Origin of the sequence: Pseudomonas sp. D1-1, from assembly GCF_051132225.1 — a bacterium.
GTDB lineage: Bacteria > Pseudomonadota > Gammaproteobacteria > Pseudomonadales > Pseudomonadaceae > Aquipseudomonas.
This window is the reverse complement of record NZ_CP071676.1, coordinates 3,010,908-3,068,095: the sequence shown is the minus strand read 5'-3', so window position 1 is coordinate 3,068,095 and position 57,188 is coordinate 3,010,908. Positions and strand designations below refer to the sequence as shown.

Sequence of the window (57,188 nt, the reverse complement as noted above, 5' to 3'; positions counted from 1 at the left end):
TTCGAGGTCTAATACCTTTCTCTATGTTACCCGTCACCCGTGCCTTTCGGTTAGTGCTGCCCAATGCGATGTTATTCAGATATACCTCAGAGGAAGCGGGCAACAGCACGTTCAGATCGCTACAATAATCAGATAGTATCTCCAAGGGGCTGTTACCTTTGTTCAATCCTCCTTGGGGAGTACCATTGTAATTAGCTGCGTAGACGTCCATCACTTCCAGTGCATCATCAACATCAATCTGATAATAGATTGCGGCTTGTTCTGGCGATTCTGCACGCCCATCTCCAGGCGAAGATCCGGTTGTGGATTCAATTTGATGCATTACCCTTGATGAAATACGCTTGAAGAGCGCTTCAACCTTAGACCTTCGCGCTGGCTGCTCAAGAGGACCAAAATTTATGCCAAATCCGACCGCATGCAACGCTAACTCATATACTTGATTAGCATGATGCTGCATCGCATTATCCAAGCATACCGCTCCCCAGATATGGTTTTTTAGAGCAGGAAACGAGTGCCCCGGCATTCCAGCAGCGTTCGAATATTTTAAATCAAGTACGCTCAATGTTTGACGAGGTTTCCAGCCACCCGAATAAGCTTCGCAAATCAGATCGACTAAGTCTTGAGCTCTTATTTCACTGGAAAAAATGAATTTTATAGCGAGTACCGCGTTACTTCTTCTACATACGGCCGCAATCATCCAAATGCGACTAATGACGTCTTTCGTTCGGCTGCGCCTGTCACCCGTGATATTAAGTAAAAAAAAAGAATCTACATGATACGAGTCAATCTCAATTAGGTCAAAGACATCATAGTTATCAAAAAGCCGAGCGTGTCCCGTACCCACCTTGGAGTGGGTTAATGCAAGCCTTCCCCCAGTGGCAAGAGATGCTCTTTTAAAGTCGCTCGCCAGAATTTCATTAATGAGTTTTGTTATCGTCCTCCGTGCCCCGCGCGGTTGATTGAGTGGCCACTCGTCTTCCTGTACGCCTTCATTTCTACAAATGGAATAAAAAACCGCGCAAAGATGTTTTTTATCGTAATGAGCCCCGTGACCAAATTTAAATTCCTCGCGAAATACCTGCCGTTCAAATTCAACAGCTATTCGTGGGTGTTTTTTCAGCGTATACCCCAAGGCGCCGGAAAGCCCTCCCTGCCCTTCGGTATGTTTAACCGGTAGTGCTTTTTGTCTGACATTGCAGCTGACACGCGAGTGCGGTATCAAACCCGCCTCTCCGACAAATAGCCCTTCCACTAACATTAATGTATAACGCTTGAATAAACGCGTAACCTCGCTCTCACTTATGCCGGTTTGGTTTCGAATTTCTCTACCCGTGTAGCCTTCCAGTCTCATATCGATCGCCTTTTTTCTCCTTAGAAATAGAGCTCGGTCATCGTCGTCCATAGCGGAGGCGTCTACTTTCTGGAATCCAACGAAGGAAATTCTTTCTTGTGTGATTTTAGATTTCATTTAACCTCCAGTGCGTGTCTTGGCTGAAAAAGCTCAATTCAAAGTCGACTGAGATCAAACGCTCCGAATAGGCTCGCGAAAAAACCACCAAGATTAGATTTTTTTCATAATCCGCTAGCGCTGATAAAAAACCGCGTAAGGTCCCCGAACGGAGTGTTAGAATGTAATGGAGCGCTTTTTCCAGCAGTGTTGGCGGGATGTATAGACTTCGGCTTCCTGCTAGATAACTAGCGACTTTAAGAAGCGGGAGTATTTTGTCTCGGCGTGGGAGCCAATCTTCATCATTGAACTCGCGGTAATTATATTTATATTTTCTCGCCACAAGAATTTTTTCTGCGCAAGACTCCGTGTTCCCTTCCACTTGTAGATAATGCAGCTCATTACAACCCTCTAAGGGCAAAACCTCAGCATGATAATTCAAGATATAGTTTGGTTTTTCAGAAAACTCCTTAGTCCCACTCTTAAAACTAAAGCTTGCAATGGAAGACGAGAACTCTAAGTATAAAAGCCAGTGCGCCAGCTGCCTGTCAGTGGAAAGCAATAACACATCTTTGGCCCTAAAGCTGTATACAGCCCAGAGATTTCCAAAATGCTTTCCACGATTGGTAAAATATGATGTTCTGCCACGCTTAGGCATAACCACCCCCATTATAGGTTGTGGATATGCTGATCCTTATCTCAATTCCTTATGATTGGGGCATTCCAGATAGATCCATGCTCCTAAAGGTAGACAGCTGTTACCTATAGTGCAAGTTGTGCACAGCCTCTGGTAAAAAAATCAATCGTAATCGGCGATCTCTATAGCCCACCTCTATTTAATAGATTGCTTCCCTTCTTCTGCTGCGACAATCAACGCCGGAATTGCTTTTAACAAAAATTTTCTAGAAAACCAAGCAAATTAATGTTTTATCAATTGTTTTCGTTAATATTTTTTATCTAGATGAAATTCGGTTATTTTCTTCTGGGTGCTCCCTGCAACTAATCCCCACCGCACCGGTCTCTAACCTCGCCGAGGTTGAGTCAATTTCGCCGAACCTCACTTCGTAAAGACTCCCCCCGTGACTGCTCATCTGGATCGCCGCAACAACCTGTCGCTGGACAGCCTCAACTTCTTTCTCGCCGACGTGCGCGACGGTCTCGGGCCGTATCTGGCGATTTACTTGCTGGCGGTGCATCAATGGGACCCGGCGAGCATCGGCGTGGTGATGACGATTGCTGGCGTCGCGGCCCTGATCACGCAGACGCCCGCTGGAGCGCTGGTGGACAGCAGCCGTGCCAAGCGCGCGCTGATTGTGATCGCCGCGCTGGTCGTGACCGCCAGTTGCCTGGTGTTGCCTTTCGTCTCGTCATTCAGCCTGGTGGCGCTTACGCAGGCCCTGAGTGCGGTGGCCGCATCGATTTTTGCCCCGGCCATTTCGGCAATTACCCTGGGCATCACCGGTCCTCGCGCTTTCACGCGGCGAACCGGGCGCAACGAAACTTTCAACCATGCCGGCAACGCCTGCGCGGCGTTGCTGGCCGGTTTGTCTGCTTACCTGTTCGGTCCGGTGGCGGTGTTTTACCTGATGGCGGTCATGGCGCTGGCAAGCGTGTGTGCCGTGGCGTTCGTCTCGGCTGAAGCGATCGACCATGATTTGGCTCGCGGTCTCGAACCTCGTGGCCCCGATCACCCTCAGCCCTCCGGGTTTGCCGTGTTGCTCAGCCACCGACCGTTGTTGATGTTTGCGGTTTGCTGCGCGCTGTTCCACCTGGCGAATGCCGCCATGCTGCCGCTGGTGAGCCAAAAGCTTGCGCAAGCCAATCTGCACATGGCCACCCCGCTCACCTCCGCCTGCATCGTCGCGGCGCAGCTGGTCATGGTGCCGATGGCGCTGTTGGCTGGCGCCAAAGCCGATCAGTGGGGGCGCAAGCCGCTGCTGTTGGCGGGTTTTCTGATCCTGCCGTTGCGCGGTCTGCTCTACACCTTGTCGGATGATCCGTACTGGTTGGTCGCGATACAGCTGCTCGACGGTGTCGGCGCCGGTCTTTTCGGCGCGTTGTTCCCGGTCATGGTCAAGGATCTAACGCTCGGTTCCGGCCATTTCAATATCAGCCTCGGCGCACTCACAACGGTGTTTGGCCTCGGTGCGGCGTTGAGCAATGGTCTGTCGGGATTTGTGGTTGAAGCGGCGGGATACGATGCGGCATTCCTGACACTTGCTGGAGTCGCCGGAGCGGCATTTTTGCTGTTATGGGTTGGGGTTCCGGAAACCATGCAGCGTTCAGAAGGCATCAAAGTTGATCGAGTCGAGATGAGCCCAGGCGCCTAGAGCAGTCAGACCGGAGCCTTCAAATCCACGCCCAGTGCTTGGGCAAACGCCTTGACCAGCGGACTGCGCACCGTGTTGTGACGCAGGATCAGACTGAACGGGGTGACGATGTTGATCAGGTCCGGCCGTACCGCGCGAAACTCGCCCCGCGCCACCATCGGCGCGGCGTAATGCTGGGGCAGGAATCCCAGGAAACGCCCCGTTTTGATCAGCAGCGCAACGGCTTCCACTTGGGTGGCCGAGGCAGAAAAACTGTCGTAGTGAGCAAACTTCAGTTTGTCGCGATGAATCGCGTAACGATGGTTGATGCACTCGTGGGCCTTGAGCACATCCTCGCCCATGTCCGCCTCCGCCATGCTGAATAACGGGTGGCCGAGGGCGCAATAGACTTCCGAGCGTTCTTCGTACAGCTCGTAGTAGTCGAACTCCTCGCGTTTTTGATAGATCGGCACGATTCCCGCCACTAGCCGCCCCTCGACGACGCCTCTTTCAACCTCGTCGAGTTGGCTGGCCTGAAGTTGAAACCTGACCTTCGGCGATTGTTCGTTCATGCGCCTGAGCGCGGCAACTAACGGGGAGTTTACGTCAGAGATCGTATTATCGATAACGCCCACGCCCAGGTCACCGACAAGTTCGTTTTGCGCTGAACTAAGGCGATCGCGAAAGTTGTCGACCGAGGCAAATAAATCGATTGACGCCTGATACACCAGGCGCCCCTCTTCCGTCAGGTGAAAGCCCTCGCGCCCGCGTGTGCACAGGCGCATGCCGATGCGGATTTCCAGGTCAGAAATCTGTTTGCTGATGGCAGCCAATCCCACATTCAGCTCATTTTGGGCGGCACTGAAGCCCCCTGCCTCGACCACGGCCTTGAACACTTTGAGCAGTTTGAAGTCCAGCCCGCTGAGGGCTAACGGTGCCCGTTGCGGCATTTTCGGCGGCGGGTTTCCGGAATTGGAAAGTGGGGTTTCCATAATGCTTATTTACCTCTGACGCCCAATTCAACAACCTGTGCCCACAACAAAAACACGCTGGCCTAATAATAATGAACACAGAAAACCAGGCTTGGCAACCGCCAATAAATCCAGAACATCAGTGCCAAGGCGCTGATCGCAAAACATTAAAAGCTGACACTTCGATCAGCACTCGCACCGATGCAACTGCCCTCTTGAAAACTGCTCTGGCCTGACTTCGTTCGCTTGTTTTGTGGCGATGTTGCGACCTGGAGTGCCCGTTTCAGTTCGCGTTACCGACGAGGAAAACAACAATGTCCCAACCCACCGACCGTCTCTGGGGGGCGCGTTTCAAAAGCGGCCCTTCCGAAGCCTTGGCGGCCCTCTCCCGTTGCCCTGAACGCTACTTTCGGCTCACGCCGTACGACCTCGCCGGTTCCAAGGCCCATGCTCGGGAATTACAGCGTGCCGGACTGCTGAACGAGCAAGAAACCCTGACCATGCTCGACGCGTTGGAGCGCATCGGCACGGACTACCGCGCCGGCATCATCGCCCCGACCCTGGATGATGAAGACGTCCACACGTTCATCGAGCGGCTGCTGACCGAACGCCTCGGTGCACTCGGTGGCAAGCTGCGGGCCGGGCGTTCGCGCAACGACCAGACGGCTAACGATCTGCGGCTGTTCCTGCGGGACCACGTACGTACCCTGGCCGTTGAAGTGCTGGGCTTGCAGCAAGCGCTGGTGAACCAGGCCGAGCAGCACATCGAGAGCATCTGCCCCGGATTTACTCACCTGCAGCAGGCACAGCCGATCGTGTTTGCCCATCACCTGCTGGCCCATGCCCAATCGATGCTGCGCGACGTGCAGCGCCTGGTGGACTGGGACGCGCGCACTTCGCTGTCACCACTCGGTGCGGCGGCCATGGCCGGTTCGGCGATCGCTCGTTTACCTCAGCAATCGGCAAAGGAGATGGGCTACAGCGGTGTTTGCGAGAACTCCATCGACGCCGTGGCCAGCCGCGATCACGTCGCCGAGTTCCTGTTCATCGCCAGCATGCTCGGCATCAACATTTCGCGCCTCGCCGAAGAATTCTGCCTGTGGTCGTCGCGGCAGTTTCGCTGGATCGCGCTGGACGATGCCTACGCCACCGGCAGTTCGATCATGCCGCAGAAAAAGAATCCTGACATCGCCGAACTGGCACGGGGCAAGGCCGGTCGCCTGATCGGCAACCTGACCGGGCTGCTGTCCACGCTCAAATCCTTGCCACTGTCCTACAACCGCGACCTGAGCGAAGACAAGCACGGCGTGCTCGACAGCGTCGACACCTTGCTGCTGGTGCTGCCGGCCATGGCTGGGATGGTGGCAACGATGAAGGTCGACGTTGAAGAGTTGCGTCGCCAGGCACCGCTGGGCTTTACCCTTGCCACCGAAGTCGCCGACTGGCTCGCGGTGCGCGGCGTGCCGTTCAAGGAGGCTCACGAGATCACCGGTGCGTTGGTCCAGGCTTGCGAGAAACACGCTATCGAACTGTGGGAAGCCTCCCCGGCACTGCTGGCGGAAATCGACCCGCGCCTTACCCCCGAAGTACGCGAAAGCCTGACCCTGGAAGCTGCCATCGCCGCCCGCAGCGGCTGGGGTGGCACCGCGCCAGAACGGGTGCGTGAACAGCTTGGTCGGCTGAAAAGCGCCCTCGCCGCCCAGCAAACGTGGACCGAGGAATACCACGGGTTCCGCCTTTAGGTCATGACGCAAAACGTGTGGGAGCGAGCCTGCTCGCGAACGCGGTATCCCGATTAAATCAATGTTGACTGACCCACCGCATTCGCGAGCAGGCTCGCTCCCACAGGGGAATGTGGTGGATCTGAAAAAAGCGTACGGAGAACCACATGAGCCAGACACAGGCAGAACGACTCCAGGCGGAGCGCAAGCTGGCGGAAAACCAGTTCGACATTACCCAGTACGATCATGTGCCCCGGCGTTATTACGGGCGGATCTTCTTCGCCACGGTGATCGTCATCGCACTCATCGGCCTGGTGCGCGCCTTCGCCGAAGGCAAGATCGAATGGTCGTACATCGGCCAGTTCCTCACCTCCGAGGCGATCATGTGGGGGCTGCTCAACACCATCGTCATGGCGGTGCTGGCGATGGCGCTGGGTATCGTGTTCGGCGTGATCACCGCGATCATGCGCATGTCGGCCAACCCGATCCTGCGCTACGTGGCGCTGACCTACACCTGGCTGTTTCGCGGTACGCCGCTGATTCTGCAGTTGCTGTTGTGGTTCAACCTGGCGCTGATCTTCCCCACCATCGGCATTCCCGGCGTGTTCGAAATGGACACCGTGAGCCTGATGACTCCGTTCGTGGCGGCGTTGTTTGGCCTGAGCATCAACCAGGGCGCCTACACCGCCGAAGTGGTCCGCGCCGGCCTGCTCTCGGTGGACACCGGGCAGTACGAAGCCGCCAAGTCGATCGGCATGCCGCGCCTGCAAGCGTTGCGCCGGATCATCCTGCCCCAGGCCATGCGGATCATCATCCCACCGGTGGGCAACGAGTTCATCGGCATGGTGAAGATGACCTCGCTGGCGAGCGTGATCCAGTACTCGGAACTGCTCTACAACGCCCAGAACATCTACTACGCCAACGCCCGCGTGATGGAGCTGCTGATCGTCGCCGGGATCTGGTACCTGGCCACGGTCACCGTCCTGTCCTTTGGCCAAAGCCGGCTGGAGCGTCGTTTCGCTCGCGGCGCCGGCAAGCGTTCTTGAGGAGCCGCACATGAGAAGCATCGTCAAGGCCGTGAGCCTGAACAAATACTACGACCAGTTCCACGCCCTGAAGGACATCAACATCGAGGTCGAGCAAGGCGAAGTGCTGTGCATTATCGGCCCGTCCGGCTCGGGCAAGAGCACCTTGCTGCGCTGCGTCAACCAGCTGGAAAAAATCGACAAGGGCGGCCTGTGGGTCGATGGCGAGCTGGTGGGTTACCGGATCGTCGGCAACAAGCTGCACGAACTCAACGAAACGCAGATCGCCCGCCAGCGCCTGGCCACCGGCATGGTGTTCCAACGGTTCAACCTGTTCCCGCACATGACCGTGTTGCAAAACATCATCGAAGGCCCATGCCAGGTGCTCAAGCGTTCACCTAAAGAGGCGCACGAAGAAGCCCTGGAGCTGCTTGCCCGCGTCGGCCTGGCCGACAAGCACCACAGCTACCCGATCGAGCTGTCGGGTGGTCAGCAGCAACGTGTCGCCATTGCCCGTGCGTTGGCCATGCGCCCCAAGCTGATGCTGTTCGATGAACCCACTTCGGCACTCGACCCGGAACTGGTCGGTGAGGTGCTGTCGGTGATGCGCGATCTCGCGCAGACCGGCATGACCATGATCGTCGTCACCCATGAACTGGGCTTCGCCCGCGAGGTTTCCAACCGCATGGTGTTCATGGACGGCGGGCAGATCGTGGAGGCTGGAAGCCCCGAAGAAATACTAATAAGTCCGCAAAACCCTCGCACCCAGAGCTTCATTTCTGCCGTTCGAACCTAGGCGCCCGTTGGCGCTCACAACACTCATAAGAGAACGACCATGAAGAACTTCGTTATTCCAGCAGTACTCGCAGGCGTTATGGCATCCGGTTTTTCCTTCGCCGCCCAATTGCCGGCCAGCATCAAGGCCAAGGGCGAAATCGTCGTAGCGATCATGCCGAACTACCCGCCGATGGATTTCAAGGACCCGGCCACCAACACCCTCACCGGCTTTGACTACGACCTGGGCAATGCTCTGGCCGAACGCCTGGGCGTGAAGATCAAATGGCAGGAGACCGGCTTCGAGCAAATGATCAATGCGTTGACCACCGACCGCGTGGACATGGTGCTGTCGGGCATGACCGACACCGCCGAACGTCAGGCCAGCGTGACCTTCGTCGACTATTTCACCAGCGGGCCGCAGTTCTACACCTTGCAGAAAAACAAGGACACCAACGCGATCATCGACCTGTGTGGCAAGAAGGTCGGCACCAGCCGCCGCACCACTTTCCCGACGGAGATCGCCGAGTGGAGCAAAGCCAACTGTGAAGCCGCCGGCAAGCCTGCGATCAACGTGGTCGGCACCGAGGGTTCGGCCGATGCCCGGGCGCAACTGCGCCAGAGCCGCATCGATGCGGCCATGCAGGGCAGCGAAACCCTGCCCTACCTCAAGACCCAGGAAAAGGACATGTACAAGACCGTGGGCCTGCCGATCTCCGAGCAGTTCACCGGTATGGGCGTGAGCAAGAAAAAACCTGAGCTCAGTGAAGCGGTGAAGGTTGCGCTGCAGAGCATGATCGATGACGGCAGCTACCAGGCGATCCTCAAGAAATGGGACCTGGAACTGGGTGCGATCAAGACCGTGACCATTAACGCCGGGAAGTAACGGAGCTGATCCACAATCCAATGTGGGAGCGAGCTTGCTCGCGATAGCGGTGTTTCATTCACCGAACATGCTGAATGTGCCGGCCTCATCGCGAGCAAGCTCGCTCCCACAGGGGATCGGGTGTGTATTTGAAATTATCGGAGCACTACAGATGTCTTCCTCACACCTACCCACCTGGCCCGGCCCGCACAAGGCTTGTCTGGCCCTGGCCTTCGACCTCGATGGTCCGACCGGTGATGCCATGCTCAACGGCTCGATCTGGCGCAAGCCCGAGTACTTCGGTTTCGGCGGCTATGGCCCTTATCGGGCGCTGCCGCGGCTGCTCGACCTGCTCGACGAGTTCCAGATTCCGACGACATTCTTCGTCCCGGCCTGGGTCGTGGAGAACTGGCCGAGACAGTGCCAGGCGATCATCGAGCGCGGGCATGAGGTGGCTTATCACGGCTACAGGCACGAGTCCTTTTATGCCCTGACGCTGGATCAGCAAAAGGACGTGATGAATATCTGCCGCGAGGTGTTCTGGAAGCATCTGAACATCCGCGCCGAAGGCTTTCGTACGCCGTCCGGCGACTGGCGCGCCGAAACCCCGGCGATGCTGGTGGAAGCCGGCGTGCGCTATTCCAGCAGCATGCGCGGCGATGACCGGCCATACCTGGTGAACGTGCCGGGGTTCGACACGCCACTGGTGGAAATTCCCGGTCGCTGGGAAATGGACGACTACGCCTCTCTCGCCTATACCCGTGCGCCGAACTTCCCTTCCGGGCTGGACCGCACGGCCAGCTACGCGCTGACCCTGGATAACTGGTGCCGCGAATACGACGGCGCAATGGACGAGGGATTATGCTTGACCACCCTCTTCCACCCCAAGATTACCGGTAAGCCGGGACGCATCCTGCTACTGGAAAAACTCTTCGAGCACATGCGCACGCGCGACGACGTGTGGTTCGCCACCTGCCGCGACGTTGCCCAGTGGTGGCTGAAGGAGCATCACCATGGCTGACTCCCCTATCTGGCCGAAAGGCTATCGCTGCGCGGTGGTACTGACTGTCGATTACAACGACATCCACGGCATCCTCACCCAGGCCCCGGAGGTCGCCGGGCGCGACAAGACGCTGTCGGTATGGCGCTACGGCACCCAACGTGGCGTCGAGCGAATGCTCGGCCTGTTCAAGCAGCTCGGGGTGTCCGCCAGCTGGTTTGTCCCCGGTATCGTTGCCGAGGAAAACCCCGCGCACATTCAGGCGATCCAGGCCGACGGCCATGAAATCGCCTGCGCTGGCTATCGCCATCAGGACTACGACAGACTGGACCTGGCCGCCCAAAGCGACGATATCGCCAAGGGCTGCGAGACCCTGGCCCGGCTGACCGGCCAGCGCCCGACCGGCTTTCGAATCCCGGCGGGCAACGGTGCTCCGGGCTTCATCGAAGCCTTGAGGGATCAGGGCATTCGCTGGTCGTCGTCGTGGCGCGGCGATGACCTGCCATTCGCTCACCCGACCGTACCGAGCGTCATTGAAGTACCGCTGCACTATGAGCTGGAGGACGAGCCTTACTTCGCCTTCAACTTGAGCCCGGCAGTGCCACCCGCGCAATCGCGGATCGCGTCCTATAGCCACACCTTGGGCAACCTGCAGATGGACTTCGCCGGCTTTCACCGGTTCGGCCTCTGCTACGTGCTGCGCCTGCACCCGGAAATCATCGCCACGCCGGGACGGATAGGCGTGTTGCGCGAACTGATCGAGGGCATCCAACGGCACAATGACGTATGGATCGCCACCGGCGCCGAGGTCGCGCAATGGTGGTCAGACACCGCGGGGCCAGTCGCCGAGGATCATCCCGCAGCGGTTTATGAACGGCATTATCGGGATCACGTTTGATCTGAATAAGGATATTTGCACCACCGTGGCCACTTACTCACTCGTTATTCGGCGCCTGATGATTGTTTCCCTGACCATCGTGGTCAGTCGCGCCATTACCAGCCCGTTGCTCACGTTATTCTTGAGCAACAAGCTGGGCCTCAACCAACAGGACGTCGGTCTGCTGCTCGGCATCGCGGTGTTCATCGCCACCTTGCTGGCCCTCTATGGCGGCTATGTCATCGACCGCCTGGAGAAGCGCCGACTGCTGATCCTGGCGATGCTTTCCAGCGCCGTCGGTTTCGTACTGCTGACCTTTGCCGAAAACCTCTACCTGACCACGCTGACCGTGGTGATCACCGAGACAGCGTCAGCGCTGTTCCTGATCGGCTCCAAAGCCATCCTCAGCGAGAACCTGCCCATCGGCCAGCGCGCCAAGGCTTTTTCCCTGCGCTACACGCTGACCAATATCGGCTACGCCACCGGCCCGATGCTCGGCGTGGTGATTGCCGGTGTCTACCCGATCGCCCCATTCCTCATTGCAGGCGGCATCGCGTTTTTCAGCATCTTCCTGATGACCGGCATCCCCAGGGCAGCGACACCGGCCATTGGCCCAGCGCCAAGCTTTCTCAAAACGCTGATCACCCTGAAAAACGACCGCACGCTGATCATGTTCACGTGCGGCTGCCTCTTGAGCACGGTGGTGCACGGACGTTTCACGCTTTACCTGTCGCAATACCTGCTGGTGACCCATGACTCCAGGCGCGCGCTGGAAATCATGGCCGCCCTGCTCGCCTGCAACGCGATCACCGTGATCCTGCTGCAGTACCAGATCGGCCGGTTCCTGGATCGCGAAAAGCTGCGCTACTGGATTGCCGCAGGCACCAGCCTGTTCATTGTCGGCCTGATCGGCTTCAGCCTGGCGGACGACATGCTGAGCTGGTGCGTGGCGATGTTCATTTTCACCCTCGGGGAGATGATCATCTACCCGGCCGAATTCCTCTTCGTCGATACCCTGGCCCCGGAAGAGCTGCGCGGTAGCTATTACGGCGCGCAAAACCTGGCAGCCCTTGGTGGTGCCCTGAGCCCGGTGATCTGCGGGTACCTGCTGCTGCAAACCCCGGCACCGACGATGTTCTACGCCTTGAGTGCACTGACCGCCATGGGTGGATTCTTGTGTTTCATGAGCGGTCGTCGGGTGGCTGGCGTGCAGAAGTGATGTGTCGGCTGTTCCAGTGAACAGCCGTCGCCCTCGCCTACTCCACCGCCTCGACCACGCCCTGATCCTCCCCCAGAAAGCCGCCGCTCTGGTGATGCCACAATCGCGCGTAGGTGCCGTTCTTCCCGAGCAATTCGGCGTGGGTGCCTTGTTCGATGATCCGCCCTTCATCCATGACGATGAGCCTGTCCATCGCCGCGATCGTGGACAGCCGATGGGCGATGGCGATCACGGTCTTGCCCTGCATCATTTCATCGAGGCTTTCCTGGATGGCCACTTCGACTTCCGAATCGAGTGCGCTGGTGGCCTCGTCCAGTAATAGGATCGGGGCGTTCTTGAGCATGACCCGGGCGATGGCGATGCGCTGGCGCTGGCCGCCCGAAAGCTTGATGCCGCGCTCCCCCACCAGGGTGTCGTAACCACTATGGCCTTGCTTGTCGCTCAGTTGATTGATGAACCCATCGGCCTGGGCGCTGGCTGCGGCACTGCGTATTTCCTCATCGGTGGCGTCGGGGCGGCCGTAGGCAATATTGTCGCGGATCGACCGGTGCAACAGGGACGTGTCCTGAGTGACCATGCCGATGGCGCTGCGCAGGCTGTCTTGCGTGACATGCGCGATGTTCTGCCCGTCGATTCGAATCTCACCGCTGTCCACGTCATAGAAGCGCAGCAGCAGGTTGATCAGCGTGGATTTGCCGGCACCGGAGCGACCTACCAGGCCGATTTTTTCTCCCGGCCGGATGTTCAGGCTCAGGCCATCGAGCACCTGGCGTTCGCCGTTGTAATTGAAGCTGACATTGTCGAAGGTCACCGCACCACCGGTAGTAACCAGCACGCCGGCGTCCGGCGCATCCTGAACCTTGGGCCCCCGCGTCAAGGTTTCCATGCCGTCCTGCAGAGTGCCGATGTTTTCGAACAGCGAGGTCATTTGCCACATGATCCAGTGCGACATCCCGTTGATACGCAACGCCATGGCGGTGATTGCCGCCACGGCGCCGGTGCCTACTTCGCCTTGATGCCATAACCACAGGGCGTAACCGCCGGCCCCGAGGATCAAGGCAACCACCAGTGCCTGATTGACGATTTCGAACTGGCTGACCAGGCGCATCTGGCGAAAGCCGGTTTGCTTGAAGTCTTCCATGGCCGCGCGGGCGAAGTGTGCTTCGCGTTTCGAGTGGGAGAACAGCTTCACGGTGGTGATGTTGGTATAGGCGTCCGAGACCCGCCCGGTCATTGATGACCGCGCGTTGGCCTGCTCCTGCCCCACTTTCTCCAGGCGCGGCACGAAGTAGCGCATGGCCAGGCCGAACAACACTACCCAGGCAATGAAAGGCAACATCAGCTTCAGGTCAAAGCCGCCGGCCAGGGCGATGATCGCGATGAAATACACGCCGATCCCGGGGACGATCTCGATGAGGGTGAACAGCACCTCGCGCACCGACAGCGCCGTTTGCATCACCTTGGTGGTGACCCGGCCGGAGAACTCATCCGAGAAAAATGAAAGGCTCTGTCGCAGCATCAGTCGGTGAAAATCCCAGCGCAGCCGCAACGGCAGGTTGATCGCCAGTACCTGGTGCTGCACCATCGTGCGCAACGCGACCAGGCCGATGCTGGTCACCAGCATGATGCCGATGCCCCACAGCACTCGACTCTCCTGCCCCGCCGCATCGCCGCCGGCCTGCCAGGTCGAGAGCAGGTCGACGACCTGTCCGAGAAACGAAAACAGCCAGGCTTCGTAGATCGACACGGCGGCACTGAGCAGCGCGAAAGCGAGGATGTAGCCGCGGGCGCCCCGCGTGCAGGCCCACAAAAAACGCGCCAGGCCGTCTGGTGGCGGTGGGACTTCGTCAGGCGGAAAAGGGTCGAGCCGTTGTTCGAATGCGTGAAGCATGGGGATCTCCAGAACGATCTAACCAGGAGATTCTGGCATCTAAGAGTTGCTTTGAGGTTTTTTTGATGAGCGCAGGATTAGCTGCCCAGTTTTTTTTCCATGATGATCGTGCGCTCCGCGCCGTGAAACTCGTCCCGGACTTTTTCGAAACCCAGAGAAGAATAAAAGCCTTGCGCGGTGATCGAGGAAGGAACTCGTAGCCGCTCCACACCACCGCGCACGGCCCCCGCCTCAATCGTTGCCATCAGCTGATGCCCTATGCCTCTGCCCTGACAGGCAGGCGCAACGAACACGCTTCGGATGACGTTTCCATCAAGACTCGCTGTTGCGACAACCTCACCGTCACTGCTTGCGACATATACCTCTCGCTGGCCGAGAAAGTTCAGGATCGCTGCGGGTGAAAAGTTCTGCTGCACCTGCTCGATGATCTCTGGCGAATAATCTTGAACGTTGGACTCGCGCAGCGCCGCCACGACCACCAGGCTTATTGCTGTGGCGTCGGTACTCGTTGCCTTGCGGATGATGCAATCCATTGAGCGCTGTTCCTTGCGTTGGTTCATCTGGATGTCAGCGTAGGCTGCCGGGAGGCGCTCGGTACGACTGGCCCGAGGCCTCGGCCCGGTCATCGTATGGGGCCGCCTGGCCGAAGTGCAATTGCGCCAGAATCTCACCTTCAACCGCCGACGAGAGTATCAGGGTCCATCCAAATCGCTCGCAAATTCGCCGGGTGATGAACAGCCCCAGACCTTGTCCCCCGCCCTGCTTGCTTGAATCCCTCAACGCCATGGTATGGCGTCGAGCGGCCTCGACCACGTCAAAGCCTCCCGAGCTGTTGCGTATGCTCAATCTGCCGTCCGCCAGGCAGATTCTGATGGGCCCTGCATTACCGTGCTCTGTCGCATTGCGCAGCAAATTGCTGACGACGATCCTGACCATCGCCTCGGGGCAGGCAACTGTCGCAGGATGAAATTCTTCGATCACAAATGCCGCCCCCGTCCCGTTCAGCAGATGCGCATGATCGTCAACCAAGGCCACGATTATCGCGTCGAGCCGTGTGGTCTCGGCGGCAGCCTTCGCATCGGGCTCCCTGGACAGGAATAATAAGGCCGACATGATTTCCATCAGATTGCCTATTGTCGACTCGATGCGCGCCAAAGGTCGGTCTGTTTCCGCTGGCAACTTATACAATTTGATAACGTCGACGGCGCCTGCAATCACTGAGACAGGCGTACGGAATTCATGGCTGGCCAGGTCCAACAGGCTGCGTTCCCGTTCTATGAATCGTCCTACCCGGTCAAGGTGACGGTTCACAATGACCGCTATGTCGTGCAATTCACTCAAGTCGAAGTCGGTTGCAAGGCGCAGGGCCGGTTGCTCCGGGTCCAGCTCATCCATCCGTTGGGCCAGTAGCTGGAGGGGTCGCCTCAGCGTGCGGTAGACCCAGACAATCGCGCCCAGGATCATCAAACTGCTCAATAGCGCCATGAGCACGCTCAGCAGCGCTGTCATGTTTTGATGGTTTTCCAGGTCGGTTATGTCCACGGACATGACAATACGCTCGTTCCCAAGCGGTGTTACGAGCACAGCATGGCTACGGTCGGTGTCATAGGAATCCATCTGATGTTCATCGTGGTAGCCAGGGTCGAGCGACGCGAAGTACGGGGGCATATCGGGTGGCGGAGCATATCCGTTCAGACGCCAACCCCGAATTATCCCGGCGGATGAAAGATCTTTTTCCGCAGTTGATCTTCCATCAGACAGGTACTGGTCCGTACTGGACTGCAAAAGCTCGCGCCAGATGGGATGAACGACCATTTGCTGGCTCAAGTTGCCCTGGATGGTCAGTCCTGCAGCCAATGTGAGGCCGAACAAGATGAAAATCACGCTGATCCTGCGACTCAAGCTACTGGCTGCCATCGTTGATCTCGCTGAGAGACGTGCTCATTCATCGGCGGCTTGCAGACGGTAACCGCTACCCGCCACGGTTTTGATCAGCTTGTGTGACGCGCCTCCATCCACGGCCTTGCGCAACATATACATATGTGAACGCAGGGCGTCATTGTCCGGAACGCGGTCATCCCAGATCAGCGTTTCAAGCTCATCTCGGCGTACCAGGCCTGGTGACCTGCGCATCAGCAAAGCAAGCAGTGTTCGGCGAACGGGCGTCATCGCGAGCGTTTTACCAGCCCTCGTCACCTGCAAGGTGTCCAGGTCAAATCGCAAGTCGGCCACTTGCAGTACCTGCGACTCGAGATGCGCGCCACTCATGCGCTGAGTGACGACTCTCAATCTTATTTCAAGCTCCGCAAGCGCGACCGGCTTGACAACGTAATCATCCGCGCCCGTAAGAAACCCTTGAATCTTGTCTGCGACTTGATCCTTGGCGGTGATCAATATTACCGGGATGCGAGACTTCAATTGATTGCGAAGCTTCGCCAGCATTGTCATGCCGTCCATGCGCGGCATCATCCAGTCGAGCACGATCACATCGTATCGGTTGCTCGCCAGGAGACTGAGGCCCGTCTCGCCATCGGGCGCCGCATCGGGATGATGTCCACAAGCGTGAAGATAATCATAGATGTTGGCAGCCAAGGCCGCGTTGTCTTCAATGATGAGAACGCTCAAGGCCTGTTTGACCCTATTGTCCATGCTCATACCCGAGTTGTCCGCAGTAAATCCAGGGTTGGTACGGATCAGTCGGCAGCGTACGCCTGACCATTTGGTCCGGGCCCGTTGCCGATCAAAAACTTCTCGATATCCCGATAAACGCGGACATCGCGCCGTTTGTGTCTTCGTCTACCAACGGGCTGTCGGTGATTTTCACCGGGAGGTGTTCATACGTAGCATTTGCGATGAACACCCAGCGCTCTGCGAATGGTCGAGCAAAATCCAGACCGACGCGTTGCACCGTCGCACTGCCGGGCCGGTAATCGACAACGCCTCGGTCGACTTCTCCAGGAAGCGTACCGTAATAATAGTTCGCCAGTTTTTCAGACAAGTAGGAAATGCCGACGCTAGGGGTGATTCTGCTTCGCCCCCACTGAATGGGGTAGCCGTACTTCAACCCAGCTTCATAGCCATCGCTGGCGTCGCTGATGTCGCTTTTGACGGCGAGCTCCAGTTGCCCCAGGTCCCCGGTCCACGTGGCCGCGATCCCCATGTCGATTGCATCGTCACGGTCATCGAGCAATGAGCGGTCAACGCCACGGTCTGCGAGTTCGCGTCTGCCGAAATCTGATCGATCGATTCCATCCATGCGTGCAGACAATGTCGCATCGATTGCGAAACCGTCACGCTCGAACAGATGCGCGCCGCCGGCTATTCCACGCCAGAAAAACCGCTCACCTTCGTAGCTGAAGAGAGGGAAAGGCGTTAGCTGCACGCCCTCACCGGCATAAACGCCGCTTGATATTGCGGTTCCCAGTCCGAGGCCCCAGCGGGATTGCGGTGTTTTGCGGGTGGGATTCGCGTCATCATCAGCAATCTCAGCGTTGGCGAAGCCGGAAGTGGCACAAAGGATGGCGGAGAAAATCAGAGAAGGTTTCATACCGTACCTGTATTCAGAGAGAGGGGGCTATGCGCCGTACGTGGTCTAACGCTGAACTAGGGGTGTCGTCGAAATGTCGTCGAGAATCCTGGATGAGCGGCAGGCGGTGGCTTTCCGGTGATTATTTAGCGGAGCTGACGGAAACCACCTCGGTCTCGATCGAGCCAAGATAATTACTCGAATACCGCACGGTGTTGCCCGGGCGCAGATAGATGCCTTTTTTCTGCTCTGCCGCCAGATAGGCTTCGATCACGCTGAGTTGCTGATCCCGGCTGCGTGCTCCCATGAGCTCGTCGATAACCTCGGGGCCTGGCTCCTTGAACACCACTCCGTCACCGGTCCCGGTAAGTACAGCGCTGCCTGTGTCGATTGCCTGGCGGTTGACCATGGGAATGCGGCCGCCCTGATACGACCAGGTACGGGTGGTTGCTTGTTCGAGCGTTTCTCGCACAATAAGGCGAAGGTCCTTGATCATGTCGCCTGCGTTCGCTTGCTGACGTCGTTCGCCATCGACATAAGTTTCAATAACGACAGCGGCGAGAAAGGTTTTCCAATCCTTGGGCACCACCAGAAACGGACCAACGGGAAAACGGTCGTTTCCGCTCTTCGCATCAGGGAAACCGTCTCCAGAAGTGATGTCCTTCAAATTGATATTTCTGACCAGGGCCGCTCGGTCACTGAAGTCCCCGCAGATAAAGAAGCCCTTACGTGCCTCGTCGAAATCCGCTGCGGATCTCAGCTCGCGGTCGAACCGCGCGCACACTTCAACCTCGTAGTCCATCAAGGCATCCGTTGCGGCAATGATTTTTGAAACAGGGCCGCTGGCGGGCGATATCTTGGGGAACAGGAAGGCCTCGTCTACGCCGACCTCCTTGCCATGCTCTGGATAATTCGTGCCGGCCGCGATATGTGCCACACCCCGTGGGCCTACACCCATCAGCCGGGCAAGCGGATGCACTTGCGTGCGTGACGGCTGGCCTGCAAGCGCGTCGAGGCGCGCGAGGCTGAAACGGCTGATGACGTCGAATGCATCAGCGCTATGAAGACCGGACAGCTCGCTCAGGTCAATTGCCGTCACGCTGGTTTCAGACAGCGCGGTCACAAGGAGCGTACTGACGACATTGCCTTTGCGCACCTGTGCAAAGGTGTGTGCCATTTGCACAGGCGCCAGCATCGGTTTGGTCGCGGAGGCATTATTGACAGGCGCAGCCAGGCTTTCTGTCATGGGCATGGCAATCGCCAATGCCAGTGCCAGTGCCAAAGCGGGTACGGCAGTTCGGTTCGAGGGCATGTAAGAGGCTCAGGATGGCTAGTTGGAAGTGCCTATCCTGATGGCCTCTTGTCGTTGGTTTGTCGTCCGGACCCGTCACTCAGTAGCATTGGTCTACCCAGAGCGGTGCCGGACGCGTAGCAAGGATCACCCAAGCTGCTCAGGCGCAGCGACCCCAAGAAGCTGCAGCTCGGTAAAAGGCTCATCACCCGAAGCGAAGATAAAATCATCGTCTCCAAGTTGCGCCACCACATCGCCTTGCAACGTGATTTCGAACCGACGCCCCTGTTCATCGGCGCTGTAGCTTTTCAGGAAGGTTCGCTGGCCATCCTCACTCAGCACGGCCGTCAGCGTCGCGTTGTAGCCGTTCCCTAGCCCGGTGAAGCCTAACGCAGAGACGTCTATCTTGTCGGTATCCGGGTCGAAGTCGACAATCCGGTCCTGGAAATTTCCATCCGCCGTACGGAAGCTGTCCTCCAGGGATCCATAGCGGAACACATCGGCCCCCTCACTTCCTGTCAGCACGTCTCGCCCCGATCCTCCATCAAGAACATCGTGCCCAAAGCCGCCCGAGACGACATCGTCGCCGCCGCCGGCGATGAGCACGTCGCCCGCCGCCGAGCCCTTCAGGCGATCGGCCGACTCCGTTCCCTGGATCAGCGTGCGACTCAGCACTACGTTGGTTTCGTTGAGAACTTGAGAGAGATCGCCGTTGAGTGCCAGTTCGAAACGATGGCCCTGCCCGTCCGCTTCAAAGCTTTTAAGATAAGTGCGGGTACCGCTGTCATTGACAGAGACCGCCAGGGTTCCGTCGAGCCCATTGCCCAGTCCGCTGAAGCCCAAGGCGGACAGGTCGATAAGGTCCTGGCCCGGATCGAAATCAACGATGCGATCGCTGACGGCCTGAGAGTCGGTGCGGTAGCTGTCACCGATGGAGTTGATTCGGAACACATCGGCGCCGGCGCCGCCATGGAGAACATCGCGCTGCCCTCCTCCATCGAGCACATCATTGCCCTCATGACCGGTGAGCAGTTCCGGGACGTAGGAGCCATAAAGAACATCGGCGCCCGCGCTTCCTTCAATTTGCGGCAACACACCGGCCAGCGCGCCGAAGGTGGTGTCCAGGGTTCCGTCAGGATTCAGCCTGATGATGCTGAAGTCATCGTTACCAAAATAATTGCTCTGCCCGGCTACCAGGATCTTGCCGTCCGCAAGCACGGTGATGTCCCGGGCCGTATCCCTGCCGCCGGCCAGGTCGAGTACAGCGATCCCATTGTTGCCAAAACCTGCGTCGAAGGTTCCGTCCTGGTTCAGCCTGATGATCTTGAAGTCGAATCCGGTTCCCTCCTCCTCGTTGTAACCCGCTACCAGTATCTTGCCGTCGGCCTGCACGGTAATCGATTTCGCCATGCCAGCTACTTCAATGTCGGCCGTGCCGTCGGTGCCAAAACCTGTGTCGAGGGACCCGTCAGGATTCAACCGCGCGACCACAAACGCGCCGTTGTAGCCGGGCACGAGGATTTTTCCATCGGCCTGCAGCGTCAGGCCAAAGCCTTCCAATGTGCTGAGGCCCGGAACAGTGAACTCCACGGCGCTGCCGCCGTTGAAACTGGAATCGACCGTACCGTCGGGGTTGAAACGATTGACGGAAAAAATCTGGTCATAAGAGTCATGATTCGCCACGAGGATCTTGCCGTCAGGCTGTACGGTCGCGCTGGCGGAATCACCCCATGCTGCCGGAGCGGTGGCCGTTCCATTGACGCCGAAGCTCTGATCCACCGAACCGTCGGTGTTCAGGCGGATCATGACGATGCTCGGCGCAGAAAAATGTGGATAGACGATCAGGTACTTTCCGTCGGCCTGTACGGCTGCGCTATAACCTTCGCCCGGGTAGATGTCGCGAGGCAGCAGGGTTTTACCATCGTCGCTGAAAGTGCTGTCGAGCGTGCCGTCGGCGTTAAGGCGTACCAAAGAAGTCCTGTAGCCTTCGTACTCCCACTGACCAGTTTCCACCCAGGTCATCCCGGCAAGCCAGATCTTGCCGTCCGGCCCCACGGCTATCTTGGCGGTGTCGTTATAACCGTCCAGGTCCACGAAGGTTTTGCCGGTACCGGCACGTAGCGCCGCGCCAACGCTGATGTTTGAGCTGGTCATGCTTGAGCCTCACAGTGTCGATGGGATTCCCCGAGAATTTTGTCTTCTACAACGTAGCCGTTTACTTCAAATCCGCCAGCCTGGATTCAACCCCCAAGGCAGCCGTCTCTGCGTATCTGACGCCTCGGCTCGCTTGTGGTTCTCACGCCTCTCACTTACCTGACATGCCTCGCCGTTTATCGCGTTCCTGTTGATCCGCGCAAACAAGATTTGAACTTGTGGGGTTTTCTTTCAACCGAAAACATCAACAGGTGCGCAACGAGATGACTTGGTGGCTAGCGTACCGACCCCACCCCGGAGGTAGATCAAATGAAAGCGTTACGCTGGCATGGAAAAAAAGATATCCGCTGTGATGACCATCTCCCCGACCCGACGATAGAACATCCGCGAGACGCGATTATCAAAGTCACTTCGTGCGCCATTTGCGGCTCGGACCTGCACTTGTATGACGGTTTCATGCCCGGTATGAAGCATGGCGACATCATGGGTCACGAGTTCATGGGCGAAGTGGTGGAAGTTGGTTCGGCCAACAAGAAGTTGAAGATTGGTGATCGGGTGGTGGTCCCCTTCACCATTTGCTGCGGTGAATGCGATCAATGCCGGCGGGGTAATTTCTCTGTGTGCGAGCGCAGCAACCGCAACAAGGACCTGGCCGACAAGGCCTTCGGCCATACCACGGCGGGCTTGTTTGGCTATACCCACCTTACCGGTGGCTACCCCGGCGGCCAGGCCGAATACGTGCGCGTGCCTTACGCGGACTTCACCCCGGTGGTCATCCCGGATGGCCTTACCGACGAGCAAGTGCTGTTCCTTGGCGACATCTTTCCCACCGGTTGGCAGGCCGCCGTGCAATGCGATATCCAGCCAACCGACACCGTCGCGATCTGGGGCGCCGGCCCGGTCGGCCAGTTCACGGTGCGCAGCGCGGTGATCCTCGGGGCCAGGCAGGTGGTATGCATCGACAACGTGCCCGAGCGCCTGGCCATGGCCAAGGCCGGTGGCGCCATCACCATCAATTTTGATGAAGAAAGCGTGCTGGACCGCCTGGCCGAGCTGACGGGAGGCAAGGGGCCGGAGAAATGCATCGACGCGGTAGGCATGGAGTCCCACGCAACCCGTTCATTCGACTCCATCTATGATCGGGTCAAGCAAGCGGTAATGCTCGAGTCGGACCGCCCCCACGTGCTGCGGGAAATGATGTACGTCTGCCGCCCCGCTGGCACGTTGTCGATCCCCGGCGTCTATGGCGGCTTGATCGACAAGATTCCGTTCGGCGCCGCCATGAACAAGGGCCTGACCTTCAAGATGGGCCAGACCCATGTGAACCGCTGGACCGATGATCTGCTCCAGCGCATCCAGGAGGGGCAGATCGACCCAAGTTTCGTCATCACTCACACCGTGAGCCTTCAGGACGGCCCGCAGATGTACAAGACTTTCCGGGACAAGAAAGACGGCTGCGTGAAGGTGGTGCTGAAGCCTTGACCTTCGGGAACCGCCTCCGACCTAGAACGACCACGCCACCAAAACCTGCCCGTAGAGATTGGTGGTGCTGTTGCCGACTTGTGTCCCGCCATTTGCGGCACTTTGCTTCGGCTTATAGAGGCCCACCAGGGGCATGAGGGTCCAATGCGGGTCAATCGACCATTCGGCGTAGAGGTCCGCCTCGTCGGCATCCAGTTGGTTACGGCTCGCGTCGAGGGTGCGGAAGGTGTAAAGCAAGATGCCTAGCTTGAGATCCTCGGCGGGAGCGAGTTTCAATCCCACATGCTGCACAGTGGCGTTGCTGTTGAACGGGCCCGCATAGTTGGCAGCGACTTCACCTTGGAACCAGGTACCGAGCGCGCGGCCATTGCCATAGAAAAGCGGGTCGTAGCCTTCGGAGAAACGACTGTATCGGTAGTTGATCGAAGGCGTGCCGGGAACATCGTCAAACGTCCAACCGGCTTCAAGATACCAGGCGTTCTCCCTGGCGTTATCTTTCTGCTCCCAAGCGTACTCACCGGCCAGGAACAGCCCGGAAACCCCTGCATTACCCTGTCCGCGAACGCTGTAGAGCTGCATACCCTTGCGCTCGGGAAACAACAGGTCCGCCATTGCCTGGTCGGTATCGGTGACTTTCAGATAAGTCAGGCCCAGGGTGCCCTGCTCGCTGACATGCTCCAGCGTACCCAGTGCCAATTCCGGCCTGGCCTGGGCCGGGTTGTCGGACTTGAGCCACATAAGATCACCCCGCCAGCCTTGCTGGCCACCCAGGCGCAGTACGGCCGTGCGATCAAAAGCCTTGCGACCGGTCAGGTAGTATCCCCCGCCCCGATTGGCTTTGCCGTCGACAAACTCCTTGCCGAGATTCAAGGCATCGCCACTGACCAGAAAGCCGTCGCCGATCACGATGTTTTGCCGCCCGAACGATATGTCCACGCCGTTCTCGTCCATGACATCGAACCGTGTGCCGGAGCGCCAACCCACGAAAGCGTCCTCGATTTTCGTGGTGCGCTCATCACCTGAAGACCAGCCGGCCGGGTCGCCATCGCCAAAGGTGGCGGAGCTTACCCAATTCAATGAACCGTACAGTTGCGACCCGGCGTCGAGACTATGGCGCAGGTCGAAACCGTATTGCAGGACCGCCTCTTGCCACCGGCTGGCCCCCTCTCTACGTGTTCCCGATTGCGAGTAGTTTTCCCGGCTATGGAAGGCGCCAGCCAACGCGAGCAAGCGCGCATCGACTTCCGTGGCTTCATCCTTGTACAGCGGCTGCGCTGCTGCTGGAACACAGACGCAGGCGAACGAAAGCGCGATTATTGTTTTTTTACAGGCGAGCATGGGCCGTACTCCGATATGCGAAAGGAGAAGCAGTGGCGCCGTCAGTCAGCGCCAGTCAGGTCATGGGTAAGGCGATATCAGCGGCGACCGTTGCGGTAGCCCGCCAGCTGGTGGCTGGCCTTTCCAAGGGTGCAGATCAGGTTGCGCCAATGATCCTTGCCGGGAATCCGCGTACGCGGGATCGCACTCATCACATCCCAATGCCGTGAACCGCCGGTCATGCCATCGGCAATGACACGGCTGACCACATGACTCGGCGTCACGCCGAAGCCCGAGTAACCCTGGACGAAATAGGCGTTGTCGCGCCCGGGCAAGGTACCGATCTGTGGGAACAGATTGGCGCTGCACTCCATCGGCCCGCCCCAGGCCAGGTCGATTTTCACGTGATCGAGGTAGGGGAAAACCTGGAGCATCAGATTTCGGTTCCACGCCTTCAGATCGTTGGGAATGTACTCGAGCAGGCGCGTCGCCGAACCGAAGAGCAGACGGTTTTCATTGGTCACCCGGTAGTACTCGATCACCGGACGAATATCGCTGAAGGCACCTCGTATCGGACTGATCTGTTCGATCAGCGCAGGGGGAAGCGGCTCCGTCACCAATTGGAAGGCGTAAGTGCTCACCATCGTCTTGTGCAATTCAGGCTCGAGCCGGTCCAGAAACGCGCCGCAGGACCAGAGGATCTTCTTCGCCCGAACCGAACCTTTCGCCGTACGCAAGTTAATGGTGTCGCCATAGGTCACCTCCAGCACGGGGGTGTTTTCATAAATGCGTCCACCCAGGCCCACCAAGGCCTTGGCCGACCCCAGGAGCATGTTCAACGAATGGATATGGCCGTTGCCCATGTGCTTCAAGGCGCAGCTGTATACGTCCGAGCCGACGATGCTTTGGACCTCGGCGCCCTCCAGATAGGCAATTTCGTGATCCGGATTGAGCTGTTTGTATTCTTTTTCCCATGCTTGTAGCAGCCGACCCTGGCGCTTGTTGAAACCGAGATAGCCATAGCCGTGGCAGAAATCCGCATCAATTTGATAACGCTGGATGCGGTTCTGGATAATCGAGGCGCCCAGGTCGCTGATCTCGAAAATCGCTTTGAGCCCCTCCTCGCCGACGCTTTTGCGAATCTTCTCCAGATCGTGTCCGATCCCGGCCATCACATGACCGCCATTGCGCCCCGAGCCGCCGAAACCCAGGTAACGGGCTTCCAGCACTACCACGTCGGTGAATCCGCGCTCGGCGAGTTCCAACGCAGTGTTGATACCGGAAAATCCACCTCCGATAACGACGACTTCGGCCTCGACATCGTGCTCCAGGTCATTGAACTTCAAGTCATATTTGCGAGTGGCGGTGTAATAGGTCGTTGGTGTTTCAACGGACAGCATGCCTGCACCTCTTGGTCAGTTTTCTTGTTGTTGTAAATGCAGCTCAGTGTGGGGAGACCGATGGCAAGGCCGGGGCGCGGTCTTGCACGAGTCGTCGATAGGCATACAGCAGCAGTGAAAACATCAGGATGCCCAAGGCGATCAGCACCTCCTTCGCTCCGCCATAACCGGCCAGCTCGGCAGATGCGGCCCCGACCCCGACCACTACGCCAGTGAACACGCTCAGCAGCCAGGCCACCGGCAGCCAGCCGCGTCCCAGACGCACCGGACGCGGGTGCAACGGTGCGTCCTTGCGCAGCAAGATGAAGCCCGAAAGCGCGAAGAAGATGGCGGTCAGATAACCAATATTGGCCGTCACCAGAATTGCCAAGGGCGATGACAGGAAAAAGATCATCGCCAGGTTCACCGCCACCGCCACGCTCATGCAACGTCCAGGTACCTGGTGTTTGTTGAGCACACCCAGTTGTTTGATGGTCAGTCCTTCCAGCGCCGTGCCGTACAACGCCCGCGAGCCATCGGCCAATGCCGCGTTCAACCCCATGAACAGCCCCACCAGCAACGCGATCACGAAAAAGCTGCTCCAGCCCGTGCCCAGCACCGCGTTGAAGGCCGCAATGTAGAAACCGCTGGGGTTCTCCAGGGCCGCTTGCGGATCCACCAAGCCGCCCAGGCCGAAAGCTACTGCGGCAAACACCAGCACGGTGTAGCCACCTGAACTCATCAACGCCAGGCGCATGTCCCGCTCGCTGCGATATTCGGGCCCGAAGGCTGCGCACATTTCGGTGCCATAGGCGCTCCAGCTGACCAGGAACATCCAGACCAACGCGGTGCGCAACGACTCCCAACCGAACGCCTCGCGCGCCTGCCAGGCCGATGCGAAGCGCTCCATGCTCCAGCCATGAGCCAGCAAAGGCGCCACTGCCAACACCAGGATCGGCACCAGCAGCAGCGCCCCCATGTATTTGGAGACCGATGCGGCCAGATGGATGCCGCGACGATTGAATTGCCAGAAAAGCACGATCAAACCCGCTCCGATCATCTGGGCCAGGCCAATGTTGGCCAGACCTGTATCGAAGCTCCAGATTTGCGAGGGAAACCACTGCGCCTGAATCAACGCTCCGGCGCTCACGCCAATGATCGACAACACCGCCGACCAGCCAAGCCAGTAACCAAAGGCGGCCAAGGGACCGACCCAGGCACAGCGTTTGCGCCATCCTTCGGCCGCGATCATTGCGATGCCGCCAGGTTTATCCGGAAACATTGCGCTGACTTCCAGGAAAATCCAGTTCTGACAGGCCCCGATGGCTGCCGAGCCCACCCAGAGCATTAGCGCGGCTACCGGACCGAGTGCACCGAGGGCGAAGCCGAAAGAAGCGAAGATCGAGCCTGACACCGCCATTGACAGTGCGAATGCATCGCTCCAGCGCAAGGTTTTCTGCAGGTGCGAAGCCGAGGCACAGGTATTGTTATTGGTTGTATCCACGGGAACAGACTCCAGCCGGGTAAGAAGCACAATCCCATTAGACGCCTCCCTGGCTGGCCAGGAACATGGTTGAGAATGTCGTGCACATGTCTGTCACTGCCATCGATAGGGAGATACTTGTCTTTTCAACATGCGTGCTACTAAATACTGCGGGTGTCGGAAACGTGTCGACGGCCGATCCAATATAAAAACAAAACCGGCGTGCAGCCGGCAGCCGAGGTAACGATGTACAACACTTGGCAAACAGAACCGCTCTATACGGGCGCCCAGGGCTTCGAGGCCTGGCAACACGACCTCGGTCAGAAATGCGGAACCTTTCACGCCGAGCCGCCTTCCGGGCCCGGCCTCGCGAGCTTTACCGGCGCGATGAAAAATCTGACGGGCACAGATTCCGCGTTGGATGGCTCGCGCATCATCAGCAATTGCCAGCACTTGCACCGCGCCCGCAGCGATATTCGGGCCGATGACAAAGATTTTTTCTACCTGGTGCTGCAAGTCGGTGGTAGCGCATTGATGTGCCAGGCTGACAATCGCGCCCGCCTGGACAAGGGCGACCTAGTGTTGCTGGACATCACGCAGCCTTGCGATTTTTACTTCGATGCCCTGAGCGACCAGATGTCGCTGATCATTCCCCGCCAAGCGCTGCACCAACGCTTGGGGCAGAGGCAATTGATATTCAACCGTCCCTTGGTTGCCAGCAGCGCTTTGGGGGGCATGGCCGGCCTGATGACCCAACGGCTATTCGATTCTTCGAACCTGCTACCGCAAGAGAGTGCGGCATTGTTCGACGCATTGCTGATGCTGTTGCGCCCTGGGGTGAGCAGTGCAATCGAGGGCGGAGACTCCAGCGGCCAGGCGCAGAAACTGATCAAGGCAAAAATCCTGATCGAACGGCATCTTTGCGATAGCGAGTTGTGTGCCGAGCGTCTGGCAGAAGCCATCGGTACATCGGTCAGAAACCTGCATCGGCTCTTCGCCCAGCAAGGCACCACCATCGGCCGGCACATATTGGAACAGCGACTGCAACGCTGTGCCGAGACCATCAGCCAGGCAGCCGCCCATGAAAAAATCACCGCCATCGCCTACGCCTGGGGCTTCAATGATGTGAGCCATTTTTCCAAGGCGTTCAAGCTGCGATTCGGCATTTCTCCCCGCGACTATCGCCATCAGTTTTCAACCGAATGCAATTGACCCTCCGGCTTGTTGGAAATGTGTCACTCCAGCACAAGCGATGGCGCTCGGCGCCAAGACATTGATTGCGCCCGCTCCTAGGATGAAACCTCAATCGGAACCGGCCGTAAACGAGGAGACATCGTGAGCTATCAGATCGAACAAGAACTGAAGAACCAACCATTCGTGCCTGAAGAGCAATGGCCGACGCTTGAGGAAATGGCCGACGGTTTTAATGAGTACAAATACGCTCCGTCCCTATTTCTGGCAGGAAAAAAAGCCAACCTTCGCTTTGCCAACGGTTGGCTGATCGAGCACCATTTTGTTGATGGGAATACGTTGACCTGGACCATCCTGGAGGGCGAAGGCACCGGTGAATCCGAAACAGAAACCTACGAAGCGGTGGAGGTTCGCCCCGGTATCTTTTTCATCGACTTCCTCAAGCCCGAACACCAGGAGTCGGCCACCCTGGTCTGGAAATACGAAACCGGTGATGTACTGGCGGCTGTCTCCCTTTTTTATGACAGAGGAGGGGAAAAACGTACGCGTACAGATTTCGTGACTGCCGTGGTCGATGGCGAGCCTGGGGGCGCGCCCATCGTTCAAGGGGCCGGCCTGGTCGGTAAGCGCGTGCTGTACCGCTACAGCGCGGACGATTGGTATGAGCACGTCTACTTCGGCGCGCAAACCATGGCCTGGCACTGCGTGAACGGGGCTGAGAAAGGTCTGGCCGACGTCGAGCGGTGCGCTTATTTCGATGTCGCCGATGACCTCTACGTGTTGTTCTGGACCGAAACGGTCATGCCTGTGGAGTCGGTTATCGTCGTGGACCTTGCGCAGATGCGCTCCGTGGGTCGGTTCTTCTGTTGGGACCCGAAGCCAAGGAAACTGATTCACCTCACCTTTGGATCAAAAGCGACTGTGCTGAACGAAACGTCTTATCCCGTCGCCTTTTGAACGTAGGGATGTAAAAAACCACTCATCGAGTGGTTTTTTTATTCGACTCTATCGAGTTCATTCCAATCAATGCGCGGCTGCGCCATGACCGGCATATCTTTCGCCCTGCGGAAAGCCATGCACCCGCGCTCGGAGCGCGAGCGCCAGGCTGGCGAGCAGCAACACCAACAGCACCCAGGGAAAAGTGCTGACGCCCCATTGGCCAAGCAACACCCCGCCCAATAACCCGCCGCCGGCGATTGCGCTGTTCCACACCACCACGTTCATCGACAGCGCAACGTCGGCGCCCTCGCCTGCTGCGTCGGCCAAGGCCGTTTGCAGCAACGTTGCGGCGCCGCCGAAGGTCAGGCCCCAGATGAAAACGCCGAGATAGATCGCTGCGGCGCAAGCTGAAAATATTCCGAGGAAGACCGATACGGCGGCGAACGTAGCGAGGCTGGTCAATACCGCCGCTCGCAGATGGCGATCGACCAGCCGCCCGGAGATCCAGATGCCAGCCAGCGCCGCGACACCGAAGACCAGCAGGACCACATCGACATGCCGGCCCAGCCCTGCGCCGGAGACAAATGGCGCGATGTACGTATAGAGAAGGTTGTGGGCCAGCATCCAGGTCAGCACAACGCCGAGCACGGCGCGCACGCCAGGCGTGAACAAGACCTGACGCAAGCCCAGACGCTGGGAGGAGGATTGACCTGGGTAATCCGGCACTTTGATCAGCACCCAAGCGATCAACACCAGGGTCAATCCGGACATCAGACCAAACGACATGCGCCACCCTATCGCCCCGCCAAGCCAGGTTCCCAGGGGCACGCCCAGCGACAACGCGATGGGCGTGCCGACCATCGCTACCGCCAAGGCGCGCCCCTGCAAGGCCGGGACGACCATGCGCCGTGCGTAACCCGCGATGAGGCTCCAGGCCAACCCCGCCGAAACACCGGCAAAAAAACGTGCGATCAGAGTCAGCCAGTAAACGGAAGACAGCGCGGTAATGGAATTGAACACCAGGAAACCGACCACGGTGAGAAGCAGCACCGTCCTGCGGCGCCAGGTTTGGGTAGCGATGGTCAGCGGGATGGCTGCCAGTAGTGAGCCGAGCGCATACACCGTTACCATCTGCCCGGCCAGGGATGGTGAGACGCCCAGGCCATCGCCAATCTCAGGCAGCAGACCTGCCGGCAGCGTCTCCGTCACGATGCAGATGAATCCGGTCATTGCCAGCGCCAGCAGTGCTCCATAGGGCAGCTTCGCGCCCTGTCGTTCGTTGGTGACCATTCGATGCTCCGCGAGTTATATATCGATCGGTATAAATACTAGGGAGGCGTTGCTCCGCTGGTCAACCACTTTTGTATCGATTAGTATTTATGTCACTCGACAGGAGGGTTTTCATGGCTCAGATGGGACGGCCGCGCACGTTTGACCGTGACGCGGCAATCACGCAGGCGCTGCATCTGTTCTGGGAGCATGGCTATGATGCGACGTCGCTCAGCCAGCTCAAGGCCAACATCGGTGGCGGCATCACCGCACCGAGCTTTTATGCAGCGTTTGGCTCCAAGCAGGCGTTGTTCAACGAAGTGATGGAACGCTACCTGACTACCCATGGCAGGGTGATGGAGAGCCTGTTCGACACCACCCTGCCCCCCAGGGAGGCGATCGAATGCACGCTGCGCCGCTCGGCGAAAATGCAATGCGAGACAGACCATCCCAAAGGCTGCCTGGTGTCACTGGGTTATCTGAGTGCCTGCTCGGAAGAAAGCAAAGCCATCTCCCGGCCGCTCGCTGAGGCAAGAACCGCCAACCGTGCCGGAATCAAGGCCTGTGTAGATCGCGCCATCGCCGCCGGAGAGCTGCCGGCAACAGTGGCCTCGGAAGCGCTGGCCGCGGTGTTCGACAGTTTCCTGTTGGGCCTGTCGGTATTGGCGCGGGACGGCGCCTCCCTTGAGACCTTGGACGCCGCGGTTACGCAGGTCATGACGGTCTGGGACGCGCAACGCATGGGCCGTCCGATGGCGGCAAACGATCAAGCGGATGAGCAATAGTAGACTGATCGTCTAGTAGAGAATAAGATCGCCCCCATGAGCAGCCCAAAGACCCGCGAAACCTCCGACGTCCGCCAGGAAATCCTTGATGTAGGCCAACGAATCATGGCCGCCAAAGGCTATTCCGCCGTGGGCCTGAATGAAATCCTGGCCACTGCGGGTGTGCCAAAAGGATCCTTCTACCACTACTTCGGCTCAAAAGACGCCTTCGGCGAGGCATTGCTTGAAAGCTATTTCGCGAGCTATCTGGCGGAGCTGGACGAGGTTCTCGCGCTGCCTGGCCTGACGATGGCTCAGCGTCTGATGAAGTACTGGGACATCTGGCAACAGACTCAATCGTTCCAGGATTGCCAGGGCAAATGCCTGGCGGTGAAGCTGGGCGTGGAAGTCGCCGACCTTTCAGAGGCGATGCGCGCGGTGCTCAAGCGCGGCACAGCGGGTATCACCGACCGCCTGGCCGTGGCGATCGAGAGCGGAATCGCCGAAGGCTCCCTGGAGTCCGTTGCCGAGCCTCATGCGGTCGCGCAAAGTCTCTATCAGCTGTGGGTCGGTGCCAGTGTCATGGTCAAGATCACCAAGAGTGTCCAGCCTTTCGAGACGGCAATGGCGACGACTCGCCAGATTCTCAGCCTTACCTGATCGATACCGCTGCCTCCTGGCATCAAAATCTGCCTATCCCTACTCATCTGAAGCGTGTCCTGCGCAGCTTTAGCCTGTCTGCACCCTCCTCCAACAAACCGTGATGCGAAAAAATAAAAATATTACTAGACGACTGGTCTAATTTGAAATTAAGGTAGCCACACGTTCTACGCATCGCAAAGCAGCAGCTCGTGAAAGCCACCCACTCTGAGGTTTGGGCGACGCCTTTTGCAGCTTGATTTTTTTGCCCAGGTGCTAGACGACTGGTCTATTCAAACTGATGCGACACACTCTCAACAGGAAAATCGAAATGAAAGTTCTCATGGTACTGACCTCGCACGACACCCTCGGCAACACCGGCCGCAAGACCGGCTTCTGGCTCGAAGAGCTGGCGGCGCCCTACTACGCTTTCCTCGACGCCAAGGCCGAGATCGTTCTGGCGTCGCCTGAGGGTGGGCAGCCACCGCTTGATCCGAAGAGTAACGAGCCGTCCTTTCAGACTGACCTGACCCGCCGTTTCGAAGCCGATCCTGAAGCGACCGCCTTGCTTGCCAGCACCGTGCGCCTGGACAGTGTCTCGCCAGACGATTTCGATGCGGTTTTCTACCCAGGCGGCCACGGCCCGCTGTGGGACCTGGCCGAAGATCCGGTCTCGATCCGCTTGATCGAGTCTTTCCAGGCCGCCGGCAAGCCTGTCGCCTTGGTGTGCCACGCGCCTGGCGTGCTGCGCCACGTGAAAAAGCCTGACGGTACTCCGCTGGTCCAGGGCAAAAAAGTTGCCGGTTTCACCAATACCGAAGAAGCCGCGGTAGGCCTGACCGATGTCGTGCCGTTCCTGGTCGAGGACATGCTCAAGGTCAACGGCGGCCTGTATTCGAAAGGCGCCGACTGGTCCTCCTACGTGGTGCGTGACGGTCTGCTGATCACCGGTCAGAACCCGGGTTCGTCAAGCGAAGCCGCGCAGGTCCTTATCGATCTGCTGAACGAGGCTTGAGCCTGTTGCCGCGGGAGACGTCGCAGGTCTCCCGCCCTTATCGCGCCGATAGCTCGCCACCAAGGAATATTGTTATGAAATACAGCTCGCTGTTCGAACACACCTCGCTAGGCCCACTGACGCTGAAAAATCGCATCGTCATGCCGCCCCTGACCCGTCAACGCAGCGGCCAGCCCGGTGACGTGCCCACAGCCCTCATGGCCCGCTATTACCAACAGCGCGCGAGTGCCGGCCTGATCATCAGCGAAGGCACCCAAATCGAACCCCGTGGCAAGGGTTATGCCTGGACGCCGGGCATTTACAGCCAGGCGCAGATCGATGGCTGGCGCACCGTCACCGAGGCGGTTCACGCTGAGGGCGGGGTAATTTTTGCCCAGCTCTGGCATGTCGGTCGCGTGTCACACAGCGCACTGCAACCGGAAAACGCCGCCCCTGTCGCACCGTCGGCGATCCAGGCGAAAAAGGTCAAAGCCTTTATCGAAACCGGTCCCGGCACCGGCACGCTGATCGAACCCTCCACTCCGCGCGAGCTGAGCGTCGCCGAGATCAAGGCGCTGGTCGAACTCTATGCCCAGGCCGCACGCAACGCCCTGGCGGCCGGTTTCGATGGCATCGAGATCCACGCGGCCAACGGTTATCTGGTCAATCAGTTCATTTCCGCCCATGCCAACCAGCGCACCGATGACTACGGCGGCTCGCTGCACAATCGCCTGCGTTTCCTGCGCGAAGTGGTCCGGGCCGTCAGCGCCGTGGTCGGGCCCGACCGTGTGGGCGTGCGCTTCACGCCGCTGTTCACCAGCACCGAAGAAGACCGCGTGTACATCGGCTTCGTCGAGGACGACCCGCACCAGACCTACATCGAAGCCATCAAGGTGCTTGAGCAGGCAGGCATCGCCTATCTGTCCATCGCCGAAGCCGACTGGCCGAATGCGCCGGACCTGCCCGAGGCGTTTCGGCGCGAGGTGCGAAGCACCTTCACCGGCCGCATCATCTATGCCGGGTTGTACACCGCTGACCGCGCGGCGCGCCTGATCGAGTCGGGCCTGGCCGACCTGGTCGCATTCGGCCGGCCGTTTATCGCCAACCCCGACCTGCCCCAGCGTATCGCCAATGGTTGGCCGCTCAACGCTCTTGATGCCACCGGACTGTACGGCGGTAATGAACAAGGATTCACCGATTACCCGCGGTATTCCCCATCCACAGTTGAGCGCGAGGAAACAATTCCCACGTACTGACGCCACTGACTCAAGCCCCCCCGTGGCGAGGGAGCTTGCTCCCGCTGGGCTGCGTAGCGGCCCCTTTTGTGAGCGCCGCGCATTGGAACGCCAGCCCCTCCCTCACCACGGGTTTGCCGACGCCTTGAGATTTGAAACTAGTCGTTGTCCCTCTTCAGGCTTTCAGGGCTGCCCGCGCACAGGCCATCCATGACCAGATCCATCAACCTGGAGAAACGTGGATGCCATTCGCTCTGGCAATCCATTTGCCAGATTCCGGCAGTGGCCAGGAAAAAGTCGTCGCTGGTCACTCCGCTACGAATCGTTCCAGCCTTTTCGTTAGCCCTCAAGAGCAATTCTGCCGCCGCCAGCATCGGCGCGTATCCCGACTTCCCCGGAAACTCATAGGCAGAAGCGGCCTGGCGTATCGCACTCGCAAGTCCGGCCTTGGTCATCGCATATTCGGCGAGGCAGTCCATCCATTCCCGGAGGGCTTCCTTCGGCGGTTTCGTGGCGAGCAGTTGTTCCGCCAACGAAGCCACCTGCTGCATTTCGAATTGATAGACCTCGAATACCAATTTTTCCCGGGTGGCGAAGTGGCGATAGAACGTGCCCTGGCCTACCCCGGCTTTCTTCGCAATCGTGCTCAGCGGGACCGCGGGATCGAGGGTCAGCTCTGTTACGGCGACCTCCAGTATCCGTTCACGGTTTTTCTTGGCGTCAGCACGCATCACCAGTTCGTCAGGCATGAGCAAAAATTTTCCTTGAATGCATTGCTAAGCGGACATCTGTCCGGTACGTTGCGTAAGTGGACAGCTGTCCGCTTGAATTTCATCACCGGAGTTTACTATGAACCGCACTGGCAACACGATCCTGGTCACTGGCGGCTCTTCAGGCATAGGCCTTGGCCTTGCGCTCAGGCTTCACGAGGCGGGAAACAAAGTGATTATCGCGGGACGTCGCAAGGCGCTGCTCGACAAAGTCGTGTCGGAACATCCGGGTATCGAATCGATATTGCTGGATGTCTGCGATCCACAATCCATCCTGCATGCCAGCGAAACCCTTGCGATCAGCCATCCGAACCTGAACGTCCTGATCAACAACGCAGGCATCATGCAATGGGAGGACCTGACTGCGCCGGACAATCTGAGTACCGCCGAAGATATCGTGACCACCAACCTGCTCGGCACGATTCGCATGGTGTACGCGTTTACGCCGCATCTGATCAAACAGCCCAGCGCAACGATTGTGAATGTCAGCTCCGCCCTGGCATTCGTCCCGCTGCCGGCGACGCCGACCTACAGCGCAACCAAAGCGGCCGTGCACTCCTTTACTCAAAGTCTTCGAGTACAGCTGGAGGCGTCTTCGGTCGAAGTCATCGAGCTTGCGCCGCCGGGTGTGCGTACCACTTTGCTTGGGCAGGAAAACGACGAACACGCCATGCCCCTGGAGCAGTTCCTGGATGGAATCTTCGAACTCCTCGCCATCACCCCGACGCCACAGGAACTTGTCGTCGAGCGCGCCAAGCCATTACGGTTTGCCGAAGCGGATGGTACACATGACGAGGTTCTGAAAATGCTGGCGGGATACAAAGCGCCAGCTGAATGATGAAATTTTGATAACTTTTTATGCGAGGCCATCGAAATGAAGATCGGAATTATCGGCGCGGGCAACATTGGAGCCACCCTTGCCCGCAAGCTCGCTGCGTGCGGCCATGAAATCAAGCTGGCGAACTCGAAGGGTCCTGAAAGCCTACAGAAACTCGCCAGCGAAATCGGTGTAAAGGCAGTGACCAGGGAAGAGGCTGTGTCTGGGGTGGACGCGGTTATCCTCTCGATCCCGTTCGCAAAACACCCCGAACTCGGGCAGGCATTCAGTAACGTCCCTGAAAAGACCGTCGTCATCGACACCTCCAATTACTATCCAGGCCGTGACGGGGCGATCAAGGACGTCGATGCCGGCAAGCCCGAGAGCATCTGGGTCAGCGAACAGCTTGGCCGCCCGGTCATCAAGGCCTGGAACGCCCTGCTCGCCGCCACGCTTGCCGATAAGGGCCAGCCAGCCGGGTCCTCAACACGCATAGCGTTACCTGTCGCAGGGAGCGATCCCGCCGCTTTGGCGGTTGCGCAGGATCTCGTCGAGGACACCGGCTTTAGCGCATTTGCCGCTGGCAACCTTGAAGACTCTTGGCGTCAGCAACCAGGTACACCGGCTTACTGCACCGAGTTGACATTGCCGGCGTTGAAATTGGCCCTGGACGCGGCTGACAAGACTCGGGCGGCGCAAAACCGCGACGCATTGATCGCCAGGTTCATGGCGCCCGGCAGTCAGCTTTCACATGAGCAAATCGTTGCCTTGAATCGCGCCATGACAGCCTGACTCTCTCGCCTGTCCTGACGGGCTCAAGATGTTCCTGAACCTCTATCGTTCCAGCCACTCGGGATGAAGCTGAACAAAGTGCTCTTGCAGCCATTCGAGAAGAACCTGCACTTGCGGCGCCAGGTGCGTCCGGCTTGGGTATAGCAACGACACTGGGCGAGGAGCTGGTCGAAAGGGTCTCAGAATCTCCACCAAAGCGCCGCTTTCCAGATACCCGGCCACAGCGATGCCTGGCGCCTGGATTATTCCGAAGCCCGACACACCGCACTGCACGTACGCATTCGATTCAGTGACGGTGATGGCGGGGTTACTTACGAACGCTCGATCCTGGCCTTCCACCAAGAAATGCCAGGACAACGGCCTGTTGCTCTGACCGGACAAGAAGTTCACCCCTCGATGGGAGACCAGGTCGCCGAGTGTCTGGGGTTCGCCGTGCCTGGCGAGATATTCGGGCGCCGCGCACGTCACCATCGTCGCCCATGCAACGGGGCGAGCGACTAATGTCGAGTCCGGTAAATCGCCTATGCGCAACGCACAGTCTATGCCCTCTCCTATCAAGTCAACGGCTCGGTCGGTCACGCCCAGTATCACGTTGATGCCTGGGAAGGTGCTGGTGAACGCTTTCAGGCTTCTGATGAAATCCATTTGCGCGAAAGCGGTCGGGATATCGACGCGAAGTCGGCCCGTAAGCGTTGCCCCGGTGCGGTCGAACATCGAAGTTGCGGCAGAAATGTCCGCAAGAATCTCCTGTACCCGCCCATAGAATCGTTCGCCCTCGGCGGTGAGCGCCACCTTTCTGGTCGTGCGCTGGAAAAGGCGCACACCCAATGATGTCTCCAGCTCCTGAATGGAACGGGTGACCTGCGGCCGCCCTATATCCAGCGACTCGGCAGTTTTTGTGAAGCTGCCGAGTTCGGCAAGCCTGGCGAATAGACGCATTGATTGCAGCAGTTCCATGATGTCAGGCCCTGGCGAACGCTATTGTTGCCGCAGGATATAACAATCATGTCTTTTTTCACGCATTTATTGCGCCTCTCTAAAAGCGAACCATGTGCAGAAGGCGAACCCTTTGCGGTTTGCCGTCACTGACTCGTTTGGAGATTCACAATGAAAGCCTGGCTATTAAAAGACTTCGGACTCGACAATCTGCAACTGGAAGAGACGGCTACACCACGCCCGGGGCCCGGCGAATTGCTGGTCAAGGTTGGCGCTGTCTCGCTCAATTTTCGCGACAAGGCCATCGTTGACGGCATTTATGAGCCGCATAAGGTGCCCAAGCCCCTCATTCCCGTAAGTGATGCGGCCGGAACAGTGGTCGCAATTGGCGATGGTGTGACGCGCTTCAAGATCGGTGATCGGGTCAACTCGCACCTGTACTCCCGTTGGCTGGATGGCGAGCCCGGACCCAATGAGCCGGATTACTGTTTTGGATCACCATTGTCCGGTGGCTTGGCCGAGTACATGATCATCCATCAGGAAAGCGCCGTGGGTGCGCCTGACAACATGAGCGATGAAGAGGCCGCTACGCTGCCGATTGCCGCGCTCACGGCATGGTATTCACTGGTGGACTTCGGGCAGATTGAGCCTGGACAAACCGTATTGGTCCAAGGCACTGGCGGTGTGTCCATATTTGCCGTGCAGATCGCAACTGCGCTCGGCGCCAAGGTGATCGCAACGTCGAGCACCGACGAAAATCTGCAAGCCGTGAAGGGATTGGGGGCCATAGCGGGCGTGAACTACAGGACTACGCCAAACTGGGCAGACGAAGTGCTGAAGCTGACCGAGGGTAAAGGCGTGGATCTGCTGCTGGATGTAGCCGGAGGCAGCGGCATCAATCAATCGATCGCAGCGACCAAGGCATCCGGGCGTATTGCGCAGATCGGCTTTTTGACCGGCCAGACTGCGGAACTCGAACTGATGCCTCTTATCTTTCGCCAGACAACCATTCGCGGTATTGCGGTGGCGCCGCGCTCATCGTTCGAGCGGATGAATGCATTTCTCAACCAACACAGGATTCGCCCAGTGATCGATCAGGTGTATCCGTTCGAGAAAGCCCGGGAAGCTTACGAGCACCTGGCAAAAGGAGCATTTGGAAAGGTTGTAATCAAGATCGCCTGAACCACTGAGGCGCCACCATGGCGCCTTTTTTTGCGGTCAGGCCGCATCGCATCAAGACAAAGAAGCTTCCGCGCGTTGTTGCGCGGCTCCTTTGGGCCTGAACATCTGCTGCCACTCAAGCTGCGCCTGGACAACGGCGACCGCCTCCAGCACCTTCTGCGCCCAGCCCTCGTCCTCCGGATGCACCACGACAACACGAAAGCCATGGTCATCGCCTTCGAGCTGCACGCCTTCCGAATCATCAACGTGCAAGTCGATATCGAACGCCGGCGGGTACTTGGAGGGTGAGTTCTCCAGCCCATGCACCATCAGGGCACGGTTGTGCAGGACGCTGTTGACCACACCGTCGACGCGGATGCCGTACAGCAGCAGCCAACGGCGGATATAGGACGGCGTGCGGCCGGACGAGGTGTAGACCCAGATGCTGCAGTCCTGGCGACGCAATTCCCGGATCAGCGAGCGGGTGCCCCGGCGCAGCGGCTCACCCAGCCAACGGTGAATGCAGGCCGGCAGCCGGCTTTGCTCGACTTCGCAGTGGTGGAGTTGGCAGGCGAGCGTGTCATCGATATCAAACGAAATCCGTATGCGCTGGCGCTTGAACAGCTGCGTCGGCAATGTGCCGCGGATGGCCTGCCCTACCCGGCTGCTGAATGTTCTGCATTTGACGTCCATCAATGGCCACCTTGGGAAAGCGGCAAAGACTCGCCTTTGAGAAAAAACTTCATTGGATCGGGTGCCTGTTCTTCTAAAAACGCTGCGTATTTTTTCTTGATCTTGGGCAATTCGTACAACGCCTTGACGCCATGCTTGGCAGAGTTGCGTATCACCGAAGACGGGTTGAAATAGCCTTCGGCATTTTCCAGTGTCAGCACAAACGGCGGCAAGCCCGCGCGCATCAGCAGATAGCTGACAATAAGCGACCCACTGCGGTTGTTACCTTCGATGAACAACTGCGGCTTGCTGAGAATCCGTACATAGACGCCTGCCGCGCGCTTCCACACCGACTCGCTGCGATAGGCACAATACCAGTTGTACAAATCCTTGATGCCTCCTTCAACATTGTTGAAGAAATGCGCCTCGGTCGCTGCCAGGTGATGGGCGTATTCCAACCGGCGCGCCGGATCCCGGCCGCAGAGCACCGTGGCGTTGATCTCCAGCATCAGGTTCAGTTGCTGCAGATCGAACAGGTCGACGCCGCGGGCAACATATTCGTCAACCAACGCATAACCTTCAAGCACATTCTGCAGCACTTCATCGGTCAACGGGTCACGCGGCTCGGTGAAGTGCCGGCTGAGCTGGGCGAAGCGGTCCTGCACTTCCCGTAGTGCGCGTTCAATCGCTGGCAAATCAAGGCGATGCGTAGCAGGCATTGGTGCTCCTTGGAAAACGCTTGGTAAATGTCTACCGGATGCCCGCCAAATCCATTTGGCTTCTGCAGGGATGCGGCCTTGACCTGAAGTGTGGCTTAGCTGAACTTGCCGCTGATGTAATCGCCGGTCATCTGTTCACGCGGGTTGTCGAAAATCTGCGTCGTCGGGCCCATCTCGACCAGATAACCGGTGCGCGTGCCCTGGGAAATATCCACCGAGAAAAACGCCGTGGTGTCAGCCACGCGGATGGCCTGCTGCATGTTGTGGGTCACCAGGGCGATGGTGTAGTCCTTCTTCAACTCGACCATCAGCTCCTCGACCCGCCGGGTAGCGATCGGGTCGAGTGCCGAACACGGTTCATCCAACAGCAGCACTTCCGGCTCGGTAGCGATGGCGCGGGCAATGCACAGGCGCTGTTGCTGGCCGCCGGAGAGCGACAGGCCGCTGACCTTGAGCTTGTCCTTGACTTCGTCCCACAGCGCGGCGCCTTGCAGCGCATGCTTGACCCGGTCACCGATGTCGCCCTTGTAGCGGTTGAGGCGCAGGCCGAACGCGACGTTGTCGAAAATGCTCATCGAAAACGGGTTCGGCTGCTGGAATACCATGCCGATGTAACGGCGCACGACCACCGGGTCAACACCCTTGCCGTAGACGTCCTGTCCGAGGAAATGCACGTGGCCTTCGAAACGGAACCCTTTCACCAGGTCGTTCATCCGGTTGAGGCTGCGCAGCACGGTGCTCTTGCCACAGCCGGAAGGACCGATGAACCCGGTGATCTTGTTTTTCTCGATCGGCACATGGCTGTCACGGACCGCCATGAAGTTGCCATAAAAAATCTTGTCCAGTTTGCAGTCCATGACTACAGGTGCCTGGGTGACAAACGGAGCGGCTATTTGCGCAGTGGATACGTTCAAGATCAGATGCTCCCGTTCTTAATACTTGGGCTTGCCGAAAATACGGCTGATGATGTTCACGAACAGCACGATCATCACCAGCACCAGTGAGGCCGCCCATGCGAGCTCGAGCTGGTTGTCGAAAGGCATCCCGGAGAAGTTGTAGATCAGCACCGCCAGCGAGGCCGTCGGGTTCATGACCTCGAGATTGCCCTGGTGGTAAATCCAGTAGTTGCTGAACAGCGCGGTAAACAGCAGCGGCGCGGTCTCGCCCGCGGCACGTGCCACGGCCAGCATGACGCCGGTGAGGATGGCCGGCATGCCGGTCGGCAAGACGATTTTCCAGATCACCTGGGAGCGGGTGCAGCCCATGCCATAGGCAGCATCCTTCATGATCTTGGGCACCATGCGCATCGACTCTTCCGCCGTCAGCACGACGATCGGCAGCATCAGCACGGCCAGTGCCACGCCGCCCGCCGGCGCCGAATAAGTACCGGTGGTCATCACCACCAGGGCGTAGGCAAATACCCCGGCCAGGATCGACGGCAGGCCGGTGAGCATCTTCGCCGCAAACCGCGCGGCGTTGCCCAATTTGCTGTCCGGCCCCAGCTCCGCCAGGAAGACGGCGGCCATGATGCCGATCGGCACCGCGATGGCTGCCGCGATACCGACCATCACGAAGGTACCGGCCATGGCGTTGCCGAAGCCGCCACCCATCTCGAAGCCGGTCGGTGGCAGTTCGGTAAAGACTTCCAGGTTCAGGCGCGCGCCACCACGGGTGATCAGCATGTAGAGCACGGAAATCAGCGGCACGCTGGCGAGCAGCGCGCCGGTCCAGACCAGGGTGGTCAGGATCAGGCTGCGCAACGCGCGGCCTTCGAACTTGCGCTGCAAGCTGGGCATCGCGCCCGCTGGCGCGGTCAAGTCTGTTGCTGCAGTGAGGTCTGTCATCACTTGTTACCCCGTTGGGCATACATCATGATCATCGAACCAAAAATGTTCACGATCAGCGTAATCAACATCAATACCAGGGCGGCATACATCAACACCTCGATCTCGTTCGGCCCGGCCTCGGGGAAGTTCAACGCCAGCAGGGCAGCAAGCGTGTTGGCCGGAGCAAACAGCGAGAGGGAAATGTTGTTGGCGTTGCCGACCAGCATGGCCAGCGCCATCGTCTCGCCCAGGGCACGCCCGAGGCCCAGCACCAGGGAGCCGAAGATGCCGGTGGCGGCGGAAGGCACCATCACCTTGAGAATCGCTTCCCAGTGAGTCGTCCCCATGCCGTAGGCGGCCTGCTTGGTTTTCATCGGTACGCCGGTGAGCGCATCCTGCGAAACGGCTGCGATGGTTGGCAGAATCATGATCGCAAGCACCAGCGCCGCCGGCAGCAGCCCTGGCCCGCTCAGGGACGTGCCGAAAAAAGGTATCCAGCCGAGTTCGCTGTTCAGCCAGGTTGTCAACGGTCGGATCGCCGGGATGACCACGTAGATCCCCCACAGGCCATAAACCACACTGGGGATGGCCGCGAGCAGTTCGACGATGGTGCGGAAAATGGCGGCGAGCTTGGGCGGCAGGAAATCCTGGGTCAGGAAAATCGCCATGCTGACGCCGAAAAACCCAGCGATCAGCAACGCGATCAAGGCGCTGTAAAGCGTGCCCCAGATAGCCGGCAGGATGCCGTATTTGCCTTGGTTGACGTCCCAGACGCTGCCCAGGAGCACGTCGAAACCGTGTTTCTCCATGCCGGGAATTGCCTTGCGTCCCACCTCGAACACCAGCGCAAATACCAGCGCCAGAATCAGCACCACGCCGATGCGCGCTAGCGCACGGAAAGTGCGATCAACCAGGAAATCCTTCGTCGAGGGTGGCTGGCAGGCAGAGTCCGGATTAACCGGTACGACAAAAGGTTTGTTCATGGGCTAAGTCCGGAACAGGGGGAAAACTCTCCCGGCGTGGCGCGGAGGCACACACCGAGAGAGACCTCACGGTGTTACTGAATGTTGGCGGATGCCTTGCGAACCTGCTCGACGACCGACGCCGGCAATGGGATGTAACCCATCGAATCGGCAATCTTCTGCCCCTCGGTCAGGCTGTATTCGACCATTTCACGCATGGCCTTGGCCTTGGCCGGGTTGCCGTTGTCCTTGCGGAAGATCATCCAGGTGTAGGACGTGATCGGGTAGGACTTGGCGCCGTCCGGATCCGGCAGCCAGGCCACCAGGTTTTCCGGCATCTTCACCGCCGCCAGGGCCTCTGCACCGCTCTCGGCGTTCGGCACGACGTACTTGCCGGCCTTGTTCTGCAGTTGGGCGAAGTCGACTTTGGCGAGCTTGGCGAAGCCGTATTCGATATAGCCAATCGCGCCCGGGGTCTGACGCACAGTCGCGGTCACGCCATCGTTTTTCGGCGACTTGATGAACTTGTCACTGGCCGGCCAGTTGACGGTGTTGCCCTCGCCCAGCGCCGTCTTGAACTCCGGGTTGATGGTTGCCAGGTGCTTGGTGAACACCGCGGTGGTACCGCTGGAGTCCGCACGTACAACGACGGTGATCGGCGTATCGGTGAGTTTCAGGTCCGGGTTGGCGGCAACGATCTGCGGATCGTTCCATCTGGTGATCTTGCCCAGGAAGATGTTCGAGTACACATCGCGTGGCAGCTTGAGGCCCTTGGGATTGCCCGGCAGGTTGTAGGCCAGCACGATTTCACCGGCGGTCATCGGCAACAACTGCACGCCTTCGGCAACCTTGGCGATGTCTTCTTCTTTCATCGCCGAGTCACTGGCGGCGAAATCAACGGTCTTGTTCAGAAAGTCCTGTACGCCCGCACCGCTGCCCTTGGATTGGTAATCCACGGTGACACCGTCCGATTTCTTGCTGAAATCCTTGAACCAGGTCAGGTAGATCGGAGCTGGAAAACTCGCCCCGGACCCCGTCAGACGGACATTCTCTGCAGCGAAGGACGCCGAGGTGGCACAAAGAGAAACCGTAACGGCGAGCGCAGCAGACTTCATCAAACTTTTCATTAAAAGAAATTCCTTGTGATGACGGGCCGGGGAACTCTGCAACATTCTTGTTACGGTTTTATGAATGCGCAGTGGCAAAGTGCACTTATGTCCTTCAGATATCGCCTACACCATGGCGGCGGTTGTAATCGCCTCGTAACAAATTACGACTAACACTTCGCCATCTCCTACGACGCGAGCCCACAACCATGTCCTCGACAGACGACACCTTGATACAGCGCATCCACCGTGAACTGCTCGATCACAGCGATGAAGAACTGGAGTTGGAGCTGGCCGAAGACGGACACGACCTGGATGCCCTGTTCGATGGACAGGCTCCAGAAGGATCAGAAAAAGAAGCCCGGAGAATCTATTTCAGCGAACTGTTCCGCCTGCAAGGCGAACTGGTGAAGTTGCAAAGCTGGGTGGTCAAGACGGGCCACAAGGTCGTGATCCTCTTCGAAGGGCGCGACGCTGCCGGCAAAGGCGGAGTCATCAAACGTATCACCCAGCGCCTCAACCCTCGGGTCTGCCGGGTGGCCGCCCTGCCCGCCCCGAACGACCGCGAACGCACCCAATGGTATTTCCAGCGCTACGTTTCACATTTGCCGGCCGCCGGTGAAATCGTCCTGTTCGATCGCAGCTGGTACAACCGCGCCGGCGTCGAACAGGTCATGGGCTTTTGCAACGACGATCAATACGAAGAGTTCTTCCGGACCGTGCCCGAGTTCGAGCGCATGCTGGCCCGCTCAGGCATCCAGCTGATCAAGTACTGGTTCTCCATTTCCGACCAGGAGCAGCACCTGCGCTTTCTCAGCCGTATCCACGACCCGCTCAAGCAATGGAAACTGAGCCCCATGGACCTGGAGTCCCGGCGGCGCTGGGAGGCGTACACAAAGGCCAAGGAGATCATGCTTGAACGCACCCATATCGCCGAGGCGCCATGGTGGGTCGTGCAAGCCGACGACAAGAAAAAAGCGCGACTCAACTGTATTCACCACCTGCTCGGCCAGATGCCCTATGAAGAAGTCGAGCTCCCGGCGATCGAGCTACCGGAACGCGTCAGGCAGGAAGACTACTTCCGCAGTCCGACGCCGCCGGAAATCGTCGTTCCTCAGGTTTATTGAGATAACCGGATGGGGCGCCCTGTGCCGGGCGCCCCCTTCTATCGCCTGACATGTTCCTGTCAGCCTCCCGTCACCCTGACGTCAGATCGTCCCGCCTAAAGTAACTCCAGGATTGTTCCTGCGGCGCCAGCGCCAACCTGTGGGAGCGAGCCTGCTCGCGAAGACGTCAGCACATCCCATATCGATGCAAGCTGGACCGGCGCTTTCGCGAGCGGGCTCGCTCCCACGGGGTCCTGGCTTGAGCAAGGATTTGAATCCTCCGTTGTTTTTTTGCTGGAGCACTTGTCATCAGCCGGAAGGAGAAACGTAATGAACCACCCCGACGGGCACGACAGCGCACTTGACCACTTCATCTGGCCGTTGACGCCAGGTGGCATTCTGGACCGCAGAGACCTGTTGCTTCGCCTGGGCGCTGAACAGCGACTCATGGCCGCCCAGGACCCTACGTGCAGGCGCGATCAACGTGACTACCTGCTTTCACTGATCGATTCGGCCTCGACACTGAACCATGGCGCTGAGCAAGGTTCAGGCTTCGATGCCCAGCGAATGCGTAACGTCATCACCGAAGCCGCCACAAAAAGCCATTGGGGCAAGGGCAAGCCTTCGGAAGGTCGCCGAACGCAGGGCATCGCCGCCCACTACGATGCGCAGAGCTACATGGCCGCGGTACTCGATGTCGAGCTGAGCGACGAGGGTCGCCTGATTGTGCATGACACCGTGTTTGTCGCGGACCTGGGCGCTGTAGAAAACCCCGGCCGCCTGCGCGCTCAGCTGGAAGGCGCGTGCCTGATGGGCGTGGCGTTCGTGGCATCTTCCGAATTTGGCGCGACGGCGACTGACCTGTGCCCGGCCATCGCCCAGCGGCCCCGCTGGCCACTCGTCTCATGGTTGCCAGGGCACATCGCGGTACACCTGATCAACCCAACGGCTGCGCTCCAAGGTTTCCAGCCCAGCCTGATGAGCTACGTACCGGTCGTCCGGGCCTTGTGTAATGCGATGATCAAATTGGCAAACGCTCCAGCGAATATTCGGCCGGCGTCCTTCGCAAGCTAGCTCGAATCCGTCTGCGTTTTCTTGCAACGGGTACCGCTCATCTTTTCCGTACAGGCCAGGATTCAACTCGGTTTTTTCCTGATCGCTTGGCTGCGTAAAGCGCCGAGTCGGCCGCCTTTAAAAGAGCGCCTTGATCAATTCCGCTGGTCTCTGTGGAAGACACGCCAAAAGAAGCGGTCACCGTGAGCGTCTGGCCGTGATCGGTCAGCGTCATTTCTTCCAACGCCGCTCGTATGGCCTCAGCGCGTAAAGCGGCGCCTTCGGATGAACACTCCGGCAGGATGACAATCAGCTCTTCTCCGCCAAATCGACAAGCAATGTCTGACGCTCTCAGCGATTGCACCATCAAGGTCGAGGCCGCACGAAGCACCGCGTCGCCTGCCGAGTGGCCATAAGAGTCGTTCAATTGCTTGAAGTTATCGAGGTCGATCATCACGACACTCAGGCACGACCCGTTGCGCTCGGAGCGCGCCAGCTCGCGGTTGAGCGTCTCGTCCATAAAGCGGCGGTTGTACAGCCCGGTCAGCGGATCCTTTATGGACTGGGTTTCCAGTACCTGGCGCATGCGACCATTCGCCAATGCCAGCGCCGTTTGTTCAGCCACGGCTTCAGCGATCTGCAGGCCCTCCTCGGACAGGTCGCGCAAGCCGACTTGACGGATATGCAACAGGCCGAGGATTTCACCGTAAGCCATCAACGGAAGACAACAGTCAGCCACCGGGTCAGTGCCGGACGCTGCTGGGTAATGAGGGCAGCAAAGATCGTGGTTGTGCACCGACAAATGCCAGCGTCCACGCCGGATCGCCCAGCAATCCTTGGGGTTGAGTATTGCATCGGAGCCTTTTTCCTCAGCCTGCCCCCACGCAGCGGCGTGTTGCAGGACATCAGCCGAGTTGCGATAGAGGAAGAACTCCCCTTCGCTGGCAGGTATCAATCGCTGGCAGTAAGTGCTGGCCAGCTGGAGCGTTTCCTTCAGCGACAGTTCCGTCTGCATCAACCTCGCCATTTCCGCGAGAAGGCCAATCTCGCCATTGCGACGTTTCAAACGCGCCAGGCTCAGGCCAAATTGATCGCTGGCCAGGTTGGCCGCCGCGGCAGACTCCGATTGACGGCGGACACTGCTGCGCATGGACAGGTAGATAAAACGCCCCAAACCCAAAGTGACCATAAAACTGAGGATGGAAATCGCCACCGCCCAGCGAATGTTGCTCAACAGCTGGCGTTCGAGCGCCACGAGCTCTTCGGTTTCGTCAGCAATAAGCTCCGCACTGAGGGTGCGCACCGTGTCCATCAGGTCCTTGCCGCCGCCAGCGGCGATCTCGGCCTCGGCCGCATCATTGCCACTATGGCTGACCAGCTTCACGACCCTGTCCAGGTGGACCATTTTCAGTTCGGCACGTCGGATGAACGCTTCGACACGCGCAATCTCTTCGGCCGGATCGCCTTGATAGGCACTTCGCAGGCTTTTGAGGGCAGCAGACAGTCGAGACACGGCGACATAGTACGGCTGTAGAAAGTCGTCCTTTTCCGTCAAGGCGTAGCCACGCTCACCGGTCTCGGCATCGACCAGCAACCCCTGAACGTTGCGGATACACTCGATCTGCGACTCGACCACGTTTCGCTCCAGACGCGTCTCGTTGGTCCAGAACAACGTGATGGGCCCCACCGCCGCGGTGACGGCCATGACGGCAGTGGCGGTGGCTGCGGCGAAAAGAAGGCTGGCTTTACGATCAGGCATTGACGATTGCGCTCTGGATATCAACTGATGCCGGCTGAAGAGGAAACTTGCCCCCGGGCAACACAGACAAACGGTTTATCGCATTGAACAACCAGGCAGGCAAGCTGTATCACACGTGAGCGCTGCTGACGTGGTTTGATCAAGCGTGCATTTTCCAAAGGAAGAACGCTGGTTGGTTATCAGGCCTCTCTATTCGGCGAGGGCACATGACCGAACGAATGCCCAGCTTCATCTTTCATCAGTGACGGTGTAAGGGGGCAGGATCTCATTGTGGTCCGATGGTTCTGTACGGGCGTCGTCGTACTCTGACGGTCTGACCGGGGAGGTATAGGCAGGTGGAGCGCCCATCTCATTCTCACGCAAAGATAACGGAACGATTCCGCCCTGTTCTCTCTCGGAAAAATTCTGGCGATGACGTCTTTCTGGTGCTGCATCGGCTGATCGCTGAAGTTCTATGGGAAGCGAGCTGAGAAGCGAGATACGAAGCTGTGTCTCTTCATTGACATGACCGCGCCTGGCGGAATGTGCAAGCAGTTCAAGAGCCGCTAAGGTCTGGTTTCGCTCATGTCGAACTGGATCGACGCGACCTCTATTCGGAGTACTTGCCGGAGTTGGGACCCGACCTTGAGGTTCTCCTACGTGAAAAGGATTGATCTGGCCTTCGACAAAGGGACTGAGCGGCCGTGGGGCCGAAGTTGGGACCCGACCTTGAGGTTCTCCTACGTAAAAAGGATTGATGCGGCCTTCGACAAAGGGACTGAGCGGCCGTGGGGCCGAAGTTGGGACCCGACCCTGAGGTTCTCCTACGTAAAAAGGATTGATGCGGCCTTCGACAAAGGGACTGAGCGGCCGTGGGGCCGAAGTTGGGACCCGACCTTGAGGTTCTCCTGCGTAAAAAGGATTGATGCGGCCTTCGACAAAGGGACTGAGCGGCCGTGGGGCCGAAGTTGGGACCCGACCTTGAGGTTCTCCTGCGTAAAAAGGATTGATGCGGCCTTCGACAAAGGGACTGAGCGGCCGTGGGGCCGAAGTTGGGACCCGACCTTGAGGTTCTCCTGCGTAAAAAGGATTGATGCGGCCTTCGACAAAGGGACTGAGCGGCCGTGGGGCCGAAGTTGGGACCCGACCTTGAGGTTCTCCTACGTGAAAAGGATTGATCTGGCCTTCGACAAAGGGACTGAGCGGCCGTGGGGCCGAAGTTGGGACCCGACCTTGAGGTTCTCCTACGTGAAAAGGATTGATCTGGCCTTCGACAAAGGGACTGAGCGGCCGAGGGGCTCGATCGCTGGATTCTCCTGCATGATGGGTGTCGATATGTAAACCGGTGGCAAATAACCCCCGCCTGGAATTCGAGCTGACATTTGCTTTCCTCTCTTAACGAGTCTATTAAAAATCGAATTGAGGTTGAGATGGATTGGCTTTAGCCAAAAAAAAGCTCTTGGCGCGGATGCCAAGAGCTTGATTTACAAGACCCGATGACAGGTCTTACCAGGCTGGCGCGCGCATAGCGGCCATTGCGGTTTGAGTTGCCAAACCAGCGGCCATGATAGCCAGCACCAGGTGGATTTTTGCCGATCCGATAGCTTTCAGAGTTGTCTTTTTCATGTGTCGTTCACCTTGTTGATAATTGGATTTATCGCGATGAGGTCGCATTAATGGGTGGGAAATATGAATGAAAAGGTTCCTTTTTTCGTTCGAATCTCCAAGTGGTATCCAATAGGATGCGAGCCTGCTCGCAAAGGCGGTGTGTCAGGTGAGTGAAATATTCGATGCGCTGCCTCTTCGCGAGCAGGCTCGCTCCCACAGTGAGTGGCTTGCGAGACTGGTCAATCAGACGGGACTCTCGGTCGTGTCCCCTCCGGTCCTGAGTCTGCGATGCTCCAGCACACGGTCCGTCATATCTCTTGCGGTGGCGGCGACGCTTCGCGCCAGCACGGGTGCCTGCTCGCGCACCATATGTACCGCCGCCTTGCCAGCCTCAAGAGTTGCATCAGTAGCCTGCTGCGCTTTCGCCGGAACGTCCTCCTGCAACACTTTGACGGCCGCGTCGCTGAGGGGCTCGGTCGCAACACTGGCCACCCCATAAGAACCAAAGGTAAGCGCTGACATGGCAAGGTTGACCGTATGATCCACCACAGCGACCTCTCCTGGCCCCAAGCCATTCTGGGATGCCAGATTCCTGGCCGCATCGCGAGCCAGCGAGGTCACAGCAAAACCGCCGCCCAATACACCTGCGTTAGACACCATGCTGGAAAAGGATAACGCGCCGCTTAAAGACCTCGTCGCATCGGTCAGGAGGTTCAGAGGCATTGCGGCGAGGCGTTTGGCCCCGTTTGCGATCGGGCTCAAGGTCGTACTCTCCTTCAATGCCTGATATTGATCTTTCCAGTCGGTTCGACCCAAAAGATAGGCCGGCCCGGCGCGATGAGCGTTCAAGTCGTTTTTATTCATCAGGTGGGCATAACCTGCGCCGGCCGCCAAAGCTCCTGCTGAGGCGATAGCCGTATCAACCGCGGCGGCAGCCTTCGGTCCGACGGTTGCATTCATGGCGCCGGCCACCCCGAGGCGCACAGCATTGCGGACACTGAACGTCTGCCAGGACAGCGCAGACTCTTTAGCGTTACCCCCCCTGGTTTCCTCTTTCCTGAAAGTCAGGGCTTGTTGCATCACCGGTTCCAATTTTTCCGCTGGCGGTTTCAGCCAATAAGTGTCATGCGTCGCTCTCGCCAGCAGACCACCGCCCACCGCGTCCATCGCACCGGAAAACGAGCCCGCCACGAAGCCGGTCAAGGCTGGACTATGCGCAACATGAGCTGTCACCGCGGGCACTTTGTCCAAAATAACCGAGGCCGCAGCAAAGGGTGCGGAAGCCACCGCCCCTTGCACCGGAGCCGTTACACGATCCATGCGCGCCGCTTTTTCTAGCAGCGCCTCAAGCGTCTCCGGCGTCTCGCCCATTTCCTTCAACTCAACGGCGCGATCATGAATCAAGGCGTCCATTTGCGCATGGTTCTCAGCCGTCCTGTGGGGTTCGAACAGAGCGTCCAGTTTGCTTTTCAACGCGGCCAATTCTTGAGAGTTGTCGCCATTAACAGACAGCACCTCCCCCGTTCGCTCCAGATTCGTTGATTGCGCATCATCAATGGGATGGTTCTGTAATCTGCGCAATGGGACGCTATTGATACCCATAAGTGCTACTCCTTTCCTGCGGGTTTGTCAGCTGTGCAAACAAGACGTGTCAGTCAGCCGGGCAGCTGACCTTTGCCGCTCGCGATGATCTCGGCGAACTTCAGTACGTTGGCCGGGTAACCGGGATCGCCTACCCCTCCGGTATCAGCCAGGTCGTTTCGATTGACCTTGTCAGGACCAGAGTTATAGGCGCGCAGCCCGGCGCCGAGGTCGCCGCCAAACGCCTGGGTCTGGTCGCGCAGATAGAGGGCTCCCGCCATGATGTTGTCGCGGGGGTTGTTGACGTCGGCATTGCCCAGCAGCGCCGGATTTTCCCTCTTCAATTGAGCGAAAGTGTCAGCGTTGACTTGCATCAAGCCGGCGTCGGTCTTGCCGTTGACGTTGGTGCTGCTGGAGTTCAGGTTGCCTCTGGACTCCGCCCAGATCTGTGCTGCAATCACGTTGCCGGGGACGCCTGTAGCATTGGACGCGTCGACGATATCCTGGCGATACGGCTCCAATTGAGCGGGCAAGTGCAACCCATCCTGCCCGCGCAATGCCGGACTGCCTGCCACACCACCGGCCTGCGCATTGTTGATCGGCCCGCCAGGCGCACCACCACCGCCACCACTCGGTTGCGCCATCAACGTATTGTGGGGTTGAGGTCCCGGCTGGGATGCCCCGCCGCCATCAGATCCTTCCTGTCTATTCATCGAGGAATGAAGCCATTGCATGATGGCCTGCATGATGACTTCCATCAGTTGCATCATCAGGTCGGCTTGCTCGGCCTCACTCTTCTTTTGTGCAGGTATGGGCTGATCCGCCACCTGCGAAGGCTGACCGAAGTTGATCGGCCGCTCAGGGCGAGTCGCAAACATATCGCCAGTGACCGCAGGATTCGAGCCGGGGTGCCGGGCAAACCGCTCACTGCTGTTTTCGGGTACAAGCAGCGCTTCAGGGGTGGAGTTACGAGTGGGAGAGATAGACAGGCTCAAAATCAATGCTCCTGGTTTGCTGATACGCTGGCGAATGGTTCGAAGCCGCAATGCCCAGGCAATGCGCCTTGATGCACGGACGACGAAACAGAGCCGGTATCGAATAATCGCCTCATCAGCCGAACAAACTGACGATTGGCTGACGGAGATTTTTCCACGAGCGCACTGGTCATTTCCTGCAACGCTTGCTCAATGCCGGTAGGCCTGAATACCAGCAATGTTCGGCTGCAAGCCTGGTCTGCGGGCACATTTGGGGCGCGTGCCGATGATGTCTCGAATGGCCAGTTAGGAACCCGAGCGATAAGCTGCCCGGCTTTCGAATCATTATCAGAAACCTGCATGTAGGCGATGCAAATTCGCATACCGGGCGCTCCTTGAAGATGGGATCTCAATAGTGCGTGGAGCCGTCGGCGAAAGAGGTTCCCTGTTTATATCGCCGGGGTGCAAATTCGCAGGGCTCAGTATTCGCTGGAGACTCGCCGTTTGAGTTGCTCGCGAGCGCGCGAAAGGCGCGAACGCACCGTGCCAATCGGTATGTCCAGCCGAGCGGCGGTTTCCAGATAATTACCCTCCATTTCCATCGCGACCCGGATCACCTCCTCCATATTCGGCGGCAAGGTTTCCATTGCGCGAAAGACTCGCGCCAGCTGACGGAAGCCACTGACCTCGGACACAATGTCGCGGCTGTCGGCCATCTCCAATACGCCGCATTCCTGCAGGTCGTCATGAAACGGCTGGTTGTAGAGACGTCTGAAATGGCTGCGAATGAGGTTGAGTGCAATGCCGCAGAGCCAGGTCAGCAACAGCGAATCGTGCCGAAACTTGTGCTCGTTACGCAGCGCTTCGAGAAAGGTCGCCTGGAGCAGATCCTCCGCATCATCAGGGTTCGCGACCTTGGCCCTGATAAACAACCGCACCTTTTGCACCATCCTGCGATCGAGCTGACGAAGGAGAGAAACCGGAGCCGGATACGTGATCGAGTTGATTACACACATGGACAATAACCATTTGGCGGTAAGTCCGACTGTAAGAGCGATATGCGTGCCAACCGTTTGCGCGCTCTAACCCACTGTCCTTCATGAATATTTTTTTATGTTTTTTACCTGTTCGTGCAATCTTTTGCATAAACCGAGCGATCTCGCCGCGCGTTTAGGCACGCCCGCGCGAAAGACCTGACGTCAGGAACCCGATGCCGGGTTTGCGCCACTCACTGCGCATGACTCTTTGCATCGATACCGTCTCATGAAAATCCCCGGCTTTACCCCAGTCGCGATTCATCCGGTCAATCCGGCGAGCGCTCGACCGGCGCTATCCGCTCCACAGACGGCATCGCACATCGCCAAAGACCAGGGCACCACGCCGCAGCAGGTCGCGCGATTCACCTCGGCGCTGATCCAGCAAAGCAAAGAGCTCAGCCAGCGTGAACTGGTCATCGGCAGTACCGCCTTGCAGTCGAAGGCGATGAAGCTCGGCGAGCTTTACCAGATGCTGATGGGCAGTCATGACAAAAGGCTGGATGAAGCAGTGCGTACGCTGCGTCAGACCTTGAAACGGCAACGCCCCGATGAGTCGCAGCTTGCTCGGGTGCTCGCCTTCGCGAGCGGGGACCCGGCCAAAGCACACGTCATGCTGCAGGCCGCAATGAAACAAGCGCATCACGAAGGTGCCAGCGATGAGCACCAGGCGCTGTCGGGGCACGCCAGCGCGCTCCGACAGCGACATGGCAACAGAGCCCGCGCGGGCGTCAATACTGCGCGGGCCTTTTCCAGATCCGGGCTGGATGCCCAACGACGCAAGAACCTGCGGGAACTGTATTACAACGCCGTCGTGGGTCAGCCCACCATATCCAGCCTCATCGACACACTATTGAGTCAAGAGGATGGCGAAGCGCAATTCGAGCCAACCTTGCGCGATCTGCGCCGAGCCATCGCCGACGACCTGGCCGCGGCCAATCCCTCTGGCCCTCGCCAGCAATTACGCATTTTGATGCATGGCGTGAATACCGCCCGGCATGTGTCGACTTTGCTTAAAAGCTGCGAACACCTTCTGGGACGCATGCGCGACAAGAACCCGCAACTGCAAGTGAGCGCGCCAACCTTCCTCAAACACTTGCTGGTGCTCTCGGGCAAGGGCATGAACCTGCAGGAAACCTTGCAGCTCACGCAGTTTATCGGTGGTGCCCAACTCAAGCACCAGCTGTCATTTCTCAACGGCCTGCGCCCAATGCTCCAGCAGTTGCCTGTCTTGCTGTGGCAGGACCTCAAGTCCCGGCAGAACGCGCTGGGGAACCTGTTATTGCTGATGGCCGAGCTCACTCAGCAAGAGCAAAACCAGCTCAAGGGGAACCCGGCCTGATGAACCTGATTATCGATCTGTTGAACCGGCTGGCCCTCGCGGCGATGCGCCGCTCGGAAGTCGTCGGTGCGTTTATCGTGCTGGCCATCGTCTTCATGATGATCACCCCGATACCCACCTGGCTGGTGGACATCCTGATCGCTGTGAATATCTGCATCTCCTGCCTGTTGATCATGTTGGCCATGCAACTGCCCCGGCCACTCGCCTTCTCGACGTTCCCTTCGGTACTGCTGATCACGACCATGTTTCGCCTGGCGCTGTCGATTGCTACCACGCGCCTGATTCTGCTGGATCAGGACGCCGGTCACATCGTCGAGGCGTTCGGGCAGTTCGTGGTGGGCGGTAACCTGGCGGTCGGCATGGTGATTTTCATGATCCTGACGGTGGTGAACTTCATGGTCATCACCAAGGGCTCGGAACGGGTGGCTGAAGTAGGCGCACGTTTCACGCTTGACGCCATGCCGGGTAAACAGATGTCGATCGACAGCGACCTGAGAGCCAACCTCATCAGCGTGCACGAGGCCAAACGCAGGCGTTCGGAGCTGGGCAAGGAAAGCCAGCTGTTTGGCGCGATGGACGGCGCAATGAAGTTCGTCAACGGCGATGCCATTGCCAGCCTGATCATCGTCGCGATCAACATGATCGGCGGCATCACCATCGGCGTGGTGCAACATGGCATGACCGCTGGCGATGCAGTGCAGCTGTATACGGTTCTGACGATCGGCGACGGCCTCATTGCGCAAATCCCGGCGCTGCTGATTTCCGTGACGGCCGGCATGATCATCACCCGCGTGCCGAACGAAGATGCCGCCGGGCCGGCCAATATCGGTCGTGAAATTGCCGAACAGATCACCAGCCAGCCCAAGGCCTGGATCATCGCCTCGGCGGCAATGCTCGGCTTCGCCGCCATGCCTGGGATGCCGACCATGGTGTTCATCACGATCGCCATCATTTGTTGCGGCGGCGGCTTGTTGCAGATCAATCGCGCCAAACCCAAGGGTACGCAAGATCAAGCCGCCCCGACGACCCCGGAAAACAACGGACAGGAAGACCTGCGAATGTTCCTGCCCAGCCGCCAGTTTGTCCTGCAATTTCATCCCAGCCAGAGCGTTGAGCGGATCGAGGCACTGGTCAGCGAGATTCGTCAGCGCCGCAACCGTCTGGTGGTGAATTTTGGGCTCACACTGCCGTCGTTCATCATTGAATACCAGGCGCATCTGGAGCCGGATGAATTTCGCTTTACGGTGTACGAGGTTCCTGTACTCAAGGCCACATTCAACGAGGCATTGGTAGCTATCGATGGCTCTTCACAGGTCATTGACGACGATCAGCAATACAGCAAAGGCAGTTCGGAACGGCAGGAAGGCCAATGGATCTGGGTACCCGCCGATGCGGAGCTGCTGAGCAACAGCAATGCGCAACCCATCAGCCCCAGTACCCTGATCATCGAACGCATGGAGCGCGCGCTGCAGGTTTGCGGCCCGCAGTTCATCGGGTTGCAGGAAACCAAAGCGATCCTCGGTTGGCTGGAAACAGAGCAACCGGAATTGGCGCAGGAGCTGCAGCGCGTCATGCCGCTGGCGCGTTTTTCTCAAGTGCTGCAGCGGCTGGCTTCCGAATGCGTGCCCCTGCGCGGCATCCGGGTGATTGCCGAAACCTTGATCGAACATGGGCAACATGAGCGCGATGTCCTGGCACTCACCGATTATGTCCGCATCTCGCTCAAGTCACTTATCTACAACCAGTATTGCAGCCAGGAAGGACTGCTCGTCTGGCTCTTCACCCCCGAGAGCGAAGGCATCCTGCGTGACAGCCTGCGTCAAACGCAAACCGAGACGTTTTTTGCCCTGAACAGCGAATCCAGCCTGATGCTGGTCCAGCAATTGCGCATGGCTTTCCCACAGCGATCGTCTGAACGCGCAGTGATGCTGGTCGCCCAGGATCTGCGCGCCCCGCTACGGACGTTATTGCAGGACGAGTTCCATCACGTGCCGGTGCTCTCCTTTGCCGAGATCACTAATGCTTCCGAGGTAAAGGTCCTCGGCCGTTTCGATCTGGAAAACGAATTCCTGCCCTTGGAAGACGACTATGCGGCTTGATGCTGAGTGCCTTCGCGATGTTTGAACTACGAGTATTGAACGGTCTGCACCAGGGCGCCGCATTGCCGTTGGTGGGTGACCAATGGGTGATTGGTGCCAATGACGAGCATGATCTGGCGTTATACGACCCGGGCATCGCCGCGCTCCATTGTCGGTTGAGCAGAACCGAGGAAGGCTGGAACCTGGCCGCCGAACAGATGCCCATCAACGATGACGAAGGTCGTGGGTCAAACGCTATCACGTTGACGCCGAATCAACCGTTCGCCCTCGCAAACGTCTGGCTGTGCGTGGCGCCCGCCGAAGAGCCTTGGCCTGACGTACCCGCGCTGGCGACGCCTGCGAATGCCAATGGCCAGGCGCCTCAGTCGTTATCGCCTTCCGCGCGCAAATCGATGCCCGGCGTGATCTCCTTGAAGCTGATATCAGCAGTAATCGCTGGTGTGGTCGTAGGTCTGGTCGGTGGCGCCTGGGGCCTTAGCCAATCCGAGGTGCCATCGGGCGCTGTCAAAGTTGCCCCGGCCCAGACGCCGAAAAATCCGACGCAGTCCTCTCCGGCGGCCGTTCCCGCCCGATCCGCCGACAGCACAAGCCTGAAGAATCGCGAGCAGATCCGCCGGCTCCTGACCACACAATTGGCGGAGCGGCTGCTCACGGAGGTTACCGTCGAAGAGCTTGACGAAGGCCTGGTGCTCAAAGGCAACCTCAAGGAGGAGGCGCTGGAGGTCTATCAGCGCATGCTCCAGAGTTTCAAAGAGCGCTACCCCACGACGGTTCCCCTGATCGATCACGTCGGCATTGTCGGGACCAACTTGCCGTTCACCCTTGTGCAAATCATCGCTGGCAACAACGCTCACCTGGTGACCGCCGACGGCCTGCAGATTTATGTTGGCGATGTGGTGCAGGGGCTGCGCCTGGTGCGGATAGAGGAGCACAAGATCATCTTCGATGGCGACCAGCATATCGAGGTGAGCTGGTGACCGATGCGCTTGAACAATGGGCCCGACAACAGCGTGCGCGACTGGCCAGTTGCTCGGCGGTGCGAATCAGCGGCAAGGTTTCGGCCGTGAGCGGGATCCTGCTGGAGTGCCAGGTACCTGCGGCCAAGATTGGCGATCTATGCGAGGTCAGCA

Annotated in this window: 52 protein-coding genes (2 of these 52 cut by a window edge); 25 read left to right on the top strand and 27 right to left on the bottom strand. The window is 58.6% G+C overall.

Annotated elements, in window-relative coordinates; genetic code table 11:
- Window positions 1-1,468: the 5' portion of a hypothetical protein gene (locus J3P86_RS13820; RefSeq protein ID WP_434698183.1), read on the bottom strand. The gene continues 125 nt to the left of window position 1, outside the view; 1,468 of the gene's 1,593 nt are visible here — the first part of the coding sequence; its start codon is at window positions 1,466-1,468; the stop codon falls past the left edge of the window.
- A complete protein-coding gene (locus J3P86_RS13815; RefSeq protein ID WP_434698182.1) occupies window positions 1,458-2,105 on the bottom strand; it encodes a hypothetical protein in 648 nt (215 codons plus the stop codon). The genes J3P86_RS13820 and J3P86_RS13815 overlap by 11 nt, the downstream gene beginning before the upstream one ends.
- 421 nt (window positions 2,106-2,526) lie before the next feature.
- Here J3P86_RS13815 and J3P86_RS13810 point away from each other — a divergent pair, with 421 nt between their 5' ends.
- On the top strand, window positions 2,527-3,777 hold the full coding sequence (locus J3P86_RS13810) for an MFS transporter (RefSeq protein ID WP_434698181.1): 1,251 nt from the start codon (window positions 2,527-2,529) through the stop codon (window positions 3,775-3,777).
- 5 nt (window positions 3,778-3,782) lie between these two features.
- On the opposite strand, the gene J3P86_RS13805 is transcribed toward J3P86_RS13810, so the two are convergent.
- Window positions 3,783-4,748 carry a LysR family transcriptional regulator gene (locus J3P86_RS13805; RefSeq protein ID WP_434631091.1) on the bottom strand — a complete coding sequence of 322 codons (966 nt, stop codon included), beginning with the start codon at window positions 4,746-4,748 and terminating at the stop codon, window positions 3,783-3,785.
- Between the two features lie 293 nt (window positions 4,749-5,041).
- On the opposite strand from J3P86_RS13805, the gene argH reads away from it, so the two are divergent.
- From argH to J3P86_RS13770, 7 genes are all read left to right on the top strand, one after another.
- The gene (gene argH, locus J3P86_RS13800; RefSeq protein WP_434698180.1) at window positions 5,042-6,469 is read left to right on the top strand and encodes an argininosuccinate lyase; all 1,428 of its coding nucleotides are present in this window, start codon (window positions 5,042-5,044) and stop codon (window positions 6,467-6,469) included.
- Window positions 6,470-6,615: 146 nt separating this feature from the next.
- The gene (locus J3P86_RS13795; RefSeq protein ID WP_434568408.1) at window positions 6,616-7,494 is read left to right on the top strand and encodes an amino acid ABC transporter permease; all 879 of its coding nucleotides are present in this window, start codon (window positions 6,616-6,618) and stop codon (window positions 7,492-7,494) included.
- Between the two features lie 10 nt (window positions 7,495-7,504).
- Complete coding sequence (locus J3P86_RS13790) at window positions 7,505-8,269, top strand: amino acid ABC transporter ATP-binding protein (RefSeq protein ID WP_434568409.1); 765 nt, start codon at window positions 7,505-7,507, stop codon at window positions 8,267-8,269.
- A gap of 39 nt (window positions 8,270-8,308) precedes the next feature.
- The gene (locus tag J3P86_RS13785) at window positions 8,309-9,133 is read left to right on the top strand and encodes an ABC transporter substrate-binding protein (protein WP_434631096.1); all 825 of its coding nucleotides are present in this window, start codon (window positions 8,309-8,311) and stop codon (window positions 9,131-9,133) included.
- Between the two features lie 151 nt (window positions 9,134-9,284).
- Window positions 9,285-10,133: a polysaccharide deacetylase family protein gene (locus J3P86_RS13780; RefSeq protein WP_434698179.1), complete on the top strand. Its 849-nt coding sequence runs from the start codon at window positions 9,285-9,287 to the stop codon at window positions 10,131-10,133.
- Window positions 10,126-11,010, top strand: coding sequence for a polysaccharide deacetylase family protein (locus tag J3P86_RS13775; RefSeq protein ID WP_434631100.1), 885 nt, complete (start codon window positions 10,126-10,128; stop codon window positions 11,008-11,010). The genes J3P86_RS13780 and J3P86_RS13775 overlap by 8 nt, the downstream gene beginning before the upstream one ends.
- Window positions 11,011-11,035: 25 nt before the next feature.
- Complete coding sequence (locus tag J3P86_RS13770; protein WP_434631102.1) at window positions 11,036-12,208, top strand: MFS transporter; 1,173 nt, start codon at window positions 11,036-11,038, stop codon at window positions 12,206-12,208.
- A 37-nt stretch (window positions 12,209-12,245) separates the two neighbouring features.
- On the opposite strand, the gene J3P86_RS13765 is transcribed toward J3P86_RS13770, so the two are convergent.
- From J3P86_RS13765 to J3P86_RS13735, 7 genes are all read right to left on the bottom strand, one after another.
- Window positions 12,246-14,099 (bottom strand): ABC transporter ATP-binding protein, encoded by a 1,854-nt coding sequence (locus J3P86_RS13765; RefSeq protein WP_434697705.1) that lies wholly within the window; start codon window positions 14,097-14,099, stop codon window positions 12,246-12,248.
- 77 nt (window positions 14,100-14,176) lie between these two features.
- Window positions 14,177-14,632 (bottom strand): GNAT family N-acetyltransferase, encoded by a 456-nt coding sequence (locus tag J3P86_RS13760; protein WP_434631308.1) that lies wholly within the window; start codon window positions 14,630-14,632, stop codon window positions 14,177-14,179.
- Between the two features lie 34 nt (window positions 14,633-14,666).
- The gene (locus J3P86_RS13755; protein WP_434631106.1) at window positions 14,667-15,983 is read right to left on the bottom strand and encodes a sensor histidine kinase; all 1,317 of its coding nucleotides are present in this window, start codon (window positions 15,981-15,983) and stop codon (window positions 14,667-14,669) included.
- 57 nt (window positions 15,984-16,040) lie between these two features.
- Window positions 16,041-16,754, bottom strand: coding sequence for a response regulator transcription factor (locus tag J3P86_RS13750; protein WP_434631108.1), 714 nt, complete (start codon window positions 16,752-16,754; stop codon window positions 16,041-16,043).
- Between the two features lie 85 nt (window positions 16,755-16,839).
- A complete protein-coding gene (locus tag J3P86_RS13745) occupies window positions 16,840-17,646 on the bottom strand; it encodes a MipA/OmpV family protein (RefSeq protein WP_434631111.1) in 807 nt (268 codons plus the stop codon).
- 121 nt (window positions 17,647-17,767) lie between these two features.
- Window positions 17,768-18,937: a fumarylacetoacetate hydrolase family protein gene (locus J3P86_RS13740; RefSeq protein WP_434631114.1), complete on the bottom strand. Its 1,170-nt coding sequence runs from the start codon at window positions 18,935-18,937 to the stop codon at window positions 17,768-17,770.
- Between the two features lie 126 nt (window positions 18,938-19,063).
- Window positions 19,064-21,070, bottom strand: a complete 2,007-nt coding sequence (locus tag J3P86_RS13735) for a M10 family metallopeptidase C-terminal domain-containing protein (protein ID WP_434631117.1) — start codon at window positions 21,068-21,070, stop codon at window positions 19,064-19,066.
- Between the two features lie 309 nt (window positions 21,071-21,379).
- Between J3P86_RS13735 and J3P86_RS13730 the strand changes: the two genes are divergently transcribed.
- On the top strand, window positions 21,380-22,552 hold the full coding sequence (locus tag J3P86_RS13730) for a zinc-dependent alcohol dehydrogenase (protein ID WP_434631120.1): 1,173 nt from the start codon (window positions 21,380-21,382) through the stop codon (window positions 22,550-22,552).
- Window positions 22,553-22,573: 21 nt separating this feature from the next.
- Here the strand turns inward: J3P86_RS13730 and J3P86_RS13725 are convergent, their stop codons facing one another.
- The 3 genes from J3P86_RS13725 to J3P86_RS13715 all read right to left on the bottom strand — a co-directional run bounded on the left by J3P86_RS13725 (window position 22,574) and on the right by J3P86_RS13715 (window position 26,752).
- Window positions 22,574-23,890, bottom strand: coding sequence for a hypothetical protein (locus J3P86_RS13725; RefSeq protein WP_434631123.1), 1,317 nt, complete (start codon window positions 23,888-23,890; stop codon window positions 22,574-22,576).
- 77 nt (window positions 23,891-23,967) lie between these two features.
- Complete coding sequence (locus tag J3P86_RS13720; protein WP_434631125.1) at window positions 23,968-25,269, bottom strand: NAD(P)/FAD-dependent oxidoreductase; 1,302 nt, start codon at window positions 25,267-25,269, stop codon at window positions 23,968-23,970.
- Between the two features lie 43 nt (window positions 25,270-25,312).
- Window positions 25,313-26,752: an APC family permease gene (locus J3P86_RS13715; RefSeq protein ID WP_434623610.1), complete on the bottom strand. Its 1,440-nt coding sequence runs from the start codon at window positions 26,750-26,752 to the stop codon at window positions 25,313-25,315.
- A gap of 225 nt (window positions 26,753-26,977) precedes the next feature.
- Here J3P86_RS13715 and feaR point away from each other — a divergent pair, with 225 nt between their 5' ends.
- Window positions 26,978-27,943: a transcriptional regulator FeaR gene (gene feaR, locus J3P86_RS13710; protein WP_434600780.1), complete on the top strand. Its 966-nt coding sequence runs from the start codon at window positions 26,978-26,980 to the stop codon at window positions 27,941-27,943.
- A gap of 123 nt (window positions 27,944-28,066) precedes the next feature.
- A complete protein-coding gene (locus J3P86_RS13705; RefSeq protein ID WP_434623612.1) occupies window positions 28,067-28,879 on the top strand; it encodes a molybdenum cofactor biosynthesis F family protein in 813 nt (270 codons plus the stop codon).
- 66 nt (window positions 28,880-28,945) lie between these two features.
- On the opposite strand, the gene J3P86_RS13700 is transcribed toward J3P86_RS13705, so the two are convergent.
- Window positions 28,946-30,151: an MFS transporter gene (locus J3P86_RS13700; RefSeq protein ID WP_434698178.1), complete on the bottom strand. Its 1,206-nt coding sequence runs from the start codon at window positions 30,149-30,151 to the stop codon at window positions 28,946-28,948.
- 113 nt (window positions 30,152-30,264) lie between these two features.
- On the opposite strand from J3P86_RS13700, the gene J3P86_RS13695 reads away from it, so the two are divergent.
- The 4 genes from J3P86_RS13695 to J3P86_RS13680 all read left to right on the top strand — a co-directional run bounded on the left by J3P86_RS13695 (window position 30,265) and on the right by J3P86_RS13680 (window position 33,783).
- Complete coding sequence (locus J3P86_RS13695; protein ID WP_434623616.1) at window positions 30,265-30,915, top strand: TetR/AcrR family transcriptional regulator; 651 nt, start codon at window positions 30,265-30,267, stop codon at window positions 30,913-30,915.
- Window positions 30,916-30,951: 36 nt separating this feature from the next.
- Window positions 30,952-31,554 carry a TetR/AcrR family transcriptional regulator gene (locus J3P86_RS13690; protein WP_434600778.1) on the top strand — a complete coding sequence of 201 codons (603 nt, stop codon included), beginning with the start codon at window positions 30,952-30,954 and terminating at the stop codon, window positions 31,552-31,554.
- A gap of 310 nt (window positions 31,555-31,864) precedes the next feature.
- On the top strand, window positions 31,865-32,548 hold the full coding sequence (locus J3P86_RS13685) for a type 1 glutamine amidotransferase domain-containing protein (protein WP_434623618.1): 684 nt from the start codon (window positions 31,865-31,867) through the stop codon (window positions 32,546-32,548).
- A 74-nt stretch (window positions 32,549-32,622) separates the two neighbouring features.
- The gene (locus tag J3P86_RS13680) at window positions 32,623-33,783 is read left to right on the top strand and encodes an alkene reductase (protein WP_434698177.1); all 1,161 of its coding nucleotides are present in this window, start codon (window positions 32,623-32,625) and stop codon (window positions 33,781-33,783) included.
- 137 nt (window positions 33,784-33,920) lie between these two features.
- Here the strand turns inward: J3P86_RS13680 and J3P86_RS13675 are convergent, their stop codons facing one another.
- The gene (locus J3P86_RS13675) at window positions 33,921-34,511 is read right to left on the bottom strand and encodes a TetR/AcrR family transcriptional regulator (RefSeq protein ID WP_434657950.1); all 591 of its coding nucleotides are present in this window, start codon (window positions 34,509-34,511) and stop codon (window positions 33,921-33,923) included.
- 100 nt (window positions 34,512-34,611) lie between these two features.
- Between J3P86_RS13675 and J3P86_RS13670 the strand changes: the two genes are divergently transcribed.
- Together J3P86_RS13670 and J3P86_RS13665 are read left to right on the top strand one after the other, a co-directional pair.
- Window positions 34,612-35,370 (top strand): SDR family oxidoreductase, encoded by a 759-nt coding sequence (locus J3P86_RS13670; protein ID WP_434623624.1) that lies wholly within the window; start codon window positions 34,612-34,614, stop codon window positions 35,368-35,370.
- A gap of 36 nt (window positions 35,371-35,406) precedes the next feature.
- Window positions 35,407-36,141: an NADPH-dependent F420 reductase gene (locus J3P86_RS13665; RefSeq protein WP_434623626.1), complete on the top strand. Its 735-nt coding sequence runs from the start codon at window positions 35,407-35,409 to the stop codon at window positions 36,139-36,141.
- Between the two features lie 42 nt (window positions 36,142-36,183).
- On the opposite strand, the gene J3P86_RS13660 is transcribed toward J3P86_RS13665, so the two are convergent.
- The gene (locus tag J3P86_RS13660) at window positions 36,184-37,098 is read right to left on the bottom strand and encodes a LysR substrate-binding domain-containing protein (RefSeq protein WP_434698176.1); all 915 of its coding nucleotides are present in this window, start codon (window positions 37,096-37,098) and stop codon (window positions 36,184-36,186) included.
- 150 nt (window positions 37,099-37,248) lie between these two features.
- Here J3P86_RS13660 and J3P86_RS13655 point away from each other — a divergent pair, with 150 nt between their 5' ends.
- Window positions 37,249-38,259 (top strand): zinc-dependent alcohol dehydrogenase family protein, encoded by a 1,011-nt coding sequence (locus tag J3P86_RS13655; protein WP_434698175.1) that lies wholly within the window; start codon window positions 37,249-37,251, stop codon window positions 38,257-38,259.
- A gap of 51 nt (window positions 38,260-38,310) precedes the next feature.
- Here the strand turns inward: J3P86_RS13655 and J3P86_RS13650 are convergent, their stop codons facing one another.
- The 6 genes from J3P86_RS13650 to pstS form a co-directional block, all read right to left on the bottom strand.
- Window positions 38,311-38,931 carry a hypothetical protein gene (locus tag J3P86_RS13650; protein WP_434698174.1) on the bottom strand — a complete coding sequence of 207 codons (621 nt, stop codon included), beginning with the start codon at window positions 38,929-38,931 and terminating at the stop codon, window positions 38,311-38,313.
- Window positions 38,931-39,629, bottom strand: coding sequence for a hypothetical protein (locus tag J3P86_RS13645; RefSeq protein WP_305501063.1), 699 nt, complete (start codon window positions 39,627-39,629; stop codon window positions 38,931-38,933). Before J3P86_RS13645 ends, J3P86_RS13650 begins: the two co-directional genes overlap by 1 nt.
- A gap of 95 nt (window positions 39,630-39,724) precedes the next feature.
- Window positions 39,725-40,486, bottom strand: a complete 762-nt coding sequence (gene pstB / locus J3P86_RS13640; RefSeq protein WP_025214260.1) for a phosphate ABC transporter ATP-binding protein PstB — start codon at window positions 40,484-40,486, stop codon at window positions 39,725-39,727.
- 75 nt (window positions 40,487-40,561) lie between these two features.
- Complete coding sequence (pstA, locus tag J3P86_RS13635) at window positions 40,562-41,473, bottom strand: phosphate ABC transporter permease PstA (protein ID WP_434600771.1); 912 nt, start codon at window positions 41,471-41,473, stop codon at window positions 40,562-40,564.
- On the bottom strand, window positions 41,473-42,438 hold the full coding sequence (gene pstC / locus J3P86_RS13630) for a phosphate ABC transporter permease subunit PstC (RefSeq protein WP_305501066.1): 966 nt from the start codon (window positions 42,436-42,438) through the stop codon (window positions 41,473-41,475). Before pstC ends, pstA begins: the two co-directional genes overlap by 1 nt.
- Window positions 42,439-42,512: 74 nt before the next feature.
- Window positions 42,513-43,544, bottom strand: a complete 1,032-nt coding sequence (gene pstS / locus J3P86_RS13625; RefSeq protein WP_434698173.1) for a phosphate ABC transporter substrate-binding protein PstS — start codon at window positions 43,542-43,544, stop codon at window positions 42,513-42,515.
- Between the two features lie 188 nt (window positions 43,545-43,732).
- On the opposite strand from pstS, the gene ppk2 reads away from it, so the two are divergent.
- Together ppk2 and J3P86_RS13615 are read left to right on the top strand one after the other, a co-directional pair.
- Window positions 43,733-44,650 (top strand): polyphosphate kinase 2, encoded by a 918-nt coding sequence (ppk2, locus tag J3P86_RS13620; protein ID WP_434698172.1) that lies wholly within the window; start codon window positions 43,733-43,735, stop codon window positions 44,648-44,650.
- Between the two features lie 309 nt (window positions 44,651-44,959).
- The gene (locus J3P86_RS13615) at window positions 44,960-45,703 is read left to right on the top strand and encodes a hypothetical protein (protein ID WP_434698171.1); all 744 of its coding nucleotides are present in this window, start codon (window positions 44,960-44,962) and stop codon (window positions 45,701-45,703) included.
- Between the two features lie 37 nt (window positions 45,704-45,740).
- On the opposite strand, the gene J3P86_RS13610 is transcribed toward J3P86_RS13615, so the two are convergent.
- Entirely contained in the window at window positions 45,741-47,441 is a 1,701-nt protein-coding gene (locus J3P86_RS13610) for a diguanylate cyclase (RefSeq protein WP_434698170.1), read from the bottom strand.
- A 564-nt stretch (window positions 47,442-48,005) separates the two neighbouring features.
- Here J3P86_RS13610 and J3P86_RS13605 point away from each other — a divergent pair.
- The gene (locus tag J3P86_RS13605; protein ID WP_434698169.1) at window positions 48,006-48,761 is read left to right on the top strand and encodes a hypothetical protein; all 756 of its coding nucleotides are present in this window, start codon (window positions 48,006-48,008) and stop codon (window positions 48,759-48,761) included.
- 510 nt (window positions 48,762-49,271) lie between these two features.
- Here J3P86_RS13605 and J3P86_RS13600 read toward each other — a convergent pair.
- The 4 genes from J3P86_RS13600 to J3P86_RS13585 all read right to left on the bottom strand — a co-directional run bounded on the left by J3P86_RS13600 (window position 49,272) and on the right by J3P86_RS13585 (window position 52,599).
- The gene (locus J3P86_RS13600) at window positions 49,272-50,630 is read right to left on the bottom strand and encodes a hypothetical protein (RefSeq protein WP_434698168.1); all 1,359 of its coding nucleotides are present in this window, start codon (window positions 50,628-50,630) and stop codon (window positions 49,272-49,274) included.
- A 53-nt stretch (window positions 50,631-50,683) separates the two neighbouring features.
- Window positions 50,684-51,487 carry a lytic transglycosylase domain-containing protein gene (locus J3P86_RS13595; RefSeq protein WP_434700644.1) on the bottom strand — a complete coding sequence of 268 codons (804 nt, stop codon included), beginning with the start codon at window positions 51,485-51,487 and terminating at the stop codon, window positions 50,684-50,686.
- A 119-nt stretch (window positions 51,488-51,606) separates the two neighbouring features.
- Complete coding sequence (locus J3P86_RS13590; protein ID WP_434698167.1) at window positions 51,607-51,966, bottom strand: hypothetical protein; 360 nt, start codon at window positions 51,964-51,966, stop codon at window positions 51,607-51,609.
- A gap of 96 nt (window positions 51,967-52,062) precedes the next feature.
- Entirely contained in the window at window positions 52,063-52,599 is a 537-nt protein-coding gene (locus J3P86_RS13585; protein ID WP_434698166.1) for an RNA polymerase sigma factor, read from the bottom strand.
- A 247-nt stretch (window positions 52,600-52,846) separates the two neighbouring features.
- Here J3P86_RS13585 and sctW point away from each other — a divergent pair, with 247 nt between their 5' ends.
- The 4 genes in view from sctW to J3P86_RS13565 are tightly spaced (at most 17 nt apart) and all read left to right on the top strand, a layout consistent with a single transcriptional unit that may run on beyond the window.
- Window positions 52,847-53,959, top strand: a complete 1,113-nt coding sequence (sctW, locus tag J3P86_RS13580; protein ID WP_434698165.1) for a type III secretion system gatekeeper subunit SctW — start codon at window positions 52,847-52,849, stop codon at window positions 53,957-53,959.
- A complete protein-coding gene (gene sctV / locus J3P86_RS13575; protein ID WP_434698164.1) occupies window positions 53,959-56,058 on the top strand; it encodes a type III secretion system export apparatus subunit SctV in 2,100 nt (699 codons plus the stop codon). The genes sctW and sctV overlap by 1 nt, the downstream gene beginning before the upstream one ends.
- Before the next feature lie 17 nt (window positions 56,059-56,075).
- Window positions 56,076-57,035, top strand: a complete 960-nt coding sequence (locus J3P86_RS13570) for an FHA domain-containing protein (RefSeq protein WP_434698163.1) — start codon at window positions 56,076-56,078, stop codon at window positions 57,033-57,035.
- Window positions 57,032-57,188: the 5' portion of a FliI/YscN family ATPase gene (locus tag J3P86_RS13565; protein WP_434698162.1), read on the top strand. It continues 1,193 nt past the right edge of the window; the window shows 157 of its 1,350 coding nt (coding positions 1-157); the start codon lies at window positions 57,032-57,034; its stop codon lies off the right edge, out of view. The genes J3P86_RS13570 and J3P86_RS13565 overlap by 4 nt, the downstream gene beginning before the upstream one ends.

Excerpts from the sequence above, each read along its gene's own strand:
- J3P86_RS13815 (WP_434698182.1), bottom strand. The coding sequence starts at position 2,105 with ATGCCTAAGCGTGGCAGAACATCATATTTTACCAATCGTGGAAAGCAT.
- J3P86_RS13805 (WP_434631091.1), bottom strand. The coding sequence starts at position 4,748 with ATGGAAACCCCACTTTCCAATTCCGGAAACCCGCCGCCGAAAATGCCG.
- argH (WP_434698180.1), top strand. The coding sequence starts at position 5,042 with ATGTCCCAACCCACCGACCGTCTCTGGGGGGCGCGTTTCAAAAGCGGC.
- J3P86_RS13795 (WP_434568408.1), top strand. The coding sequence starts at position 6,616 with ATGAGCCAGACACAGGCAGAACGACTCCAGGCGGAGCGCAAGCTGGCG.
- J3P86_RS13790 (WP_434568409.1), top strand. The coding sequence starts at position 7,505 with ATGAGAAGCATCGTCAAGGCCGTGAGCCTGAACAAATACTACGACCAG.
- J3P86_RS13785 (WP_434631096.1), top strand. The coding sequence starts at position 8,309 with ATGAAGAACTTCGTTATTCCAGCAGTACTCGCAGGCGTTATGGCATCC.
- J3P86_RS13780 (WP_434698179.1), top strand. The coding sequence starts at position 9,285 with ATGTCTTCCTCACACCTACCCACCTGGCCCGGCCCGCACAAGGCTTGT.
- J3P86_RS13775 (WP_434631100.1), top strand. The coding sequence starts at position 10,126 with ATGGCTGACTCCCCTATCTGGCCGAAAGGCTATCGCTGCGCGGTGGTA.
- J3P86_RS13765 (WP_434697705.1), bottom strand. The coding sequence starts at position 14,099 with ATGCTTCACGCATTCGAACAACGGCTCGACCCTTTTCCGCCTGACGAA.
- J3P86_RS13760 (WP_434631308.1), bottom strand. The coding sequence starts at position 14,632 with ATGGATTGCATCATCCGCAAGGCAACGAGTACCGACGCCACAGCAATA.
- J3P86_RS13750 (WP_434631108.1), bottom strand. The coding sequence starts at position 16,754 with ATGAGCATGGACAATAGGGTCAAACAGGCCTTGAGCGTTCTCATCATT.
- J3P86_RS13745 (WP_434631111.1), bottom strand. The coding sequence starts at position 17,646 with ATGAAACCTTCTCTGATTTTCTCCGCCATCCTTTGTGCCACTTCCGGC.
- J3P86_RS13740 (WP_434631114.1), bottom strand. The coding sequence starts at position 18,937 with ATGCCCTCGAACCGAACTGCCGTACCCGCTTTGGCACTGGCACTGGCA.
- J3P86_RS13735 (WP_434631117.1), bottom strand. The coding sequence starts at position 21,070 with ATGACCAGCTCAAACATCAGCGTTGGCGCGGCGCTACGTGCCGGTACC.
- J3P86_RS13730 (WP_434631120.1), top strand. The coding sequence starts at position 21,380 with ATGAAAGCGTTACGCTGGCATGGAAAAAAAGATATCCGCTGTGATGAC.
- J3P86_RS13725 (WP_434631123.1), bottom strand. The coding sequence starts at position 23,890 with ATGCTCGCCTGTAAAAAAACAATAATCGCGCTTTCGTTCGCCTGCGTC.
- J3P86_RS13720 (WP_434631125.1), bottom strand. The coding sequence starts at position 25,269 with ATGCTGTCCGTTGAAACACCAACGACCTATTACACCGCCACTCGCAAA.
- feaR (WP_434600780.1), top strand. The coding sequence starts at position 26,978 with ATGTACAACACTTGGCAAACAGAACCGCTCTATACGGGCGCCCAGGGC.
- J3P86_RS13700 (WP_434698178.1), bottom strand. The coding sequence starts at position 30,151 with ATGGTCACCAACGAACGACAGGGCGCGAAGCTGCCCTATGGAGCACTG.
- J3P86_RS13695 (WP_434623616.1), top strand. The coding sequence starts at position 30,265 with ATGGCTCAGATGGGACGGCCGCGCACGTTTGACCGTGACGCGGCAATC.
- J3P86_RS13690 (WP_434600778.1), top strand. The coding sequence starts at position 30,952 with ATGAGCAGCCCAAAGACCCGCGAAACCTCCGACGTCCGCCAGGAAATC.
- J3P86_RS13685 (WP_434623618.1), top strand. The coding sequence starts at position 31,865 with ATGAAAGTTCTCATGGTACTGACCTCGCACGACACCCTCGGCAACACC.
- J3P86_RS13680 (WP_434698177.1), top strand. The coding sequence starts at position 32,623 with ATGAAATACAGCTCGCTGTTCGAACACACCTCGCTAGGCCCACTGACG.
- J3P86_RS13675 (WP_434657950.1), bottom strand. The coding sequence starts at position 34,511 with ATGCCTGACGAACTGGTGATGCGTGCTGACGCCAAGAAAAACCGTGAA.
- J3P86_RS13670 (WP_434623624.1), top strand. The coding sequence starts at position 34,612 with ATGAACCGCACTGGCAACACGATCCTGGTCACTGGCGGCTCTTCAGGC.
- J3P86_RS13665 (WP_434623626.1), top strand. The coding sequence starts at position 35,407 with ATGAAGATCGGAATTATCGGCGCGGGCAACATTGGAGCCACCCTTGCC.
- J3P86_RS13660 (WP_434698176.1), bottom strand. The coding sequence starts at position 37,098 with ATGGAACTGCTGCAATCAATGCGTCTATTCGCCAGGCTTGCCGAACTC.
- J3P86_RS13655 (WP_434698175.1), top strand. The coding sequence starts at position 37,249 with ATGAAAGCCTGGCTATTAAAAGACTTCGGACTCGACAATCTGCAACTG.
- J3P86_RS13650 (WP_434698174.1), bottom strand. The coding sequence starts at position 38,931 with ATGGACGTCAAATGCAGAACATTCAGCAGCCGGGTAGGGCAGGCCATC.
- J3P86_RS13645 (WP_305501063.1), bottom strand. The coding sequence starts at position 39,629 with ATGCCTGCTACGCATCGCCTTGATTTGCCAGCGATTGAACGCGCACTA.
- pstB (WP_025214260.1), bottom strand. The coding sequence starts at position 40,486 with ATGGACTGCAAACTGGACAAGATTTTTTATGGCAACTTCATGGCGGTC.
- pstA (WP_434600771.1), bottom strand. The coding sequence starts at position 41,473 with ATGACAGACCTCACTGCAGCAACAGACTTGACCGCGCCAGCGGGCGCG.
- pstC (WP_305501066.1), bottom strand. The coding sequence starts at position 42,438 with ATGAACAAACCTTTTGTCGTACCGGTTAATCCGGACTCTGCCTGCCAG.
- pstS (WP_434698173.1), bottom strand. The coding sequence starts at position 43,544 with ATGAAAAGTTTGATGAAGTCTGCTGCGCTCGCCGTTACGGTTTCTCTT.
- ppk2 (WP_434698172.1), top strand. The coding sequence starts at position 43,733 with ATGTCCTCGACAGACGACACCTTGATACAGCGCATCCACCGTGAACTG.
- J3P86_RS13615 (WP_434698171.1), top strand. The coding sequence starts at position 44,960 with ATGAACCACCCCGACGGGCACGACAGCGCACTTGACCACTTCATCTGG.
- J3P86_RS13610 (WP_434698170.1), bottom strand. The coding sequence starts at position 47,441 with ATGCCTGATCGTAAAGCCAGCCTTCTTTTCGCCGCAGCCACCGCCACT.
- J3P86_RS13605 (WP_434698169.1), top strand. The coding sequence starts at position 48,006 with ATGTCGAACTGGATCGACGCGACCTCTATTCGGAGTACTTGCCGGAGT.
- J3P86_RS13600 (WP_434698168.1), bottom strand. The coding sequence starts at position 50,630 with ATGGGTATCAATAGCGTCCCATTGCGCAGATTACAGAACCATCCCATT.
- J3P86_RS13595 (WP_434700644.1), bottom strand. The coding sequence starts at position 51,487 with ATGTTTGCGACTCGCCCTGAGCGGCCGATCAACTTCGGTCAGCCTTCG.
- J3P86_RS13590 (WP_434698167.1), bottom strand. The coding sequence starts at position 51,966 with ATGCGAATTTGCATCGCCTACATGCAGGTTTCTGATAATGATTCGAAA.
- J3P86_RS13585 (WP_434698166.1), bottom strand. The coding sequence starts at position 52,599 with ATGTGTGTAATCAACTCGATCACGTATCCGGCTCCGGTTTCTCTCCTT.
- sctW (WP_434698165.1), top strand. The coding sequence starts at position 52,847 with ATGAAAATCCCCGGCTTTACCCCAGTCGCGATTCATCCGGTCAATCCG.
- sctV (WP_434698164.1), top strand. The coding sequence starts at position 53,959 with ATGAACCTGATTATCGATCTGTTGAACCGGCTGGCCCTCGCGGCGATG.
- J3P86_RS13570 (WP_434698163.1), top strand. The coding sequence starts at position 56,076 with ATGTTTGAACTACGAGTATTGAACGGTCTGCACCAGGGCGCCGCATTG.